45 protein-coding genes are annotated in these 51,191 nt (G+C 66.3%); 16 read left to right on the top strand and 29 right to left on the bottom strand.

What is annotated here, in order from left to right:
* Positions 1-166 precede the first annotated feature (166 nt).
* The 3 genes from LPW26_RS20260 to LPW26_RS20250 are packed head-to-tail and all read right to left on the bottom strand — an operon-like array spanning position 167 to position 5,120.
* Positions 167-1,282: an ABC transporter permease gene (locus LPW26_RS20260; RefSeq protein ID WP_238737433.1), complete on the bottom strand. Its 1,116-nt coding sequence runs from the start codon at positions 1,280-1,282 to the stop codon at positions 167-169.
* A gap of 2 nt (positions 1,283-1,284) precedes the next feature.
* Positions 1,285-4,053, bottom strand: coding sequence for a ribosome-associated ATPase/putative transporter RbbA (gene rbbA, locus LPW26_RS20255; RefSeq protein WP_238737432.1), 2,769 nt, complete (start codon positions 4,051-4,053; stop codon positions 1,285-1,287).
* Entirely contained in the window at positions 4,050-5,120 is a 1,071-nt protein-coding gene (locus tag LPW26_RS20250; RefSeq protein WP_238737431.1) for an HlyD family secretion protein, read from the bottom strand. The genes rbbA and LPW26_RS20250 overlap by 4 nt, the downstream gene beginning before the upstream one ends.
* Before the next feature lie 214 nt (positions 5,121-5,334).
* On the opposite strand from LPW26_RS20250, the gene LPW26_RS20245 reads away from it, so the two are divergent.
* Positions 5,335-5,919, top strand: coding sequence for a TetR/AcrR family transcriptional regulator (locus LPW26_RS20245; protein WP_238737430.1), 585 nt, complete (start codon positions 5,335-5,337; stop codon positions 5,917-5,919).
* A gap of 3 nt (positions 5,920-5,922) precedes the next feature.
* Here LPW26_RS20245 and LPW26_RS20240 read toward each other — a convergent pair whose 3' ends face one another.
* Genes LPW26_RS20240 through LPW26_RS20215 form a run of 6 tightly spaced genes read right to left on the bottom strand, consistent with a single transcriptional unit; the run spans position 5,923 to position 11,857 of the window.
* The gene (locus tag LPW26_RS20240) at positions 5,923-6,747 is read right to left on the bottom strand and encodes a phosphodiesterase (RefSeq protein WP_238737429.1); all 825 of its coding nucleotides are present in this window, start codon (positions 6,745-6,747) and stop codon (positions 5,923-5,925) included.
* Entirely contained in the window at positions 6,744-7,565 is an 822-nt protein-coding gene (locus tag LPW26_RS20235; RefSeq protein WP_238737428.1) for a phosphodiesterase, read from the bottom strand. Before LPW26_RS20235 ends, LPW26_RS20240 begins: the two co-directional genes overlap by 4 nt.
* A gap of 57 nt (positions 7,566-7,622) precedes the next feature.
* Positions 7,623-8,903 carry an ABC transporter substrate-binding protein gene (locus LPW26_RS20230; RefSeq protein WP_238737427.1) on the bottom strand — a complete coding sequence of 427 codons (1,281 nt, stop codon included), beginning with the start codon at positions 8,901-8,903 and terminating at the stop codon, positions 7,623-7,625.
* A gap of 29 nt (positions 8,904-8,932) precedes the next feature.
* Positions 8,933-9,769: a carbohydrate ABC transporter permease gene (locus LPW26_RS20225; RefSeq protein ID WP_238737426.1), complete on the bottom strand. Its 837-nt coding sequence runs from the start codon at positions 9,767-9,769 to the stop codon at positions 8,933-8,935.
* Positions 9,766-10,710, bottom strand: a complete 945-nt coding sequence (locus LPW26_RS20220) for a carbohydrate ABC transporter permease (protein WP_238737425.1) — start codon at positions 10,708-10,710, stop codon at positions 9,766-9,768. The genes LPW26_RS20225 and LPW26_RS20220 overlap by 4 nt, the downstream gene beginning before the upstream one ends.
* Positions 10,703-11,857: an ABC transporter ATP-binding protein gene (locus LPW26_RS20215; protein WP_238737424.1), complete on the bottom strand. Its 1,155-nt coding sequence runs from the start codon at positions 11,855-11,857 to the stop codon at positions 10,703-10,705. Before LPW26_RS20215 ends, LPW26_RS20220 begins: the two co-directional genes overlap by 8 nt.
* Positions 11,858-12,003: 146 nt before the next feature.
* Here LPW26_RS20215 and LPW26_RS20210 point away from each other — a divergent pair, with 146 nt between their 5' ends.
* From LPW26_RS20210 to LPW26_RS20190, 5 genes are all read left to right on the top strand, one after another.
* Positions 12,004-12,882, top strand: a complete 879-nt coding sequence (locus tag LPW26_RS20210; protein ID WP_238737423.1) for a LysR family transcriptional regulator — start codon at positions 12,004-12,006, stop codon at positions 12,880-12,882.
* A gap of 186 nt (positions 12,883-13,068) precedes the next feature.
* Entirely contained in the window at positions 13,069-13,371 is a 303-nt protein-coding gene (locus LPW26_RS20205; RefSeq protein ID WP_238737422.1) for a hypothetical protein, read from the top strand.
* 55 nt (positions 13,372-13,426) lie between these two features.
* On the top strand, positions 13,427-14,698 hold the full coding sequence (gene ihpA, locus LPW26_RS20200) for a divalent metal ion exporter subunit IhpA (protein ID WP_238737421.1): 1,272 nt from the start codon (positions 13,427-13,429) through the stop codon (positions 14,696-14,698).
* Entirely contained in the window at positions 14,695-15,687 is a 993-nt protein-coding gene (gene ihpB, locus LPW26_RS20195; RefSeq protein ID WP_238737420.1) for a divalent metal ion exporter adaptor subunit IhpB, read from the top strand. Before ihpA ends, ihpB begins: the two co-directional genes overlap by 4 nt.
* Positions 15,677-18,874 (top strand): efflux RND transporter permease subunit, encoded by a 3,198-nt coding sequence (locus tag LPW26_RS20190; RefSeq protein ID WP_238737419.1) that lies wholly within the window; start codon positions 15,677-15,679, stop codon positions 18,872-18,874. Before ihpB ends, LPW26_RS20190 begins: the two co-directional genes overlap by 11 nt.
* Here the strand turns inward: LPW26_RS20190 and LPW26_RS20185 are convergent, their stop codons facing one another.
* Complete coding sequence (locus LPW26_RS20185) at positions 18,875-19,255, bottom strand: response regulator transcription factor (protein ID WP_238737418.1); 381 nt, start codon at positions 19,253-19,255, stop codon at positions 18,875-18,877.
* 327 nt (positions 19,256-19,582) lie between these two features.
* Between LPW26_RS20185 and LPW26_RS20180 the strand changes: the two genes are divergently transcribed.
* Positions 19,583-20,203 (top strand): helix-turn-helix domain-containing protein, encoded by a 621-nt coding sequence (locus tag LPW26_RS20180; protein ID WP_238737417.1) that lies wholly within the window; start codon positions 19,583-19,585, stop codon positions 20,201-20,203.
* A 47-nt stretch (positions 20,204-20,250) separates the two neighbouring features.
* On the opposite strand, the gene LPW26_RS20175 is transcribed toward LPW26_RS20180, so the two are convergent.
* From LPW26_RS20175 to LPW26_RS20150, 6 genes are all read right to left on the bottom strand, one after another.
* Positions 20,251-20,436 carry a hypothetical protein gene (locus LPW26_RS20175; protein ID WP_238737416.1) on the bottom strand — a complete coding sequence of 62 codons (186 nt, stop codon included), beginning with the start codon at positions 20,434-20,436 and terminating at the stop codon, positions 20,251-20,253.
* On the bottom strand, positions 20,429-21,598 hold the full coding sequence (locus LPW26_RS20170; protein WP_238737415.1) for a PepSY-associated TM helix domain-containing protein: 1,170 nt from the start codon (positions 21,596-21,598) through the stop codon (positions 20,429-20,431). The genes LPW26_RS20175 and LPW26_RS20170 overlap by 8 nt, the downstream gene beginning before the upstream one ends.
* A 3-nt stretch (positions 21,599-21,601) precedes the next feature.
* Positions 21,602-23,860, bottom strand: a complete 2,259-nt coding sequence (locus tag LPW26_RS20165) for a TonB-dependent siderophore receptor (RefSeq protein WP_238737414.1) — start codon at positions 23,858-23,860, stop codon at positions 21,602-21,604.
* Positions 23,861-24,128: 268 nt separating this feature from the next.
* A complete protein-coding gene (locus LPW26_RS20160) occupies positions 24,129-25,124 on the bottom strand; it encodes an ABC transporter substrate-binding protein (RefSeq protein ID WP_238737413.1) in 996 nt (331 codons plus the stop codon).
* 35 nt (positions 25,125-25,159) lie between these two features.
* Positions 25,160-25,969: an ABC transporter ATP-binding protein gene (locus LPW26_RS20155; protein ID WP_238737412.1), complete on the bottom strand. Its 810-nt coding sequence runs from the start codon at positions 25,967-25,969 to the stop codon at positions 25,160-25,162.
* Positions 25,966-26,736, bottom strand: a complete 771-nt coding sequence (locus LPW26_RS20150) for an ABC transporter permease (protein WP_238737411.1) — start codon at positions 26,734-26,736, stop codon at positions 25,966-25,968. The genes LPW26_RS20155 and LPW26_RS20150 overlap by 4 nt, the downstream gene beginning before the upstream one ends.
* 112 nt (positions 26,737-26,848) lie before the next feature.
* Here LPW26_RS20150 and LPW26_RS20145 point away from each other — a divergent pair, with 112 nt between their 5' ends.
* Genes LPW26_RS20145 through LPW26_RS20135 form a run of 3 tightly spaced genes read left to right on the top strand, consistent with a single transcriptional unit; the run spans position 26,849 to position 30,297 of the window.
* Positions 26,849-27,973 (top strand): mandelate racemase/muconate lactonizing enzyme family protein, encoded by a 1,125-nt coding sequence (locus tag LPW26_RS20145; RefSeq protein WP_238737410.1) that lies wholly within the window; start codon positions 26,849-26,851, stop codon positions 27,971-27,973.
* Between the two features lie 2 nt (positions 27,974-27,975).
* Complete coding sequence (locus tag LPW26_RS20140; RefSeq protein WP_455127256.1) at positions 27,976-29,568, top strand: GMC family oxidoreductase; 1,593 nt, start codon at positions 27,976-27,978, stop codon at positions 29,566-29,568.
* Positions 29,569-29,574: 6 nt separating this feature from the next.
* Entirely contained in the window at positions 29,575-30,297 is a 723-nt protein-coding gene (locus LPW26_RS20135; protein WP_238737408.1) for a GntR family transcriptional regulator, read from the top strand.
* A 116-nt stretch (positions 30,298-30,413) separates the two neighbouring features.
* On the opposite strand, the gene LPW26_RS20130 is transcribed toward LPW26_RS20135, so the two are convergent.
* Genes LPW26_RS20130 through LPW26_RS20110 form a run of 5 tightly spaced genes read right to left on the bottom strand, consistent with a single transcriptional unit; the run spans position 30,414 to position 35,807 of the window.
* Entirely contained in the window at positions 30,414-31,658 is a 1,245-nt protein-coding gene (locus LPW26_RS20130; RefSeq protein ID WP_238737407.1) for an acetyl-CoA hydrolase/transferase family protein, read from the bottom strand.
* A gap of 22 nt (positions 31,659-31,680) precedes the next feature.
* A complete protein-coding gene (locus tag LPW26_RS20125; protein WP_238737406.1) occupies positions 31,681-32,847 on the bottom strand; it encodes an acyl-CoA dehydrogenase family protein in 1,167 nt (388 codons plus the stop codon).
* Between the two features lie 50 nt (positions 32,848-32,897).
* Entirely contained in the window at positions 32,898-34,187 is a 1,290-nt protein-coding gene (locus LPW26_RS20120) for a TRAP transporter large permease (protein WP_238737405.1), read from the bottom strand.
* An 11-nt stretch (positions 34,188-34,198) separates the two neighbouring features.
* Positions 34,199-34,750, bottom strand: coding sequence for a TRAP transporter small permease (locus tag LPW26_RS20115; RefSeq protein WP_238737404.1), 552 nt, complete (start codon positions 34,748-34,750; stop codon positions 34,199-34,201).
* A gap of 31 nt (positions 34,751-34,781) precedes the next feature.
* Complete coding sequence (locus LPW26_RS20110) at positions 34,782-35,807, bottom strand: TRAP transporter substrate-binding protein (protein ID WP_238737403.1); 1,026 nt, start codon at positions 35,805-35,807, stop codon at positions 34,782-34,784.
* Between the two features lie 207 nt (positions 35,808-36,014).
* Here LPW26_RS20110 and LPW26_RS20105 point away from each other — a divergent pair, with 207 nt between their 5' ends.
* The 4 genes from LPW26_RS20105 to LPW26_RS20090 are packed head-to-tail and all read left to right on the top strand — an operon-like array spanning position 36,015 to position 39,327.
* Positions 36,015-37,211: a CaiB/BaiF CoA transferase family protein gene (locus LPW26_RS20105; protein WP_238737402.1), complete on the top strand. Its 1,197-nt coding sequence runs from the start codon at positions 36,015-36,017 to the stop codon at positions 37,209-37,211.
* Positions 37,212-37,253: 42 nt separating this feature from the next.
* A complete protein-coding gene (locus LPW26_RS20100) occupies positions 37,254-37,706 on the top strand; it encodes a MaoC family dehydratase (RefSeq protein ID WP_238737401.1) in 453 nt (150 codons plus the stop codon).
* Entirely contained in the window at positions 37,706-38,554 is an 849-nt protein-coding gene (locus tag LPW26_RS20095; protein WP_238737400.1) for an HpcH/HpaI aldolase/citrate lyase family protein, read from the top strand. The genes LPW26_RS20100 and LPW26_RS20095 overlap by 1 nt, the downstream gene beginning before the upstream one ends.
* Positions 38,555-38,595: 41 nt before the next feature.
* Complete coding sequence (locus LPW26_RS20090; RefSeq protein WP_238737399.1) at positions 38,596-39,327, top strand: IclR family transcriptional regulator; 732 nt, start codon at positions 38,596-38,598, stop codon at positions 39,325-39,327.
* A 178-nt stretch (positions 39,328-39,505) separates the two neighbouring features.
* Here LPW26_RS20090 and LPW26_RS20085 read toward each other — a convergent pair whose 3' ends face one another.
* On the bottom strand, positions 39,506-40,549 hold the full coding sequence (locus LPW26_RS20085; protein WP_238737398.1) for a GMP reductase: 1,044 nt from the start codon (positions 40,547-40,549) through the stop codon (positions 39,506-39,508).
* 153 nt (positions 40,550-40,702) lie between these two features.
* Here LPW26_RS20085 and LPW26_RS20080 point away from each other — a divergent pair, with 153 nt between their 5' ends.
* Positions 40,703-41,605, top strand: coding sequence for a 2-dehydropantoate 2-reductase (locus LPW26_RS20080; RefSeq protein ID WP_238737397.1), 903 nt, complete (start codon positions 40,703-40,705; stop codon positions 41,603-41,605).
* A gap of 224 nt (positions 41,606-41,829) precedes the next feature.
* On the opposite strand, the gene LPW26_RS20075 is transcribed toward LPW26_RS20080, so the two are convergent.
* The 7 genes from LPW26_RS20075 to LPW26_RS20045 form a co-directional block, all read right to left on the bottom strand.
* Positions 41,830-42,807: an ABC transporter ATP-binding protein gene (locus tag LPW26_RS20075; RefSeq protein WP_238737396.1), complete on the bottom strand. Its 978-nt coding sequence runs from the start codon at positions 42,805-42,807 to the stop codon at positions 41,830-41,832.
* Positions 42,804-44,219 carry an amidase gene (locus LPW26_RS20070; protein WP_238737395.1) on the bottom strand — a complete coding sequence of 472 codons (1,416 nt, stop codon included), beginning with the start codon at positions 44,217-44,219 and terminating at the stop codon, positions 42,804-42,806. Before LPW26_RS20070 ends, LPW26_RS20075 begins: the two co-directional genes overlap by 4 nt.
* Positions 44,216-44,410: a hypothetical protein gene (locus LPW26_RS20065; protein WP_238737394.1), complete on the bottom strand. Its 195-nt coding sequence runs from the start codon at positions 44,408-44,410 to the stop codon at positions 44,216-44,218. The genes LPW26_RS20070 and LPW26_RS20065 overlap by 4 nt, the downstream gene beginning before the upstream one ends.
* Complete coding sequence (locus LPW26_RS20060) at positions 44,407-45,471, bottom strand: ABC transporter ATP-binding protein (protein ID WP_238737393.1); 1,065 nt, start codon at positions 45,469-45,471, stop codon at positions 44,407-44,409. The genes LPW26_RS20065 and LPW26_RS20060 overlap by 4 nt, the downstream gene beginning before the upstream one ends.
* A gap of 1 nt (position 45,472) precedes the next feature.
* Positions 45,473-46,360 carry an ABC transporter permease gene (locus LPW26_RS20055; protein WP_238737392.1) on the bottom strand — a complete coding sequence of 296 codons (888 nt, stop codon included), beginning with the start codon at positions 46,358-46,360 and terminating at the stop codon, positions 45,473-45,475.
* A 19-nt stretch (positions 46,361-46,379) separates the two neighbouring features.
* A complete protein-coding gene (locus LPW26_RS20050; RefSeq protein WP_238737391.1) occupies positions 46,380-47,333 on the bottom strand; it encodes an ABC transporter permease in 954 nt (317 codons plus the stop codon).
* Between the two features lie 258 nt (positions 47,334-47,591).
* Positions 47,592-49,253: an ABC transporter substrate-binding protein gene (locus tag LPW26_RS20045; RefSeq protein WP_238737390.1), complete on the bottom strand. Its 1,662-nt coding sequence runs from the start codon at positions 49,251-49,253 to the stop codon at positions 47,592-47,594.
* 171 nt (positions 49,254-49,424) lie between these two features.
* Here LPW26_RS20045 and LPW26_RS20040 point away from each other — a divergent pair, with 171 nt between their 5' ends.
* On the top strand, positions 49,425-51,026 hold the full coding sequence (locus tag LPW26_RS20040) for an ABC transporter substrate-binding protein (RefSeq protein WP_238737389.1): 1,602 nt from the start codon (positions 49,425-49,427) through the stop codon (positions 51,024-51,026).
* Positions 51,027-51,191 lie beyond the last annotated feature (165 nt).

The raw sequence follows: 51,191 nt of genomic DNA, 5'->3' as shown, positions 1-51,191 counted from the left end.
GCCCCCTCCCCCCCCCCCCCCCCCCCCCCCCCCCCCCCCCCGCCCCCCCCGGGGGGGGGGGGGGGGGGGGGGGGCCCCCCCCCTCCCCGAGCACTGTGCCTGCGTCGCCCTCTCCCCAGCCCTCTCCCGCAAGCGGGAGAGGGAGCGCGCCGGCGTGCGGAGAGAACTACGCGTTCAGGAATCGCCTGAACTGGCGCAACGCCAATGCGAACAGCACGACGCCGATCACCAGCAACGCGGCAAACTGCGGCCACACCACGTCGAGACCAGCGCCGCGGAACAGGATGGCCTGGGACAACGACACGAAGTGAGTGTTTGGGGCCACCAGCATGATGTCCTGAATCACCTGCGGCATGCTCTCGCGCGGCGTCAGGCCGCCGGACAGCGCCTGCAGCGGCACCAGAATCAGCATGATCAGCAGCCCGAACTGCGGCATCGTTCCGGCGGCGGTCGCCAGATAGATGCCCATGCTGGTGGTGGCGAATAGATGCAGCGCGGTGCCGAGCATGAACAGCAGCATCGAGCCCTGCACCGGCACCGCGAGCAGCCCCTGGATCACCACCGCCAGCGCGAAGCTCGACGCCAGCAGCACGACGCCGCCCATCGACCACACCTTGCTGATCATGATCTCGAGCGGCGTCACCGGCATCACCAGCAGATGTTCGATAGTGCCGTGCTCGCGCTCGCGGATCAGCGCGGCGCCGGTTAGGATGATCGACAGCATGGTGATGGCGGTGATCAGCTGATTGATCGCGCCGAACCATCCCTTGTTCAGTTCGGCGTTGAACCGCACCCGCAGCGTCTGCTCGACCGGCACCGAAGCCACCGCACGGTGCCGGGCGAGGAACTCGTTGATCTCGCCGGTGACGATCGACTGCACATAGCCGCCGCCGGTGAAGGCCTGGGTCATGCGGGTGGCGTCGATGTTGAGTTGGATGGTCGGCGATCGCTTCGCCAGCAGGTCGCGCTGAAACTCAGGCGGGATGTCGAGCGCGAACGTATCGAGCCCGGCATCCATCCGCTTGTCCATCTCGGCTTGCGTGATCAGTTTCGGGATCGAGAAGTAAGGCGGGTTGAACGCCGTGATGATCCGCTCCGACACCGGCGAGCGGTCCTCGTCGACGATCGAGATCGCCGCGCGATTGAGCGTCTCCGGCAACGCCTTGGAGCCGGTGTAGATCGAGATCGTGAAGGCGTAGGCGATCAGCGCCAACAGCATCGGATCGCGCAGCAGGCCGCGCAGTTCCTTGACGCCGAGTTGGATGATGTTGGACAGCCGCACGGTTACTTCGCCTGTTTCGGGAGCAGCGCCGCGCCGGCGCCGAGCAGCAGCGGCACGGCGATCAGCAGCGGCACGAACGACGACCACATGTCGGCGAAGCCGAGGCCCTTGGAGAACGCACCGCGTGAAATGTTGACGAAGTAGGTCGTCGGGTAGACTTCGCCGACCAGCGCGCCGAACCCCTGCAGCGACGACACCGGGTCGATCAGGCCGGAGAACTGCAGCGCCGGGATCAGCGTCAGCAGCGCGGTGCCGAAGATCGCGGCGATCTGGCTCTGGATGAAGGTGGACAGCGCCAGCCCGAGGCTGGTGGCGATGACGACATAGAGCAGCGCGCCGACGCCGAACGCCACCAAGCTGCCGGTGAACGGCACCCGGAACACGAAGATCGCGAACGCCGTCAGCAGCACGAAGTTGACCATCCCGAGCAGCACATAGGGCAATTGCTTGCCGATCAGGAATTCCAGCCGCGTGGTCGGCGTCGCGTAGAAGTTGATGATCGAGCCGAGCTCCTTCTCACGCACCACGCTGAGCACCGCCAGCATCGCCGGGATCATCAACAGCAGCAGCGGAATCACCGCCGGCGCCATCGCCACCAGGCTCTTGATGCCGGGATTGTAGCGATAGCGCATTGCGATCTGAAAACTGCCGGCGGCCGCGGCGTCGCCGTAGAGTTCGCGCGCCTTCTGCGTGAGCCAGCTCAGATGCATCGCCTGCGCGTAGCCGCGCGCGGTTTCGGCCCGCGCCGGCATGCCGCCGTCGATCCAGGTGCCGATCTCGACGGGGCGACCGCGCGACACGTCGCGGCCGAAGCCGGGCGGAATTTCGATCGCCATCGTCAGCTCGCCGCTGCGCATCCTGCGGTCGAGATCGGCGTAGTCGGTGATCGGCCGCTGCTCGGCGAAGTAGCGCGATCCGGCGATGTTGAGGATGTAGTCGCGGCTGATCGTGGTGTCGTCGCGGTCGAGCGCCGCGAAGGTCAGCTTTTCCACGTCGAGATTGATGCCGTAGCCGAGCACGAACATCAGCACCACGCTGCCGATCAGCGCCATGGTGGCGCGGATCGGATCGCGCCGCAGCTCCAGCGCCTCGCGTCGCGTATAGGCGAACATCCGCCGCGGATCGAACCAGCTGCGCATCGCCTTGCGAGGAGGTTTGTTCGCTTCGGCTGCGGCCGGCGTCGGTGAAGCGGCGACGGCGGCGGGCTTTGCCTGCGCGCCGATCGCTTCTTCGAGATAAGCGATGAACGCGGTCTCCAGACTGTCGGCCTTGCGGCTCTCGACGATCGCGCGCGGCGAGTCGCTGATCAGGACCCGGCCCGCATGCATCAGCGAGATGCGGTCGCAACGCTCGGCCTCGTTCATGAAGTGAGTCGAGACGAAGATCGTGACGTTATCGTTGCGCGACAGGTCGGAGAGAATTTTCCAGAAGCTATCGCGCGCCACCGGATCGACGCCCGACGTCGGCTCGTCGAGAATCAGGATGCCGGGCGAATGGATCATCGCCACCGCCAGCGACAGCCGCTGCCGGATGCCGAGCGGCAGTTCGTCCGGTAGCTTGTCGATGATCTCCGTGAGATCGAACCGCCGCTCCATCTCGGCGATGCGCGGCGCGATCGTCGCCGGCTCCATCCGAAACAGCCGTGCGTGGAGTTCGAGATTCTGCCGGACAGTTAGTTCGCTATAAAGTGAGAACGCCTGCGACATGTAGCCGACGCGGCGGCGTACCGACATGTCGTTCGGATCGACCTCGTTGCCGAAAAGTTTCGCCTTGCCTTGCGTCGCTGCTAACAACCCGGTCAGCATCTTCATCGTGGTGGTCTTGCCGCAGCCGTTCGAGCCGAGGAAGCCGAAGATCTCGCCCTGCTCGATCCGGAACGACACGTCGTCGACCGCGGTGAAGTCGCCGAACCGCATCGTGAGATGCTCGGCCTCGATCGCAACCTCGGATTCGCCCGTCTTGCGCGGCGGAATCACCACCTCGGAATAGCCGCGGCGCTCGTCTTCGGGCAGCAGCGCGATGAACGCGGCGTCCAGCGTGCTGCCTTGAGTTTGCCTCAACAATTCCGCGGGTGTCGCAGCGGCCAACACGCGCCCGGCATTCATCGCCACCAGGTGGTCGAAGCGCTCCGCCTCTTCCATGTAGGCGGTCGCCACGACGACGCTCATACCGGGGCGCTGCGCCCTGATATCGTTGATCAATTCCCAGAACTGCCGACGCGACAGCGGATCGACGCCGGTGGTCGGCTCGTCCAGAATCAACAGATCCGGATCGTGGATCAGCGCGCAGCACAAACCCAGCTTCTGCTTCATGCCGCCCGACAGCTTGCCGGCGGGCCTTTCCGCGAAGGCCGAAAGCCCTGTATTTTCAAGCAGTTCGGCGATCCGCCGAGCCCGCTCGGCATAGCCTTGTCCGAACAGCCGCCCGAAGAAGTCGACATTCTCGAACACCGACAGCGTCGGATACAAATTTTTGCCGAGCCCCTGCGGCATATAGGCGATCCGCGGACACGACATGCGGCGATGCTTGGCGTCGGCGATATCGCCGCCGAACACGTCGACGCGCCCTTGCTGCACGGCGCGCGCGCCCGAGATAAGTGATAGCAGGCTCGACTTGCCGACGCCGTCGGGGCCGATCAGTCCGATCATGCAGCCGGCCGGCAGATCGAGCGTGATATCATCGAGCGCCAGCGTCTTGCCGTAGCGCAACGTGACGCCGGCGAGACGGACGATCGGCGCCGGCGTATCAGTGCCCGCCGCGGCATCGCTCATTGCACCAGCGCTCCGCTGATCTTCTCCGGCCATTGCGCCTTGGGATCGAGCTGTACGTAGGCGACGCCCGGAAGCCCGGTCTTGACGCGAGCGATGTACTTGCGCAGTAGCTCCTGCGGAATGTGCGCCTTGACGCGGAACATCAGCTTCTGCCGCTCTTCTTCCGTCTCCACCGTTTTGGGTGTGAACTGCGCGGTATCGGCCACGAAGGTCGCCTTCGCCGGGATCACCACATCCGGCAACGCGTCGAGCACCAGCCGCACATTCGCGCCGATCGCGATCTGCCCGGCCTGCGCGGTCGGGAGGAAGAAGGTCATGTACACGTCGCTGAGATCGACGAGATTGAGCACGCGGCCGCCCGCGGCAAGGACTTCGCCGGGCTGCGCGACGCGATACTGCACGCGGCCGTCGCGCGGCGATTTCAGCGTGCTATCATTGATCTCGACCGTGATACTATCGATCGCCGCCTTCGCGGCATCGACGGCGGCGCCCGCATCGACGACCTGAGCCTTCGCAGCGCTGATCGCCGCCTCGGTCGCTGCGAGTTGCGCCTTGGCGGCCGCCACCGCGGCCTTGGCGCCCTGCTCGTTGGCGCGATCGTCGTCGAGAACTTGCTGCGACACCGCGTTGGTCTTGATCAGCGTCTCGGCGCGCGCCAGCCTGCGCTCCAGCGCATCGAGCTGCGCGTCGCGCTGCGCCACCACCGCAATCGCCGCCTCGCGCTCCGCCTCACGCTGATTGACCAGGCTGGTTGCGGTCTGCACGCTGATCGTCGCACGCCGCATCTGTGCATCGGCTTGGCGGCGCTGCGCTTCGAGCTGATCAGTATCCATCCGCGCAAGCACTTGGCCGGCGGCGACGAAGTCGCCCTCCTTCACCAGAATGTCGCGGATGCGGCCGGCCGCCTTGGTCGAGATGTCGATCTCGGTCGCCTCGATCCGGCCGTTGCCGCTGGCAATCCCGGGAGGCAGCGCCTTGGTGCCGAAGCTGCGCCACGCGAAGTATCCTCCGCCCACCGCTGCCACGAGGGCGACGATCGCCACCCAGCGTTTCCAGTCCGTCGCCATCGGCTCTCTCTCCAGTCGGCGCCGCATCGCGAGACGCGAACGGCCGCATCCTCGACATCGGGCATGCGCGGAGTTTGCAGCGCCGCACGCGCAACGCCTTGAGCGAAATCAACAGCCGTTGATGATAGCGGCGTTAGCTGTGTCCCGCATGCATCAACAGGCGATCCGAAGAGTTGTTCGGCGAACAATTTCAACTTTGATTACCGAGGTCTTTATGCTCCAGCCCTCCGCGCCCAAGGGCACGACTCGCGATCGTATTCTCGACGCCGCCATTCTGCGGTTCTCGCGAGGCTCCTACGAGGCGACCGGACTACGCGACATCGCCGCCGATGCCGACGTCGATGTCGCCTACGTGCATCGCTGCTTCGGTTCGAAGGAACGGCTGTTTGCCGCAGCGGTCGAGGCCACGCTGAAGCCACAGTCGCTGCTGACGGGAGAAGCCGAACACCTCGCCGAAACGCTGGCGCACGAGCTTTTTCATCACGGCGAGGGCTATGGGGCGCACGACGTCCGCCCGCTCGATATCGTCATCCATTCGCTGTCGAGCGCCGACGCATCGCGGGTACTACGCGAGGTGGTGGCGCGCAGCTTCATCGAGCCGCTCGCCGCCAAGCTCGACCACGACGACGCACTCAACGCGTCGCTGATCACGGCATTGCTTGCCGGCACCGGCATCCTGCGGACCGTGCTAGGCATCGCGCCGCTGCAGGAGACGGAAGGCGGCCGCCTCGAGGCAATGATGGCGGCAGCGCTCGGCGGCATCATCGCCAGTGCCGACGTGGCCAAACCAGCCACGTAGCTCTCAGAATTCCGCGCGATCGAGCGCAGCCTTGTCGTGCAGCGAGAACAGCGGTCCGTCGTACAGGAACGAGCGCTGATGGATGACGATGCGGTCGCCCTCGACGCTGACATGCGCATAGTCCGGCGGCTCGTGCGAGCCCGGGATGTGGCCTTCCGTCAGCAGATCGAACGCGACCTGATGGGCGAGCGCGCGCTGGATGTGAAACGGAATGCCGCGCCACACGCCGCCGATCGGCCGGTGCAGATGGCCCATGAACAGATAGTCCGGCCGGCGGCTGCGGGCGATCACCTCCCACTCGGCCTCCGGATTGGCGAGCCGGATCGTATCCATGTAGCGCAGCCCGGTGTCGAACGGCGGATGATGCTGGAACAGCAGCAGCGGCCGATCGGCCGGCGCCGAGGTCAGCGCGTGTTCTAGAAACGCCAGCCGCGCCTCGCACAGCAGGCCTGCGTGATTGGGCGCTTCCTCGTTCAGCGTATCGAGCGTCACGATGGTGGCGGCGTCGAACACCTGCATCGTCTGCACGAAGCCGTTGGCATCGCGCGGCACGCCGGGGAAGTAGCGGGCGAAGCCATCGCGCCTGTCGTGATTGCCCATCAGCAGAAAGGTCGGCGCATTGAGTTCGCCCAGCACCTCGGCGAGCGCTTCGTAGGCCGGATCCTCGCCCCAATGCGCCAGATCGCCGGTGACCATCACGAAGGCGATCTCGGGATGATCGCGGTTGATGCAGGCAATCGCGGCGCGCAGCCGCGCGGCGGGATCGAGCCCGTAGATGCGCCGGCCGCGCGCGACGAAATGCGTATCGGTGAGAACGACGAACTTCATCGGACCATCGTCTCCCGATCCCACGCGTGATAATCCGGCGAGCCCTCGACACGGATCGGCCCCTCATAGCCGAACTCGACCATGTGGACCGTGACGTAGTCGTCGCCGACGAAGGCGACGCCGTAGGATTCCGGGAGGTCGGAGGCGCTCAGCATCGCAGTCTCGGAGAACAGCGGATACGACGCGTGGTTGGTGCCGCGCAGCGACGAAGTCGGCACGCCGGCGACCGAGCCGGACAGCGGCAGATGGCAATGGCCGAAGAAGATGTGGCGGATGCGATCGCGATGCGCGCCGACAACGCCGCGGAACGCGGCGTCATCGAGCAGCCGGATCCGATCCATCGGGCCGAGATGGGTCGGCACCGGGTTGTGATGCATGAACAGCAGGAACGGCCCCGGATGCTCGTCGAGCTGCCGCGCCAGCCAGCCGAGCCGGGCGTCGCAATAACGACCCGCATGGGTGTTCGGCTCGACCGTGTCGAGCAACAGGCAGCGCGCCGCCGAGACATCCTGCACGCCTTGGACGAAACCGCCGTCTGCGCATTCGGGAAACACGCTGAGAAACACCTCGCGGCGATCGTGATTGCCGATGCACAGCCGCGTCGGAATCGGAAATTCACCGAGCCGCTGTTTCAGCCAGACGTAATCCTCGCGATCGCCCCAGTCGGACAGATCGCCGGTGATCACCATCAGCTCGGCATCGTGATGATCGCGCAGCACATGCGTCAGCGCGCGCTCGAAATTGCGGCGCGGATCGCGGCCGCCGATGGTCTTCCCCGGCGTCGTCAGATGGATGTCGCTGAGCTGGATCAGTTTCATGGCGTCCTCCGATGAGATGCGGAGCGGTCACCCGCTCCGCATGCTTTGTGTCCTCGATCAGCGCGCCGCGCCGACCGACTTCGGCAGCATCTTCTGGACGTCCTTGGTCATGTCGGCGAGGACCGCTTCCGGCTCCTTGGCGCGCGCACCGCTGACGATCGAATTGAGGTGATCCTTGATCACGTCGGTGATCTTCAGCCCGTTGTCGCCCGGGAACGCGTACCATTTGGTCAGCAGCGCGAGCTGGCTGACGGCAGTGTAGTTGTTGGGGTTCTTCTCGTAGAAGTCCTTGAGGTAGACGTCGTTGGCGACCTTGTTGGGCGGCATGTAGCCGGTGGTCTCGGCCATGATGGCGGCGCCCTTCGGACCGGTCCAGAACTTCACCACTTCCCAGGCGGCGTCGCGCTTGGCCTTGTCCTTGGCGGTGATCAGCACGACGTTGCCGCCGGCCGGCAGCCGGCCGTTCGGCTTCGCGACGTCCGGGAACGGAATGGTCTTCAGCGTAAACTTGCCGCCGATCATCTGGGTGGTCTTGTTGAGGTCGGACGTTGAGGTGATGTGGATGCCGGTCTTGCCGGCCGCGAAAGTCGCGCGCATCGACGGCTGATCGAGATTCGGCATGCCGCCTTCGGTGACGAGACGGGCGATCTGCTTGATGGCGAACTGGCCTTCAGGCCCGTCGAACGCCACCTTGGTCTCATCCGCGTTGAGCATCGTGCCGCCGCGGGCAAACACCGGTGCCTGCCACAGCCAGTTGCCGGTGATGTCCCAGGCGTAGGTGATGCCGTTGGTATCCGGGCCGAGCGCCTTGACCTTCTTGGCGAGGTCGATCAGGCCGTCCCAAGTGGTCGGCAGATTGTTCGGATCGCCGCCGGCCTGCTTCACCAGGTCGACGTTGACATAGACGATTGGCAGCGAGATCGCGAACGGCAGCGCATAGACTTTGCCGCCGGCGGTGCCGATGTCGTACATCGCCTGATGGAAGCCCTGCTTGTCGAAATCCTTCTCGGCCGCGATGTAGCCGCCGAGCTCGGCGGGGATATTCTTGTCGACCAGCACGCGGATGCGGTTCAGGCCCTGGAAGGTGACGTCAGGGAGCTGGCTCGTGACCGCCTCGCGCAGCACCTTCTGGGTGCCTTCTTCATAGGACTCGTAGGGCGCGCGCAGCGTCAACTTGATCTCCGGGTGCACCTTGGCGAATTCCGCGGCGATCTGCTTGTGGGTTTCGCTGAACAGCTCCGGATACGGATACTGCAGCACCACTTCGGTCTGGGTCTGCGCGTGGGCCATGCCTGCGACGAGCGAAAAGGCCGCCGCCACCATCCAGGTTCTCATCATTGAGGGTCTCCTTGTGTGAGAGGACGTGATTATTTGAGGCCAGTGAGAGTGATGCCTTCGATGAACCGCCGCTGCGCGAGCAGGAAGGCGATCACCAGCGGCGTGATGATGACCAATGCGGCCGCCATCAGCGGGCCGTAATTGGTGCCGGCCTCGGCGTTGCGGAAGTGCGCGACCGCGAGCGGCGGCGTGTAGTAATTCTGGCTGTTGAGCACGATCAGCGGCCAGAAATAGTCGTTCCAGTGCGCCACCACCGAGAAGATGCCGAACGCCGTGACGGCCGGGATCGCGGTCGGCAGCATCACCCGCCAGACGATGCCGAATTCGGAGATGCCGTCCATCCGCGCGGCGTCGATCAGATCGTCCGGCACGGTCTTGAAGAACTGCCGCATCAGGAAGATGCCGAACACCGAGATGGTGAACGGCAGCACCAGCGCCGCGTAGCTGTCGAGCGCGCCGAGCTTGTGCAGCAGCAGGAACACCGGGATCGCGGTCGCCTGCGGCGGGATCAGAACGCCGAACAGCACCAGCGCGAACAGCGTGCCGCGGCCGAGGAAGCGCAGCTTGGCGAGCGCATAGGCGGCCGGCAGCGCGATCAGGATCTGCAGCGCGAAGATCGACACGGTGACGATCAGGCCATTGAGCAGGTAACGCCACAGATCGGCCTTGGCGAAAGCCTCCTGCAGGTTCTCCCACAGCGCGAAGTGATGCGGGATCAGATGCAGCTCGCTGGAATAGATCTCGTCGGCCGGCTTCGACGCTGTCGACAGCATCCAGATGAACGGCGCCAGCACCACCAGCGCGCCGGCGAGTAGCACGGCGTGGCGCAGCAGCGGCCACGGGCTCAGTTTGATCGCGCGACTCATGTGTAATGTACCTGACGGGCGGTGAGCTGGGCCTTGACTAGTGTCAGCGCCAGCACGAACACCAGGAACACCACGGTCAGTGCCGCGGCGTAGCCGGAGCGGAAGAACTCGAAGCCTTCCATGTACATGGTGTGGATCAGCACCTCGGTCGACTTGGACGGGCCGCCCTTGGTCAGCACATGCACGGTGTCGAACACCTGAAACGAGCGGATGCCGGTGATCACCACCACGAACACCGTGACCGGCCCGAGCAGCGGCCAGGTCACCAGCCGGAACCGCGACCACGCGCTGCCGGCGCCGTCGATCTCGGCAGCGTCGTAGAGCGGCTTCGGGATCGAGACGAGGCCGGCGAGAAACAACACCATGTTGAAGCCGAGCGCCTGCCAGATGCCGATCACGCACAGCGACAGCAGTGCCGTGCTGCGCTCCTGCAGCCAGCCATGGGCGGGCAGGCCGACGCTGCGCAGCAGGCCGTTCACCAGGCCGAACTGCGGATGCAGCATGAACTCCCAGACGATCGCCATCGCGATCAGCGTCGCCATCACCGGCAGGAAGTACACCGTGCGATAGAACGCGCGCATTCCGGTTTCGCTCTGGATCAGCAGCGCGACGCCGAGGCCCAGCACGACCGAGCCCGGCACCACGACCACCACATAGGTCAGCGTGTTGGTCAGCGAGATCCAGAACGTCTTGTCGGCGACCATGTCCTGATAATTGGCGAGCCCGATCCAGTCGAAGGACGGCGCGCCGAGCTGATAGTCGGTGAAGGACAGCGCGATGACACCGAGCAGCGGACCGATCAGCATCAGCAGCATCAGCACGATCGCCGGTCCGACCAGCGCATAGGCAGCGCCGCCGCGCAGCCGAATTGGCCGCCGCTTCGTGACGGCCGCAGGGCGCGGCAGCGCGAGGGTGCCTTGGGTGAGAACCGCGTCAGACACCGGCCACCTCCAGGGCGCGGACCACCGCCGGCGCCGCATGCGCTTCGATCCGCTTGCCGCCGGCATCGAACAGCCGCACCGCGTCCGGCGCGAAGCCGAACCGCAGCGCACTGCCGATCGGCGGCAATGCGCGCACGTCCGCCAGCCGCGCCAGCACCGGCGTCGCGAGGCCCTCGACGCCGAGGTGCACGAACGCCTCCGCGCCCATGTTCTCGACATGCACGACGGCACCGGCGAACGGCCCCGAACCGACCTGGATGCGCTCCGGCCGCACGCCGATCCGGCACGGCCGTGCGATTCCGGACGCGGCGACGCCGAGCCGCTGCCCGAGCGCCTCGACCTGCCCGTCGGTGCGGACCTCGCCCGGCAGCACGTTGATCTTCGGACTGCCGACGAATTCGGCGACGCGGATGTCGCGCGGATTGTCGTAGACCTCGGCGGGACGGCCGACCTGCACCAGCTCGCCGCCGATCATCACGGCGATGCGGCCGGACATCGTCATCGCTTCGGCCTGATCGTGGGTGACGTAGATGAAGGTCGCGTTGAGGCGGCGATGCAGCTGCGCGATCTCGGCCCGCATATGCACGCGCAGCTTGGCGTCGAGATTCGACAGCGGCTCGTCGAACAGGAAGGCGACCGGCCGCCGTACGATGGCGCGGCCGACCGCCACGCGCTGGCGCTGGCCGCCCGAGAGCTGGCCCGGCTTACGCTTGAGAAAAGCGGACAGCTCGAGCTGCGCCGCGACGTGCTCGACCTCCTGCCGTATCTCACGCTCGACGCGGTAGCGGTTCGGCAGCAGCCGACCGAGCGCCGGCATCCGCTCCAGCGTCGTCAGCCGCTTCATCCGCAGCGGCACCGCGATGTTGTCGAACACGCTGAGATGCGGATAGAGCGCGTAGGATTGAAACACCATCGCCAGATTACGCTGGCTCGGCCGCACGCCGTCGACCACGTCGCCGCCAATGCGTACTTCACCAGACGTCTGCGCTTCGAGGCCGGCGATAATCCGCAACAAGGTCGACTTGCCGCAGCCCGACGGGCCGACCAGCGAGACGAACTCGCCGTCTTCGATCGAGAGATCGACGCCCTTCAGCACATCGGTGCCGTCGAAGGATTTGCGGATCTCGCTGAGTTCGATTGTCGCCATGCCGCCTGTCCCTCATCTGCAATCCACAGGCATCTGGCTAAGGGCGGCGTCTGACGGTCACATAACAGTCAACAGCTTTGCTTATGGTCTGCGCAGGATTTACTTGGATCGGCTGCGCCTCAGCGCGGCCCGGGAGAGCGAAGGCAGTGGCTTTGACGTCGGCGCGGATGCGCGCGGTGAACGCCGTGTTCGAGACCGGCTCGTTCGCCGCGGCCGCTCGTCGCATCAGGGTTTCGCAATCGGCGGTCGCGCAACTGGTGCGCGACCTCGAGGCCGAATTTCAGGTGGCGCTGTTCGAGCGCAGCGGCGCGAGCCTGATCCCGACCTCGCTGTGCCGCCAGCTTTACGGCGCGATCAGCAAGATGCAGGCGGTCGAGGCCGACGCGCTGTCGATCCTGCAGCAGCGCGGCGAGCCGGCGGGCGGCGAACTCCGTGTCGGCCTCGGCAATTCGATGCCCGGCATGGCGCTGATCGCATCGTTCAAGCGGCTCTATCCGAAGGTGCAGGTCGCGATCGAGATCGGCAGCTGGTCCAACATCGTGGCGTCCGTGGTCGAGCAGCGCGTCGACATCGGCGTGCTGCCCGAGGTGCCGGAAGACACCCGGTTTCGCCGCGAGGTCTGCCTGACGCAGCGCGTCGTGGCGCTGTGTCATCCCACCCATCCGCTGCAGGATCGCGTACAGGTCTCGCTCGCCGAGCTGACGGCGTTTCCGCTGGTGTTCCGCTCGCGCGACTCCTCGACGCAGCGCACCGTCGATCGCGCCTTCCGCGAGCGCGGCCTGCGTCCGAGTCCGTCGCTGATCGTCAACACCCGCGAGGGCATGCTCGAGGCCGTCGCCAACGATCTCGGCATCGGCTTCATGTGGGAACATGGATCGAGCCGCGCCGACGGCATCAGCCGGATTCCGGTGACGGAACTCGACGCGAGCGTGCCGGAATGCATCTTTGCGCTCGCCGGCAAGAAAGGCCGGCTGGTCGAGCTGTTCTTTCACGCGCGCGATGCCTCCGGTGTTGCGCAGGCTTGAAGCAGCGCGCTCTGTTGCGGGCGTGCAGCCTGTGACGAAGCCTGTAACAATGTTGCCGCTCGACGCCGCGGCGACACGCGTGCTACCCAGACCGCCACTATCCGCAGAGGTTCGATATTGACCGCGTTTCGTCCGGCATCAGGCACAAGCTTCGCACGCACATCTCGTGCGCTCGCGATCGTGCTCGTGGCCGCGACGTATCTGCTGTCGGGCCTGATCCATGGCGGTTGCGATTTCGACTTCGCCACGATGGGCGGAGGATCGCAGGTCGCGATGATGTCGGCTTCGGCCGATGGCGGACAGCACAGCGACGGCGACACGCTCGCCGGTCATCACTGCCATAGCTGTTTCTCGGTGTCGGTGCCGGCCTCGCCCGTCCCGGTGCTCGTGGCGACGACGCTGAATGCGACGCTGCTGGGTCATGCCACGGCAACGCTGATCGATCGCGCCTACGGTCTCGATCCGCCGCCGCCAAAACCCCTGACCTGACCGCCATCGCCGGGCGCATCCGCGCCCAAGCTCTGCCGTCGATCAGGTTTCATCCATGCTTATCCGGCCCGCCACGCGTCTCGCGTGCGCGTTGGCATTGCTGCTCAGCCCCGCGCTGAGCGGCGTGTCGCATGCACAATCACTCACGCTGAAGTCCGCGCTGCAGCGCGCGCTCGCCGCCAGTCCGCGGCTGACCGCCGCCGAGCGTGACATCGGAATCGCCACCGGCCAACGCATCCAGGCCGGCACGCTGCTCAATCCGGAAGTCTCCTACGAGCAGGACGACTCGTTCGGAACCGGCGCCTATCGCGGCACGCGATCGGCGGAGACGACGCTGCAGATCAGCCAGATGTTCGAGCTGTTCGGCAAGCGCGACGCGCGCATCGCGGTCGGGCAGGCGGGCATCGAAGTCGCCGCCGTGCAGCGCCGCGCGGTGCGGCTGGAGATCCTGTCCGAGACGGCGATCGCCTTCGTCAGCGTGCTCGGCCTGCAGCAGCGCATCGCCATTCTGGATCAGCAGGTCGCCGCGATCGACAAACTCACTCCGCTGTTGCAACGCCGCGTCGACGCGGGCGCCTCGTCACCGGCCGAAACCGGCCGCGCCGAAGTCGCCTCCGCGCTGGTGAAGGCTGACCGTGAGCGCGTGCGCGCGACGCTCGCCAGCGCGCGACGCGAACTCGCGGTGCTGATGGGCGACACCGCGCCGAAATTCTCGACCGTGTCAGGCCGGCTCGAAGTGCTCGGGCGGCCGCCGAGCTTCCAGTCCGTGGTGCAGGCGATCGACGCCAACCCGCAGCTGATGCGCTGGACTGCGGTGTATGCACAGCGCAACGCCGAGCTGTTGCTGGCGCGGCTGAAGCCGTATCCGGACGTCCGCGTCGGCGCCGGCTGGCGTCACTACAACGACAGCAAAGACGACGCCGTCCGGCTGTCGATCTCGGTGCCGATCCCAGTGTTCGACCAGAACCAGGGCAACATCCTGTCCGCGCAGGAGAGCCTGGCGAAGACCGCAGCCGAACGCGCCGCCAATCGCAACACGCTGATCGTGCTCGCCGGCCGCGCCTACGACTCGCTGCAGGGCGCGCTCGCCGAACTCAAAGTGCTGCGCGAGGTCGCGATCCCGAAGGCGCGCGACGCCGCGGCGGCGATCGCCGAGGGCTACGGCCAGGGCCGCTTCTCGCTGCTCGAAGTGCTCGACGCGCAGGCCAGCGTCGCCCAGGCGCAGCTCCGCGAGCAGGAAGCGCAGCAGAATTTCCATGTCGCCGTCGCCACCATCGAGGGGCTGGTCGGCAATCCGTTTTCACTGGCGCGGGGGAGCGCACGATGAACAGGACCGCAACGGTCATCGCGATCATTCTGGCCGCAGCCGCCGGCGCGCTCGGCACGCACTATCTGGCGCCTGACGAGCACGGCTCGCCAGCCGAACACGCCCACGGCAAAGCCGCCGAGGGTGAAAAGAAATCCGGCGGCCACGCCGAGCAAGACGAACACGGCGCCGAACGCATCCTGATCAGCGAGCTCAAGCTGGCGGCGGCCGGCGCGAGCTTCGCCGAGGCCGGGCCGGCGACGCTGAGCGACTCGCTGGCGCTGAACGGCATCCTGCGCGCCAACCAGGAGACCTTGGTGCAAGTCACGCCGCGCTTTCCCGGCCTGGTCCGCACCATCCGCAAACGGATCGGCGATCAGGTGATCAAGGACGAGCCGATGGCGTCGATCGAAAGCAACCAGAGTCTGACCAGCTACGAGCTGAAGTCGCCGCTCGCCGGCACGGTGATCGACCGCCAGATCTCGCTCGGCGAATACGCCTCCGAGCAGAAGCCGGCCTTCGTGGTCGCCGACCTGTCGACGATCTGGGTCGACCTCTCCGTTTATCGGCAGGACATCCAGCGCGTGAAGATCGGCGACGAGGTGCTGATCGATCCCGACGACGGCGGCGGCGAGATCAAGGGCCGCATCGCGTACCTCGCGCCGATCGGCGCGCTCGACACCCAGACCGCGCTGGCGCGCGTGGTGCTGCCGAACCCGGACAGCCGGCTGCGGCCGGGCCTGTTCGTCACCGCGCGGCTGGTGCTCGCCAAGCGCGACGTCGCGGTCGCGGTGCGGGCCGGCGCGATCCAGATGCTGGAGAACAAGACCGTGGTGTTCGTGCGCGAGGCAGACGACGCGCTCGAAGCGCGGCCGGTCGTGCTCGGCGAGCAGGATGCCCGCTTCGTCGAAGTCAAAGCGGGGATGGCGCCCGGGGAGCGCTACGTCGCGGAGAATTCCTTCGTGGTGAAGGCCGAGATGGGCAAGGGCGAAGCCGAACATGGCCATTGAGCGCCTTCTCGCCTTCTCGATCCGGCAGCGCTGGCTGGTGCTGATCGCCGCACTCGGCCTCATGGCCTTCGGCGCATGGAATTTCACCCGGCTGCCGATCGACGCGGTGCCGGACATCACCAACGTGCAGGTGCAGATCAACGCCCAGGCGCCGGGCTACTCGCCGCTCGAGACCGAGCAGCGCATCACCTTCCCGGTCGAGACCGCAATGGGCGGCCTGCCGAAGCTGTCCTACACGCGCTCGCTGTCGCGCTACGGGCTGAGCCAGGTCACCATCGTGTTCCAGGACGGCACCGACATCTACTTCGCCCGCCAACTCGTCAACGAACGGATCCAGCAAGTACGCGACCAGCTTCCGGCCGGCGTCGACGTCGCGATGGGGCCGATCTCCACCGGCCTCGGCGAAATCTACATGTACACGGTCGAGGCCAAGCCCGGCGCCTCCAACGCGGACGGCAAGCCCTATACGCCGAGCGACCTGCGCACCGTGCAGGACTGGATCATCAAGCCGCAGCTACGCAACGTGCCGGGCGTGATCGAGATCAACAGCATCGGCGGCTATCAGCGGCAGTTCCACGTGCTGCCCGATCCCGGCAAGCTGATCGCCTACCGGCTCGGCTTCCGCGACCTGATGGTCGCGCTCGCCGCCAACAACGCCAATGTCGGCGCCGGCTATATCGAGCGCAATGGCGAGCAATATCTGGTCCGCGCGCCCGGCCAGGTCGGCACCAGCGCCGAGATCGAGACCATCGTGGTCGGCTCGCGCGGCGGGATTCCGGTGCGGATCAAGGACGTCGCGCAAGTCGTCGAAGGCACCGAGCTGCGCACCGGCGCCGCGACACTGAACGGCGACGAAACCGTGCTCGGCACCGCGATGCTGCTGATCGGCGAGAACAGCCGCACCGTGGCGCAGCGCGTCGCCGCCAAGCTGCGGGACATCGCCGGTTCGCTGCCCGACGGCGTGATCGCCCGCACCGTCTACGATCGGACCCATCTGGTCGAAGCCACCATCAAGACGGTGGAGAGCAACCTGCTCGAAGGCGCAACGCTGGTCGTGGTCGTGCTGTTCCTGATCCTCGGCAACATCCGCGCCGCGCTGATCACCGCCTGCATCATCCCGCTGTCGATGGCGATGACCATCACCGGCATGGTCGAAACCAAGGTGTCGGCCAACCTGATGAGTCTCGGCGCGATCGATTTCGGCATCATCATCGACGGCGCCGTGATCATCGTCGAGAACTGCCTGCGGCTGCTCGCCGCCGCGCAGCACGACAAAGGCCGGCTGCTCAGCCTCGAGGAGCGGATGCAGACCATCCTGGCCGGCGCCAGCGAGGTGATCAAGCCGAGCCTGTTCGGCACGCTGATCATCGCGGTGGTGTATCTGCCGGTGCTGACGCTGACCGGCGTCGAGGGCAAGATGTTTACTCCGATGGCGCTGACCGTGCTGATGGCGCTCGGCGCCGCGGCGCTGTTCTCGATCACCTTCGTGCCGGCGGCGGTCGCGATCTTCGTGTCCGGCAAGGTGTCGGAGACCGAGAACATCGTGATGCGCGGCGCCAAGCGGATCTATCTGCCGCTACTCACGCGCGCCATCACTTATCGCAAGACCGTGGTGGTCGCCGCGATCGCCATCACGCTGGCGAGCGGCTTTGCGGCAACCCGTATGGGCGGCGAGTTCATTCCGAGCCTCGACGAGGGCGACGTCGCGCTCGCGGCGATCCGGATTCCCGGCACCAGCCTGACGCAGTCGCTCGCCTTGCAGATGGCGCTGGAAAAGCGCGTGCGGCAACTCCCCGAAGTAAAGGACTTCTTCACCCGCACCGGCACCGCCGAAGTCGCGACCGACCCGATGGCGCCGTCGATGTCGGACGGCTACATCATGCTGAAGCCGCGAAGCGAATGGCCCGATCCGGCCAAGACCAAGGCCGAACTGGTCGAGGAGATCGAGAAGGCGGCCGAGGATATCCCCGGCAGCAACTACGAGATTTCCCAGCCGATCCAGCTGCGCGTCAACGAGCTGGTGTCGGGCGTGCGCAGTGACGTCGGCATCAAGGTGTTTGGCGACGACCTCGACATCCTGCAGAACGCCGCCAAGCAGGTGCAGGCGGTGATCCAGGGCATTCGCGGCGCCACCGACGTCAAGACCGAGCAGGTCGCCGGCCTGCCGATCCTCACCGTCAAGATCGATCGTCCGGCGCTGTCGCGCTACGGGCTCAGCGTCGCCGACGTGCAGGGCATCGTCGAGATGGCGATCGGCGGCAAGAGCGTCGGCAAGCTGTTCGAGGGCGACCGCCGCTTCGACATCGTGCTGCGGCTGCCGGAGCGGCTGCGCATCAGCCCCGAGGCAATCCGCGCGATTCCGATTCCGCTGCCGCCGGCCGACGAACAAGCCACCGGGTTCACCAAGGCGGCGATCGGATCGCAGGCGCTGCAGATGCGGCACATCCCGCTCTCCGCGGTCGCCACCGTCGAGGCCGCGCCGGGACCGAACCAGATCAGCCGCGAGAACGGCAAGCGCCGCATCGTGGTGACGACGAACGTGCGCGAGCGCGACCTCGGCTCGTTCGTGGCCGAAGCTCAGCAAGCCGTGGCAGAGAAGGTGACGCTGCCGGCCGGCTACTGGATCGGCTGGGGCGGCCAGTTCGAGCAGCTGGTGTCGGCAAGCAAGCGGCTCACCATCGTGGTTCCGGTCGCGCTGCTGCTGGTGTTCCTGCTGCTGTTCATGAGCCTGAACTCGGTCGCCGACGCGCTCTTGGTGTTCAGCGGCGTGCCGCTGGCGCTGACCGGCGGTGTCGCGGCGCTGCTGCTGCGCGGCATCCCGCTGTCGATCAGCGCCGGCGTCGGCTTCATAGCGCTGTCGGGCGTCGCCGTGCTCAACGGCCTCGTCATCATCGCCTTCATCGAGCGGCTGCGCCGCAACGGCAAGCCGGTGATCGACGCGGTGCGCGAAGGCGCGGTGACGCGGCTACGGCCGGTGCTGATGACCGCACTGGTCGCTTCGCTCGGCTTCGTGCCGATGGCGATCGCCACCGGAGCCGGCGCCGAGGTGCAGCGGCCGCTGGCGACCGTGGTGATCGGCGGCATCATCTCGTCCACCATCCTGACGCTGCTGGTGCTGCCGGCGCTGTACGCGCTGTTCCGCAAAGACAGCGCCACTACCGAGCTCGGCACGCAGGCGCGCGGCTGATCAACCGCGCGCTGATCGCGCCAACGCCTGCTCGATACATTGCACCATGGTCTGCGCGTCGAACGGCTTGCTCAGAAACGCGATCGCGCCGAGTGCGCGCGCCCGCGCTTCGGCCCGTTCCTCCGGGAAGGCGGTGATGAACACCACCGGACAGGCGTTCCCCTCGGCGAGCAGCCGCGCGTGCAGATCGAGGCCGCTGAGGCCCGGCATCTGCACGTCGGTGATGAGGCACGCGGCTGAGTTGCGCAGCTCGGACTCGAGATAATTCTGCGCCGACGAAAAACCTCGGGCCTCGTAGCCCAATGATCGCACCAGCGCGACGATGGCGACTCGAACATTCTCGTCGTCATCGATCACCGCCACGATCTTGCCGATGGTCATTGCTGCCATCCTCAAGGGTGATGCAGTGCGAACCCACGTCTGCAAACCTTGCGGCAGAGCCGCTGCGCTCAGAAGTCATACGATGGTTTTACGCCGACGTCGTTCCCCTCCCCGGGTAACTGTCCGGCGTTGCCACGGCTCGGCACGCCGCGAAATTCTGCTGCGGTTCCGCGAGGCCGTTAAACCTTGGTTTGACGTCCGGCAAACCAACGCAGGCCACGCCCACCACGTTCGTGCGACTAGGCTTGCGGCGCCGCTGTGTGTTCCCTGCGACCCAGCGCCGAAGCCATTGCGGCAGCGGCGAGGACGACGGAAGGCGGCGCCACGATGGAAAGGTCAGCGGACGGCATCACCGAGACTACGACTGACCCTTTCGCGTCGATCGCCGAATTCCTCGAAGAAGCGTCGGCCGCACTCGCAGGCGATCCGATTGCGGCGCGCACCTGTATCGCACGCGCCGCGATGCTGCTGCGGGAAGTGCAGGCGCGCCATGCTCCCGCGTCAGGCGAGACGGCGGCGCGCGGCAACGGCCCCGGACTGGCCCGCTGGAAGCTCAACCACGTCATGCGGCATGTCGAACAGCACCTCGATGGCAATCTGCGGGTCCGCGACCTCGCCAAGCTGACCGGCCTCAGCCCCGGTCACTTCGCGCGGGCATTTCAGCAGAGCGTCGGAGTGGCGCCGCGGCATTTTCTGATCGAGCGCCGCATTGAGCGCGCCAAGGCGCTGATGCGCACCACCGACCTGACCTTGTGCGAGATCGCACTGGCCAGCGGGCTGAGCGACCAGGCGCATCTGTCGCGGCTGTTCCGCCGCCACACCGGCACCACACCGAACGCCTGGCGCCGCGAATGGCGCGCCGCCGAGCAGCGCGCGCCCGCATTCGTCCGCTCGCCACGCATCTTGGACGACCCAAGCCTGCGCATGGCGAACGTGTCCGCCGGATAGATCGTGGCGCCGGTCGATGGCGGCCAGTTGCGTTCGCCGCACGATAGCTAGCTGCGCCGGCTCCGGATCTTGACGAAGAACACATACAGCAGGATCGGCAGCGTCAAGCTCAGCCATGACACCATGTCCCAGACGCCGTCGCCGACCAGCGCCGTCACCAGACCGATGCCGCTCAGCACGGCGACGACGAGCGGTGCGGCGAAGATCTGGCGAAGCGTGCGATGCTCAGCCATGTGACGGCACCGACGCATTGGCGGCCGAGCCGCTGGCGATCGCCCGATCGACGCTCAACCCGGCACGGCGCCGACGCAGCCACAGATACAGCCCCGTGACCAGCACCATGATGGTCAGCACGTCGAGCAGCGCCCAAATGATCTTCAGCGGTAGCCCGCCATAGTCGCCGAAATGCAGCGGCTGCGAGATCAGCACCGCCGACACGTACCACGGCATGTCGCGGGTGTCGGTCAGCGCCCCGGTCTCGGCATCGATCAGCGCCGGCCTGAGCAGCCGCGAGGTGAGCGGCGTGTCGCCGTGCAGGAACACGCCGTAGTGGCTCTTGCTGGTGAAGAACGAGCCCGGGAAGGCGACGAAGCTCGGCGTCATTCCGGGCACCGCGCGCCGCGCGGTTTCGACCGCGGCCTGCAGCGAACTCGGCTTCTTTGGCGGCGTGCGATCGCGATATTGCGCGGTCATCGCGGCGAGCTGATCGGCCTGCCAGATTTTTACGACCAGATCGGCCCAGGTGTTGATCACGCCGGTGAAGCCCACCACCAGCGTCCACATCACCAACAGGATGCCGGCCAGATTGTGCACGTCCAGCCAGCGGACGATCCGCGTGCGTCTGCGGCGATAGCTGCCGAACTCCAGCTTCCGCATCGACGGCGCATACACCACGATGCCCGACACGATCGCGACGCAGAACAGGATGCCCATCGCGCCGAGGAACAGCTTGCCCGGCAGGCCGGCGAACATGTCGGTGTGCAGCCGCAGCATGATGTAGGTGAACCGCCCGGTGACGTCCGGAGCATCGAGGAACGCCGCGGTGTGCACGTCCATCCTTACCAGCCGATTGTTCACCGGATTCGCGTCGATCGACGGTCCGACGCTGACGAACAGCGCGCTCGGGTCGTCGCGATCCCAGATCAGAAAGTGCGGCACCTGTCCGGGGACTTTGGCCAGTGCGTTGGCGAGCACCTGATCGAGATCCGCCGCCGGCGTGCCGGCAGGCACGTCGGCAGGCCTGACCTCGCCGTGCAGTACCCCGTCGATCTGCTCGTGAAAGATCAGCGGCAGTCCGGTGATGCACAGCATCAGCATGAATACGGTGCAGATCAGGCTCGTCCATTTGTGGACGAGCCCCCAGACGCGTAACGACCTGGTGCCGCGACCCGGCATGCGTCAGTTCCAGGCGTATTTCAGCGTGCCCAGCACCGTCCGCGCCGCACCCAGGCCGCAATAGGCGAGCCCGGTCACGCACGACGACACGTAGTAGTGGTTGCCGAGATTGGTGGCGTTGACCTGCGCGCTCCAGCCTTTCAGATCGGGCCGCAGATACTGGAAGTCGTAGCTGATGGCGGCGTCGAACAACGTGTAACTCGGGATCAGGATGGTGTTGGCGGCGTTGCCGTAGCTGGTCCCGACATAACGGACGCCGGCGCCGAGCCCGAGGCCCGCGACCGGACCGTTGTAGAAGGTGTATTTCGCCCACAGCGAGGCCTGATCCAGCGCCGTGTTGAGCAGATAATTGCCGACCGTGCCGTCGTTGGCGGAGGTGACGCGCGGATCGTATTTGTTGTAGCCGCCGACGATCTCCAGCTCCCGGGTGAGATTGCCGCGCGCCTCGAATTCGAAGCCGCGGACCCGAACCTGCCCGGTCTGGACGCTGAACACGATGTTGACCGGGTCGGCCGTCAGCACGTTCTTCTGGGTGATGTCGAACACCGCCGCGGTCAGCATCAGGTTGGAGCCGAACGGCTTGAACTTGACGCCGATCTCGCCGCCCTCGCCGGTGGTGGGCTTGAACGTGCTGCCGAACCGGTCGGTGCCGGAGGATGGCACGAACGACGACGAGTAGTTGACGTAGGGCGACAGTCCGAAGTCGAACAGATAGTTGAGGCCGACGCGGCCGGTGGTCGCCTTGTCGCTCTGCAGATAGGTCCCGGCGGCAGGAAACAGACCGGTCGACACGGTCTCGGCCTGCGACCAATCCTGGCGGCCGGTCAGCGTCAGGGTCCAGCCGTCGTATTTGACCTGGTCCTGCAGATACAGGCCGGCCTGGCTTGACGTGGTGTTGGTGGCGATGAACGGCGACAGCGACGCCGCCGACGGCACGAACGCCCCGTAGACCGGCGCGAAGGCGTCGATCGACGAGATCATGGTGAAGCGATAGTCGGACTTCGCCGTCTGGCGCTGATAGTCGAAGCCGGCCAGCACCTTGTGGCTCAGGGGGCCGGTGGCGAAATCGGCCTGCAGCTGATTGTCCAGCGCGATGTTCTGGGCGCCGGACTTCACGTAGTTGTAGGACCGCAGCATGGTCCGGTTGTCGGCCAGCAATCCTTCGGAGCGGACGCCGCCGAGATCCTGCGACACGTCGAAGTAGCGCAGGTTCGAGCGGAACTGCAGATTGTTGTCGAACCGGTGTTCGAACGCATAGCCGACCGAGAACTGCTCGAGCGTGTAGCCGTCCCGGCTCGGCTCGCCGAGATAACGGCTGTACGGCACCCGGCCGTAAGGATTGGGCAACAGCGACACCCCGCCCGGCACGTATTGCTGCCAGCCGTCGACCTTGATGTTGGAATAGTGCGACAGCAGCGTGAGCGACGTATCGGTGGTCGGCCGCCAGGTCAGGCTCGGCGCGATATAGGCCTTGTTCTCGTGGACGAAGTCCTGCTGCCCGTCGGTGCTGCGGCCGAGCCCGACGATGCGGTAGAGGAACTCGCCGTTCTTGTCGATCGGCCCCGAGCTGTCGAACGCGCCCTGGAACCGCTCGAACGAACCGAAGGTGCCGATCACCTCGTGCTGCGCAGTGGCGGTCGGCCGCTTGCTGACCATGTTGAGCAAGCCGCCCGGATCGGTCTGGCCGTAAAGTCCGGAAGACGGTCCGCGCAGCACTTCCAGCCGCTCCAGCCCGTAGGTCTCGATGCGCGGATACGCGAACTGCGTGCCCGGATCGATCGGCAGCCGCAGTCCGTCGAGATAGCGCGGCACTTCGAAGCCGCGCAGCTTGAACGAATCGAAGAAGGTCGTGGCGCCGTAAGTATCGAGCGTGACGCCCGGCGTGTAGCGCAGCGCCTCGACGACATTCTGCGCGCCTTGCGCCTGGATCTGATCCTGCGTCACCACCGAGATCGACTGCGGGGTCTGCAGGATCGGCGTATCGGTCTTGGTTCCAGTCGCGCTCTGATTGGCCAGATAGCCGACCACCGGTCCGTTGGCGCGCTCGCCGCCGCGGCCGGCATTGGCGGCACTGACCACTGGCGCGGGGGGCTGCTGGCGCGCGGGCGCGGCGACACGCCGGACCGTCGATGGCGCCCGCGCCGCGCGCCGGGATGGAGAGGTCGGCCGGGCGGACTGCGGCTTGGGCGCATCGACCGTGACGGGCGGCAGGTCGCGGCCGGACTGCGCCTGCGCTTCGCCGATCGGTACACTGATCCCCAAGGCACTCGAACAGACAAGAACCTTGAAGATTGCGCTGCGCGCGAAACGCCCCGTCATGTCATCGCCCCCCTTCTCACCTGAGTGCGACCAACTATCACATCACTTGGCGCTGCCGGGGGGAGGAACTTTGGAATTTATCGAAATCGGCGCCCACACCGAGGCTCGTGGTCGATAGCCACGGGCCTCGGTGTAGTGACGACCTGACCGGAGGAACAATGGTGCACTGCCGATCGATCCGGCCGGCGCGGACGCCGGCGGATGTCGAGCCCTAGACGATCGTCTTCAGATACAGGCTCGGATCGAAATACTTCGAAGCGGGGATGAACTCCTTGACGCCGGCATTGGCCATGAAGAAGTCGGTCGACTGCTGCAGCCAGTTGGTGACGGTGCCGTCCGCGTACATCCGCTTCCAGTCGTGCGCCGTGAACATCTTCTGCGCCTTGAAGGATTCGTTGATGTCGGCGAGCGGCGTCTGGCTGTAGTGATTTTTCTGCAGGCTCTCCATCGCCTCCACCGGGTTGGCGACGATGTAGTCGTTCGCCTCGCCCCAGCCGCGGATCAGCTTGGCGAGCGTTTCCTGATTGGGCTCGTAGTAGTCGTTGGCCGCCGCCCAGCCGCCGATGATCGCGGCCTGCGGATAATACGCCGACGCGTCGGCCAGCATGATCGACCCCGGCACCTTGTCGCGCGCGGTGACATTGAACGGCACCCACAGCGCCACCGCCGGCACCGCGCCGGACACGAACGCCGTCACCGCCGCCGGCATGCTCTGGTTGACGATCTCGACTTCCTTGGGATCGATCTTGTTGGCGCGCAGCGCGCGGTCGAGGAAGACGTGCGCGGTGGTGCCGACCGCGGTGGCGATGCGCTTGCCGCGCAGATCGGCGAACGACCGGATGCCCTGGTCGGGCCGCACCCAGAGCTGCGCGGTCGCGACTTCGATGTCGTTGATCAGGAAAACCTTGCCCTGGCCGCGCGCCGGAAAGTTCGACAGCACGGCGCCGGTCGCCAGCACGTCGAGGCTGCCGCCGATCAGCGCCTGGAAGATTTCCAGGCCGGTGTTGAACTGGCGCAGCTCGAGTTCCAGACCCTGCTTGGCGAAGCTGCCGCGGTCCATCCCGGTCCAGATCTGGCCGTCGACCGCCACGGTGTGAAGATAGCCGACGCGGATCTTGGTCTTGGCCTGAGCGATCGCCGGCGCGGCGGGAGCGAAGCCGGCTATCGCGAGGCCAGCGGTGGTGGTCAGGAATTGTCGTCGATCCATCGCGTCACTCCTCCGATAATGTTGTTTGTCTTTTGTTATTCCGAAAACGAAGCCGGCCGTATCTGCGCCTGCTGGGCCCGATACTCGTCCATCACCAATTGGCGAATATGGCCGCGCAGCTCGGCGAATTCAGGACGCTCGTGGATCGAATCGTCGCGCGGATAGGCAAACGGCACGTCGATGATCTGCTTGATACGCGCCGGCCGCGCCGTCACCACGACGATGCGCGAAGCCAGATAGATTGCCTCCTCCACCGAATGGGTGATCAGCATCACCGTCTTGCGCTCGGTCGCCAGCACCTGCAGCAGCAGGTTCTGCATATTGGCGCGGGTCTGCGCGTCGAGCGCACCGAACGGCTCGTCCATCAGCAGGAACTGCGGCCGGACCGCATAGGCGCGGGCAATGGCGAGGCGCTGCTTCATGCCGCCGGACAGATGCTTCGGGAACGAATTGGCGAAGTCCGACAGCCCCATTAGTTCGAGATAGTGCCGACAGATATCTTCGCGCTCGGCGGCGGGCACGTGATTAGCGTCGAGCTTCAGGCCGAAGGCGATATTCTGCTTCACCGTCAGCCACGGGAACACGCCATATTCTTGGAAGATGACGCCGCGCTCGGGGCCAGGCTTGTCCACCGGCTTGCCGTCGAACAGCACGCGGCCCGTGGTCGGCTTCTGGAAGCCGGCCAGCATGCTCATCATCGTCGTCTTGCCGCAGCCGGACGGGCCGATCACCGCGATGAAGTCGCCGTCATGGATATCGTAGTGGACGTCTTCGACGACCTTCAGCCGCCCCTTGGCGGTGGCGAAGGACAGCGAGACGTGCTCGAATTGCGCGCGCTTGATCATCCGAGAGCCCGATCCTGCCACACCAGCAGCCGCGCGCTCACTTTGCGTAAGATTAGGTCCATGATCAGCGCGATCAGCCCGATGCAGATGATGCCCACATAAATGACATCGAGCAGGAAGTAGGTCGAGGCGTTCTGGATCATGGCGCCGAGGCCGCGCTGCGCGGCGATCAGTTCGGATGCCACCAACGTGGCCCAGGCCACGCCGAGCGCCACGCGCAGCGCCGTGAGGATGTGCGGCACGGTGAGCGGGATGATGACCTTGCGGAAAATCTCGAACTGGTTGGCACCGAGCGTCTGCGCCACCCGGATGTAAATCGGCGCGATCTGCGACACGCCCTCGTACATCACGATGACGCCGGCGAAGAACGAGGCGTAGAACAGGATCACCAGCTTGGCGAGTTCGTCGACGCCGAAATACACGATCACCAGCGGGATCAGCGCGATCGGCGGCAGCGCGCGGAAGAAGTTGATCATCGGATCGGCGAACGTCCGCGCCGACCTATACCAGCCGAGCAGGAAGCCGACCGGCACGGCCGCGGCGATGCCGAGCATGACGCCGAAGAACACGCGGCGTGTCGACGTGTAGATGTCGAGTAGCAGGTTCTCGCGTGTCAGCAGCTCGAAGAACTTGGCCGCCACCTGATGCGGCGCCGGGATCAGCGACGGATTGACCAGGCCGCTCCAGCGAACTGCGTACCACAGCAGGATCGCGCCGACCCACGGCAGCAGCCCGAGAGCAAAGCGTCGGACGAAGGCGCCGTCCATTCAGGAGCTTCCCCGTTCTCATTTGTCTTGGCACAAAGTATCTTGGCACAAAGTCATATTATAAATAGGATGACCATACAAGACCGCTCCGCGCGGGCGGCGCAAGGTTCAGATGACCACGCCATTTACAATTCGAAGCCTGCAGGCGTTCGCCTATCGCTATCCGCTGACGACACCGGTGGTGACATCGTTCGGTCGCATGACGTCGCGGCCGGCGGTTTTTGTCCGCGTCGAGGACGACGACGGCGTGGTCGGCTGGGGCGAAGCGTGGTGTAACTTTCCCTCTCCCGGGGCCGAGCACCGCGCGCGGCTCCTGAACGAAACCCTCGCGCCGCTGGTGATCGGCCAGCGCGTGGCGGCGCCGGCCGAACTGTTCGAGCATCTCACGCAGGCCACGGCGGTGCTGGCGCTGCAATCCGGCGAGGCCGGACCGTTCGCCCAAACCATCTCCGGCATCGATCTGGCCGTGTGGGATCTGTTCGCCCGCCGTCAGGCCACGCCGCTATGGCGGCTGCTCGGCGGCGCTGGGCCGCGGATCCAGGTCTATGCCAGCGGCCTCAATCCGACCGGCACCGAAGCGATGGCCGAGGCCGCTTTGCGACAGGGCTATCGGGCGTTGAAACTCAAGGTCGGGTTCGGCGCCGAACTCGACGGCGCCAACCTCGCGGCGCTGCGCCGGCTGCTTGGCGACGGCCCGCTCGCCGCCGATGCCAATCAGGCCTGGTCGGTGGACGAGGCGCTGGCGCTGGCGCCGCGCCTGGCCGCGTTCGATCTCGCCTGGCTGGAGGAGCCGATCCGCGCCGATCGGCCGCGCGCCGAATGGCAACAGCTGCGCGCCGGCCTCGATCTGCCGCTGGCGGCTGGCGAAAACATCACCAGCCGCGGCGGCTTCGGCGACGCGATCAGCGGCGGTGAGCTGGATGTGATCCAGCCGGACATCGCCAAATGGGGCGGGCTGTCGCTGTGCGCCGACATCGCCGGCGCGATCCGCGCTGCCGGCAAACGGTTCTGCCCGCATTATCTCGGCGGCGGCCTCGGCCTGCTCGCGTCGGCCCATCTGCTCGCCGGAATCGGCGGCGATGGCCTGCTCGAAGTCGATTGCAACCACAATCCGCTGCGCGACCGGTTCTGCGGCCCGGTCGCCACCGTAAGCGACGGCTGGATCGAACTTAGCGAAGCGCCGGGCATCGGCCTCGATCCCGATCTGGAAGCAATTGCCGCATGGCGGACGGCCTGACGATGGCGAGCTACGACTACATCATCGTCGGCGCCGGCTCGGCCGGCTGCATCGTCGCCAACCGGCTGTCGGCCGATCCGGCCTGCCGCGTGCTGCTGCTCGAGTCCGGTGGCCCGGACGGCAATTTCTGGCTGAAGATTCCGGTCGGTTATTATCGCACGATCTACGACGAACGCTTCGCCCGGCTGTTCACCACCGAGCCGAGCGAAGGCACCGGCGGACGCGCCATCGTCTGGCCGCGCGGCCGCGTGCTCGGCGGCTCGTCGTCGATCAACGGGCTGATCTTCATCCGCGGTCAGCATCAGGACTTCGACGACTGGGAGCGTTTGGGCGCGACAGGTTGGTCGTATCGCGACGTGCTGCCGCACTTCCGGCGTTACGAGCGCTATCGCGGCGGCGAGAGCCAGTATCACGGCGCGCTCGGTGAATTCGAAGTGTCCGATCTGCGCAACGACAATCCGGCCTCGGCGGCGTGGATCGAGGCCGGCGTCGAGTTCGGCCTGCCGCGCAATCCGGATTTCAACGCGGAATCGACCTACGGGGTCGGCAGCTATCAGCTCGGCATCGGCCGCCATTGGCGCACCAGCGCGGCCTCGGCGTTCCTGCGACCGATCATGGACCGGCCGAACCTGACCGTCATCACCCGGGCGCAGGCCAGCAAGGTGACGTTCGACGGCACCGTCGCCACGGGCGTCGAATGGATCGCGGAAGGCCAGCTGCACCGCGCCCGCGCCGCGCGCGAGGTGGTGCTGTCGGCCGGCGCGCTACAATCGCCGCAATTGCTCCAGCTGTCCGGCATCGGCCCGGCCGACCTGCTGCGCAGCCTCGACATTCCGGTCATCGCCGATGCGCCGGAAGTCGGTGACAATTTGCAGGACCACTATCAGGCCCGGCTGATCGTGCGGCTCAATCAGAAATGGTCGCTGAACGACCACGTCCGCAATCCGGTCGAGCTGACGCGGATGGGCTGGCAGTGGCTGACCGGCGGCCGCGGGCCGCTCACCGTCGGTGCCGGACAGGTCGGCGGCGCGGCGTGTACCGAATATGCGCAAGGCGGCCGCCCCGACGTGCAGTTCAACGTCATGCCGCTGTCGGTCGACAAGCCCGGCACCCCGCTGCATCGCTATTCGGGCTTCACAGCCTCGGTATGGCAGGCGCACGCACACTCGCGCGGGCATCTGGCGATCCGCTCGACTGATCCCTTCGAGCAGCCGCGGATCGCGCCGAACTACTTCGCCGAAGAGATCGATCGCAAGACGATCGTGGCAGGGCTCGAGATGCTGCGCGACATCTTCCGCCAGCCGGCGTTCCGCAAGCTGTGGGACGTCGAAGTGGTGCCCGGCGCGGCGGCGGACAGCCGCGCCGCGCTGTGGGAATTTGCGCGCAACACCGGCGGCACCGTGTTCCACTGCGTCGGCACCTGCCGGATGGGCCGCGACGCGCAGGCGGTCCTCGATCCGCAGCTGCGGGTTCGCGGCGTCGAACGGCTGCGGGTGATCGACGCGTCGGTGATGCCGCAGATCACTTCGGCCAACACCAACGCGACCAGCCTGATGATCGGAGAATACGGCGCGGCGTTGATCAAGGCGGGATAGAGCGCGATGGATCTGGATGCGGGCAGCCACGTGCCGAAATATGCGCAGATCGCCGACATTTTCCGGCGCCGGATCGCGCGCGGCCTGTGGGCGACCGGCTTCCGGCTGCCGGCCAACGAACGGCTCGCCGCCGAATTCGGCGTGTCGCGCGTCACCATCCGACAGGCGGTCGACCTGCTGGCGCGCGACGGCGAGCTGGAAGCTCAGCAGGGTCGCGGCACCTTCGTCACTGGCGGCACCCGGCAGGACCGCTGGCTTCGGGTCGAGACGACCCTCGCCGATCTCGCCGAGATGTATCGCGACACGTCGCCGGAGATCATCAACATCTCCGAGAGCCGCAGCGTCGCCCCCCTGCTGCCGGACGACGGCAAGGCGGCCGCCAAATACGTCTTCATGAGGCGCGTACACTCGCGCGTCGGCCAACCCTATTGCGTGATCTCGATCTATCTCGACGAGACGGTGTTCCGCCGCTCGCCGAAGCGGTTTCGCAGCGAGACCGTGATCCCGATCCTGGCCGAGCTGAAGCAGCCCAAGATCGTGCGCGCCCGCCAGACGCTGACGATCGGCACCGCCGACGTCGACGTCGCGCGGCTGCTGCACGTGCCGCTCAACTCGCCGGTCGCTGAAGTCCGGCGCGTCTTCACCGGCGAAGACGGCATCGTGATCTACCTCGCCGAAGTCACCTATCGGGGCGACTTCGTCCGCATCGATATGGACCTGCGGCCCTGAAGGGTTGCTGCGCCGATCGGGAACTCCCCCGAGCAAAATCGCAGCGGCTCTTCGCCTCGCGTGTGGCCACATCCGCATCGTCAATTGCGTCAGCCACCTGCGCTCCGCGCCCCGACTTAGGTCCCGGCCCGAACCTGCTCGGTCAACCGGTCGCGATGCTGCGGCGCCGCGATTGCGATCATCCGCCGCGCGCGCTCGGTGAGGCTACAGCCGCGCAATTCGGCGACGCCCCATTCGGTGACGATGGCGTCGACATCGGCGCGCGGCGTCGTCACCGTGTCGACCCGCGTGACGATGCGGCTCGATCCGTCCGGGCCGCACGCCGGCAGCGCGATCAGCGCGCGACCGCCCGGCGACGCATTGGCGCCGCGGACGAAATCGAGCTGTCCGCCGATCGCACCGATCGCAACGCCGTTCAGCGTCTCGGCATTGACGCTGCCGTCGAGCCCGACCTGCAGCGCCGAATTGATCGCGGTCAGCTTGTTGATCCGTCCCAGCACGCAATGGTCGTGGGTGTAGGCCGCCGGCCGCATCGCCACCGCCTCGTTGCGGTGCGCGAAGCGATACAGCCGCTGCGTGCCGATCAATTGGTTGGTGACGGTGACGCCGGGATCGATCCCCTTGCGGGCGTTGGTGACGACACCGCGCTCGATCAGCTCGACCACCGCGTCGTTGATCAGCCCGGAATGAATGCCGAGATCGCGGGCATGCGCCAGCGACGACAGGATCGCATCGGGGATCTTGCCGACGCCGAATTGCAGCGTCGCACCGTCGGCGATCAACCCGGCCGCATGGGCGGCGATCTGGCGCGACACATCGTCGAACGCGCCGGGCGGTAACTCCAGCGGCCGGCGCCGCGCCACCACGCGATGATGGATCGGGACGTCCTCGGGCCACTCCGCGCCGAAGGTGAACGGCGCATCCGGGTTGACCTCGGCGATCACCAGGCGGGCACGACGCGCGGCGTCGATCACGTAGTCCCTGGACAGGCTGGCGCTCAGCCGGCCATCGGGTGCCTCCGCAAGCTGCACCAGCACCACATCGGCGCGGTGGCGGCCTGCGGCGAAGTCGGCGCAGAATGCCGAGTAGTTGCTGGGAATGACGTCGAGCCGGCCGGCGCGCGCCAGCTTTCGTGCGTTGCCGATCACCCCGTAGCTGACGAAAGAGACGTTCGGCGGCGCGGACCCGAACGTGTCCGAGAACACCGGCCCGAGCATCAGACGGAACGGCGGCAGAGCCGCCGCCTGAGCCATCAGCGCTTCGGTCAGCGTCAGGGGTTCGGCGGTGGCCTGACCGCAGACCACGAGATCGCCGGCGCGGATCAGGCCGGCGAAATCGAGCGGCGAGCTTTCGGCGGACATCGCGGCGCGCCGCACCCCGCCGTCAGTACGACTTCGCCAGGCCGAGCACCTTCTCGGCGATGAAGCTGAGCGCGAGCTGCGGGCTGACCGGCGCGATGCGCGGGATCAGCACTTCGCGCAAGTAGCGCTCGACATGATATTCCTTGGCGTAGCCGAAGCCACCGTGCGTCATCACCGCCTGCTCGCAGGCCTGGTAACCGGCTTCACCCGCAAGGTACTTCGCCGCGTTGGCGGCGGCGCCGCACGGCATGCCGTTGTCGTATTGCCACGCCGCCGACATCACCATCAGCCACGCCGCCTCGAGCTCGACCCAGTTTTTCGCGAGCGGATGCTGGATCGCCTGGTTCTGGCCGATCGGGCGATTGAACACGATCCGGGTCTTGGCGTACTCGGTGGCCCGCGCCAGCGCACACTTGCCGAGACCGACGGCCTCGGCGGCAATCAGCACGCGCTCGGGGTTCATGCCCTCGAGGATGTACTGGAAGCCCTTGCCCTCCTCGCCGATACGGTCTTCCTCCGGGATCTCGAAGTCCTCGAAGAACAGCTCGTTGGAATCGACGATCTTGCGGCCCATCTTCTCGATCTCGTGCACCTTGATCTTGGTACGATCGAAATCGGTGTAGAACAGGCTGAGGCCGTGGGTCGGCGACTTCACCTCGTCGAGCGGCGTGGTCCGGGCCAGCAGCAGGATCTTGTGTGCGACCTGCGCGGTCGAGATCCACACCTTCTGGCCGTTGACGATGTAGCGATCGCCCTTCTTCACCGCGCGGGTCTTGAGCTGGGTGGTGTTGAGCCCGGTGTTCGGCTCGGTCACCGCGAAGCACGCCTTCTCGCGGCCCTCGACCATCGGCGGCAGCATTCGCATGCGCTGCTCCTCGGTGCCGAACACCACCACCGGGTTGAGGCCGAACACGTTGATATGCACCGCCGAGGCGCCCGACATGCCGGCGCCGGATTCGGAGATCGTGCGCATCATGATGGCCGCCTCGGTGATGCCGAGGCCGGAGCCGCCATAGGCCTCCGGCACGCAGATGCCGAGCCAGCCGGCATCGGCGAGCGCCTTGTGGAAGTCGTGCGGGAAGCCGCCCTCGCGATCCTTCCTCAGCCAATAGGCGTCATTGAAGCCCTCGCAGATCTTGGCGATGGCGTCGCGGATGGCTTCCTGCTGATCGGTGAGTGCGAAGTCCATGACGGGCTCTTGTGTTTGTTGTTTGAACGGACGGCGACCGGCGCTGCGCGCTACGGCGCCATTTTCGACGGCAGCCAGGTGATGATGCTGGGGAACGCCACCATCACGCCGATCGCCAGCAGATGCGCGATGAAGTGCGGGAACGTGCCGTGGAAGACTTCGGCGACCGGCCGCTTGGCGTAGCGCGCGACGATGAAGCAGTTCAGCCCCACCGGCGGCGTGATCATGCCGACCTCGGCGGTGACGATCTTGATCACGCCGAACCAGATCGGATCGAAGCCGAGCGACTTGATCAGCGGCATCACGATCGGCACCGTCAGTACCAGAATGGCGATCTGGTCCATGAACGAGCCGAGCACGATGTAGCCGCACAGGATCATCACGATGATCACCCAGCGTGAGGTCTCGAGCGAGCCGACCCAGGCGACCAGATCCTGTGTGACGTGGGTCAGCGTGAAGAAGTAACCGAAGATCGAGGCGCCGACCAGAATGGTCACGATCATGCAGGTGCCGTAGCTGGCGCTGAGCAGCGCCTTGTACAGCGTCTTCGGCGTCACCTTGCGCTTGGCGAACGCCAGCACCAGCGCGCCGAAGGCGCCGAGCGCCGAGGCTTCGGTCGGGGTAGCGACACCGAGATAGATCGTGCCGGTGACGAGCCCGAACAGCGCCAGCATCGGGCCGATCTGCCACAGCAGCGCGAAGCGCTCGCGCCACGGCACAGATTCGACGCGCGGCGCCCGCGACGGATCGAGCCAGACTAGGACGTAGATCGTCGCCATGATGGTCGCAGTGACCAGCGCGGCCGGAATGATGCCGCCGATCAGCAGCTGGCCGATGTTCACTTCAGCGAGCAGGCCGAAGATCACCAATGCGACGCTCGGCGGGATCAGCATCGCCAGCGTGCCGGAGATCGCCACCACGCCGGCGGCCATTTTCGGCTCGTAGCCCTGCTTAATCATCGCCGGCAGACTGGTCGACGACAGCGTCGCCGCCGATGCCGTGCTGGTGCCGCAGATCGCGCCGAAGCCGGCGCCGGCGAGCGCGGTGGCCATGCCGAGGCCACCGGGAATGCGGCCGACCCAGGCCGAGGCCGTCCGGAACAGCGCATCGGCGACGCCGGACAGCAGCACGAGCTCGGCCATCAGCAGGAACATCGGGATGGTGATCAGCTCATAGGACGACACCGTCGACAGCGGCGCGGTCTCCAGAATGCCGAACAGCGTGCCGCTGCCACCGACCATCAGCAGGCCGACCGAGCCGGAGAACGCCATCGCGAAGCCGACCGGCGTGCCGTTCGCCAGCAGGAGGAACAGCAGGCCGAGAACGATCAAGGTTGTCATGTCGGGTGCCGCTATTCGAAGGATTTGACTTCGCCGACCCCGACCAGGGGCGGCAACGGATAGAGATCGCGGCCGGTGACGAGGCTCGCCGCATGGCCGGCCAGCATCAGCAGCAGCCGCAGCACCAGCACGCCGCAGCCGAGCGGCACCAGCGCCGCCGAGATCCAGGTCGGCCACGGGATCGCGCCGGACAGCACGTCGTTCTGCTCGAAATTGTCGAGCGCGCGATCGAACCCGACCTTGCACAGCAGCGCGAACACGAACAGGCCGGTCAGCGCGGTGACGATCTCCGCAAGCCGCCGCCCCGGAGGGGAAAACCGCGGCACCAGAATGTCGACGCCGACATGGACGTGCTCGCGCAACGCGTCCGACAGCGTCAGGAAGAACACGCCAGCCATCAGATAGAGGCCGATCAGGTCGTAGGTGAAGGAGAACGGGCGGTTCAGCGCGTAGCGCATGAACACGTCCGCCACCACCAGCACCATGATCACGAACATGAAGGTGACGGCGATCAGCGTCAGCGCCCGTTCGATCGCCGCAAGCGCTGCACTGGCTCGCTGCATCACGCGGTCTCCTTTGTCGGCGCGTGGCGTGTCACTTGCCGGCGCTGGTCGTGAGCAGCTGCTGGAATTCCTCGAGCGCCTGGGTGCCCGGCTTGCCGCGCGAATCGATGCCGGCGGCCCATTCCTTGGCGACACCCTTGAGCTTGTCCTTCATCTGCGCCTTGGCGGCGTTGGGGATCGGCTCGAACGTCACGCCGGCGTCGGTGAGGTTCTTGCGGGTCTGCTGCTGCTCCTTGTCGACCTCGGCGCACACCTTCGGCTCGATCGCCTCGGATGCCTCCTCCATCGCCTTCTTGACGTCGTCGGGCAGCTTGGCCCAGGCTCGCTCGCTGATCGAATAGGCGACGATGAAGGAGCCGAAGCTGACGCCGTCGGTGGCGTGCTTGACCAGCTTGTCGAGGCCGTAGGATGCGATGCTGTCGGCCGGGAACAGCGCGCCGTCCATGGTGCCGCGCGCCAGCGACTCGTAGGCGTCCGGCGCCGCCATGCGCACCGGCACGGCGCCCAGCGCACGCAGCGTCAGGTCCTGCGCGCCGCCGGTCGAGCGCAGCTTCAGGCCCTGGATCGCCTCCATCGAGTCGACCTTCTGCTTGACGGTGAACACCTGATAGGGCGGCAGCACCACGGCCATCAGCAGCTTGATCTTGTTGGGCGCGTATTCCTGCTTGGCGAGCACGCCCTCGCGCGCGCTCTTCCAATAGGCCAGCGTGCCCTGGCAACTGGTCGAGAACGATTCCGGCAGCTGCGCGACTTCCGACAGCGGCATCTTGTCGGACGCGTAGGACGGCGCGATGTAGCCGATGTCGACCACGCCGGACTGAGTGAGGCGCAACAGGTCGGTCGCCTTGCCCATCTGCTGGTTGGGATAATAGCTGAAGGTCACCGCGCCGTTGGTGCGCTTGGTGACGTCGTCCATCCACGGCTTCAGCATCAGGCGGACGAGGTAGTGCCCGGCGGGAAACGAGTCGGCGACCTTGAGCTCCAGCGCCTTCGCCGACCCAGCCGCCATCGTCACCGGCAGCCCCAACGCCACCGCCAAAGCCAAGCTCTTCCGCATCCGATGTCCTCCCTGGAGTCGCGACCGTTTGAACGGCCGACGCGCGGCTGCACCGCTTTTTGATGGTGTCGATCGTACATATGGGTGAATTTATTCGTCAACATCATGGACAATGCATGCAGCCATGCACAGGGAGAGGGTCGAAACCCATTGACTGGCAATGTTTCTGAATTCTAGCTACATGCTGGTGAATTGAAGGAACGGCCGTTGGGACCTCTATCTGGCATCACGATCCTCGACCTCACGTCGGTGCTGATGGGGCCCTACGCGACCCAGACGCTGGCCGACATGGGCGCAGACGTCATCAAGGTCGAAAGCCCGGACGGCGACATCGTGCGCCACATCGGGCCCGGCCGGACGCCCGGCATGGGCGGGATGTTTCTCAACACCAACCGCGGCAAACGCAGCATTGTCATCGATCTCAAGCAGGACGACGGCCGCAAGGCGCTGCTGCGCCTTGCCGAACGCGCCAACGCGCTGATCTACAATGTGCGGCCGCAGGCGATGGCGCGGCTCGGGCTGAGCTACGAAGAGGTCGCCGCCGTCAGTCCCGGCATCGTCTATCTCGGCGCCTTCGGCTACGGCCAGGACGGCCCCTACGCCGCCAAGCCGGCCTATGACGATCTGATCCAGGGCGCCGCCGGCGTGCCGACGCTGCTGGCCGCGGCCGGCGACGGCACGCCGCGCTACGTGCCGATCACCATCGCCGATCGCATCGTCGGCCTGATGGCCGTCAACGCCATGCTGGGCGCGCTGCTGCACCAGCAGCGCACCGGCGAGGGCCAGCGCATCGACGTGCCGATGTTCGAGTCGATGGCGTCGTTCGTGCTGGTCGACCATCTCGGCGGCCTGACCTACGACCCGCCGCTCGACCATGGCGGCTACGCCCGGCTGCTGTCGCGCTATCGCAAGCCGTACCAGACCAGCGACGGCTTCCTGTGCGTGCTGATCTACAACGACAAACAATGGCGCAGCTTCTTCGAGGCGATCGACCGCACCGACTTCCTGGCCCAGCCGCGCTTCGCCAACCACGCGGCGCGCACCCGGCACATCGACGAAATCTACGAAGAGATCGGCGCCATCTTCCTGACCCGCACCACCGCGGAGTGGCGCGAGTTGCTTGAGCGCGCCGACATTCCGGTGATGCCGATGCACAGCATGGAGTCGATCCTCGAGGATCCGCATCTGCAGGCCGTCGGCTTCTTCGAGACCGTGGACCATCCGGTCGAAGGCCGCATCCGGCAGATGAAGGTGCCATCGACCTGGAGCGCCACACAGCCTCAGCCCGGCGGCCCGGCACCGACGCTCGGCGGCAACGGCCGCGACATTCTTTCGGAAGCGGGCTTGTCGCCCGAGGAGGTCGAGCACCTCGGCCGGACCAAAGCGGTTCACCTGCCCGACTGATATCGGCCCACGCGGCCCCAACGATGCAAGGAGACGACCACCATGGCAGGGATGTATTTCGAGGAGTTTGCGGTCGGCCAGGAGTTTCGCCATGCCCTGACCCGCACCGTCACCGAGATGGACAACACCATGTTCAGCCTGCTGACGCTGAACCCGCAGCCGCTGCACATCGACGCGCACTTCGCAGAGAAAACCGAATTCGGTCAGCGCATCTTCAACAGCCTGTACACGCTCGGCATCATGATCGGCATGACGGTGTACGACACGACGCTCGGCACCACGGTCGCCAATCTCGGCATGACCGACGTGACGTTTCCCAAGCCGGTGTTCCATGGCGACACCCTGCGGGCGACCACCAAGGTGCTGTCGGTGCGCGAGTCGAAGTCGCGCCCGAACGCCGGCATCGTCGAATTCGAACACCACGCGCTCAACCAGAACGACGAGATCGTCGGCAAGTGCCGACGCATGGCGCTGATGCACAAGAGGCCGGTCTGATGCGCTCGATGCTGTTCGTGCCGGGTGATAGTCCGCGCAAATTCGAGAAGGCGTCGCAGGGCGCTGCCGACGCGCTGATCATCGACCTGGAAGACTCCGTGGTCGCGGAGAAGAAGGACGAGGCTCGTGTCCTGACACGAACGATGTTGGAAGCGCCGCGCGGCCGTCCGCAGCTCTATGTCCGCGTCAACGCGCTCGACACCGGCCGCACGCTCGGCGATCTCGCGGCGATCATGCCGGCGAAGCCGGACGGCATCGTGCTGCCGAAGTCGCGCGGCGGCGACGATGTGCGCAACGTCGCGCTGTGGCTCGACGCCTTCGAGGCCGCCGCCGGCACCGAACCGGGCTCGACCCGCATCGTGGTGGTCGCCACCGAAACCGCCGGCTCGATCTTCGGGCTCGGCAGCTACAAGGATTGCTCGCCGCGGCTCGCCGGCATGATGTGGGGCGCCGAAGATCTCGCGGCCTCGCTGGGCGCAACCGAGAACGGGAGCGGCGGCGTCTTCCACAGTCCGTATCGGCTGGCGCGCGACCTGTGCCTGATGGCCGCTGCGGCCGCAGAGGTCACGGCGATCGACACCGTCTACACCGACATCGACAATCTCGCCGGCCTCGAAGCCGAGACCCGCGCGGCGCGGCGCGACGGCTTCACCTGCAAGGCGCTGATCCATCCCAAGCACGTCGACATCGTCAACGCCGCGTTCGAGCCGACAGCCGACGAACGGGCCTGGGCCGTCAAGGTGATCGCCGCCTTCGCGGACAATCCGAACGCCGGCACGCTGCGGCTCGAAGGCAGGATGCTTGACAAACCGCACCTCAGGGCGGCGCAAAAGGTCTTGGGTAGATAAGGAAACGGGGCGGCCAACGGCCGCCGCTAACGGGACTCGCCATGATCGTCCGCCAGGCCGTCAATGTTCTGGAGATCCTCGAATACTTCGCGCGGGTGAAGAAGCCCGCGACGCTGGCCGAGATCGCCGATCACTTCGGCTGGCCGCGGTCGTCGACCTTCAACTTGCTGACGACGCTGGCGGAGAAGGGCTACCTCTACGAGCCGCGGCCGCGCGCCGGCTACTATCCGACACCGCGCTGGCTGGTGATGGCGCGCGAGGCCTCCGACGTCGAACCGCTGCCCGACTGGACCCACGCGCTGATCTCCAGCCTCTCGACCGAAACCGGAGAGACCGTCGCGATCGCCGCGCCGGCCGGCGTCATGGCGGTGTTCATCGACGTCGTCGAATCCTCAGCGGCGATCCGCTATTTCGCCAAGGTCGGCCATCGCGTGCCGATCCACGCCACCTCGAGCGGGCGCGCACTGCTGCTGCAATACGCCAAGGACGAGCGCGACTCGCTGTATCGCAAGATCGAATTCAAGCAGTACAACCACACGACCCCGATCAGCATCGACGCGGTCGAAGCCGAACTGCGCAAATCGCTGGAGCGCGGCTACTGCCAGAGCTTCGCCGACTACAGCCGCGACCTCGCCGGCGTCGCCGTGCCGCTGCCGATCGGCGAGCGCCGGCTGTCCGTCGTCGTCGCCGGCCCGGAATATCGCATCGGCGACAAAACCGCCGCCATCGCCGTGACGCTGCAGCAGGCGGTGGAGCGGTTTCGGGCGAAGTAGCTGCGCGCTTCGTGTTGTCCTCATCTACCCGAAAGCCCATCCCCGTCATTGCGAGGAGCGAAGCGACGAAGCAATCCAGGGCCGTGCACTGCGCTTCTGGATTGCTTCGCGGAGCCTGTCATCGGGCGGCGCTACGCGCCGACCCGGTGGCTCGCAATGACGGGGAGAGGCCTCGTGCTCACCGATCGAACACCGTGTTGCGCTGGGCGGTGACCAGGATGAAGGTGGTGCGTTTCGGGATTTCCTTCAGCTTCTCGGCGCCGATATAGGTCATCGCCGAACGTAGGCCGCCGGCGATGGTCTCCACCGTCGCGCGGACCTCGCCGCGATATGGGACCTCCACGGTCTTGCCTTCCGCCGCACGATAGTCCGCGACGCCGCCGTGGTACTTGTTCATCGCGGTCTCCGACGACATGCCGTAGAACACCATGCCGGTCGGCACCTTGCGGCCGTCCTGCTCGGCGTATTTCAGCTCGCCGCCGCATTCATTGTGGCCGGCCAGCATGCCGCCGAGCATCACGAAATCGGCGCCGCCGCCATACGCCTTGGCGAGATCGCCCGGCACGATGCAGCCGCCGTCGGAGCAGACGTGGCCCTTGAGGCCGTGCGCGGCGTCGGCGCATTCGATCACGGCCGAGAGCTGCGGATAGCCGACGCCGGTGAGATCGCGCGTGGTACACACCGAGCCGGAGCCGATGCCGACCCGGACGATGTCGGCGCCAGCGATCACCAGCGCTTCGGTCATCTCCGCCGTCACCACCGTGCCGGCCATGATGATCGCGTCGGGGTTCTCGTCGCGCAGCTTCGACACCGCGCGGACGAACGCCTCGGTGTAGCCATTCGCGACGTCGATGTTGATCATCGGCACCTTGGTCTTCTTCTTCACCGCCGCGAGCCGCTCCCAATCGGCCGCGCCGCTGCCGACCGTGAGGAAGACGTTCGGATCCTCGTATTTGTCGAGATAGGCCGCCAGCCGATCCGGATCGTAGAACTTGTGCAGCGCGACCAGCGCGCTGAACGGTCGGAACGCCTCCGCCATCTCGATCGTACCGATCGTATCCATGTTGGAGGCGATCAGCGGAAAGCCGGTCCATTCGCGGCGGGCGTGGCGGAAGCCGAAGCTGCGGCTGATATTGACCTCGAACCGCGACGACAGCACCGAGCGCTTCGGCCGGATCAGCACGTCGCGGAAATCCAGTTTCGGGTTCAGATCGATATGCACGCGAAAATCCTCTGTCGATGAGCGCCGAAGGATAAGAACCATTGGTTGCGCATTGGTTCGCCCCTGCAATGCGCAAATGGTCGCTCGCGCCGGGTTGCGGCCGCCCGCAAAGCGCTGCAGAACCGAGCTCGATAAACGCACAGGGAGCAGCGGATGAAAATCGCGGTGATGGGCGCCGGAGCGGTCGGGTGCTATTTCGGCGGGCTGCTGGCCGAGGCCGGCCACGACGTGACGCTGATCGGCCGGCCGAACCATGTCGAAGCGATCAACGAACGCGGCCTGCTGCTGGAGACCAAGGACGGCCGGCGCTTTATCCCGCTGCAAGCCGCGACCGATCCCGGCGCGATCGAGCCGCCCGATCTGGTGCTGGTCTGCGTCAAATCCGCCGACACCGAAGCGGCCGGAGCCGCGCTGGCGCCGCGGCTGAAGCCGGACAGCGTGGTGCTCAGCCTGCAGAACGGCGTGGACAATCCGCAGCGGCTATCGAGCCCGATCGGCCGCGCGGCGATCGGCGCGGTGGTCTATGTCGGCACCGAGATGGCCGGGCCCGGTCATGTGCTGCATCACGGCCGCGGCGACCTGTTGATCGGCGCATCGCCGCAGAGCGACGCGATCGCCGCGACACTCACTGCCGCCAACATTCCCACCACCGTGGTGCCCGACATCGATCAGGCACTGTGGTCGAAGCTGATCCTGAACTGCGCCTACAACGCGCTATCGGCGATCGCCGACATGCCGTACGGCCCGCTGATGCAGATCGACGGCACGCGCGAGGTGGTGGCCAACGTCGTCGCCGAATGCATCGCGGTGGCCCGCGCCAGCGGCGTCGCCATTCCGGATGATCTGCAGGACAAGGTGCTGGCGCTGCCCGGCATGATGCCGAGCCAGAAATCGTCCACCGCCCAGGATCTCGCCCGCGGCAAACCAGGCGAGATCGACTTCCTCAACGGCACCGTGGCACGCCGCGGCGCCGAACTCGGCGTCCCGACGCCGACCAACCAGGCGCTGCAGGTGGCGGTGAAGCTGATCGAAGCCAGCCGCGGCATCGGCCGCTGAGGAGGGCTACGCGGTCGTCCGACAAACGCCGTGCTCTCAACATTCTCGACGTCATCCTGAGGTGTCCGGTGGACCGCGCGCATGCGCGGTGCACCGGGCCTCGAAGGATGGGCCAAAGCGCCCGTCGCCTCATCCTTCGAGGCTCGCTACGCTCGCACCTCAGGATGACGGTCGTGCGGGTGGAGAGAGAAGCTAACTAACTCATCATCCATGGATGGCCGATCTCACGCCATCGCCGCCGCCGGCTCCACCAGGATGCAGCGGGCGGTGCGTCCGGGGCCGACCTCGACGTCGGGCGGCAAACCTTCGGTGCAGCGCGGCTGGGCGTGGGCGCAGCGCGGTGCGAACGAGCACGCGGTCGGCGCCTTGTCGAGCGAGGGCGGCGCGCCTGGGATCGTCTCGAGCCGCGTGCCGCGCTTGGCGCCGTGCACGGTCGAGGCCAACAGGCCCTGCGCATAGGGATGCAGCGGCGTCCGCACGATCTCGCGCAACGTGCCCTGCTCGATGATCTGCCCGGCATACATCACGGCGACGCGGTCGCAGATCTCGATCGCCACGCCGATGTCGTGGGTCACGAAGATCACCGACATGCCGAACTCGCGCTGCAATTCGCGCAGCAGCAGCAGGATCTGGATCTGGACGGTGGCGTCGAGCGCCGTGGTCGGCTCGTCGGCGAGCAGGATCTTCGGCCGGCAGGCGAGCGCCAGCGCGATCATCGCGCGCTGCCGCATGCCGCCGCTCATCTCGTGCGGATAGGCGTCGAGGCGTCGCTTCGCCGAGGGAATGCGCACGACTTCGAGCATCTCCAGCGCCCGCGCGGTAGCGTCCTTCTGGCTCTTGCCCTCGTGGCGCATCACCGTCTCGGCGATCTGCTGGCCGATGGTGTAGACCGGATCGAGCGCCAGCGCCGGTTCCTGGAAGATCATCGACACCGCCTGGCCGCGGAAGTTCGACAGCGCGTCGTCGTCCATCGCCAACACGTCGCGGCCCATCACTTCGACCTTGCCGGTGATCGTCGTGCGCTTCTTCGGCAGCAGCCGCATCAGCGCGCGCAGCGTCACGCTCTTGCCCGACCCGGACTCGCCGAGCAGGCCCAGCACCTCGCCCTCCCCGAGCGTCAGGCTGAGATTGTTGACCGCGTGCACGGTGCGGTCGCCGCCGAAGCGGATGTTGAGATCGCGGACCTCGACCAGATTGCTCATGCGGGCTCCGGCAGTTTTGTGTGGAAGTCGGTGGCGCGCTGCCAGGCGGCGCCGATGCGCAGCAGCGTCGCCTCGTCGAAGGCGCGGCCGAACAGTTGCAGTCCGATCGGCAGTCCGCTCGCCGCAAAGCCGCACGGCATCGCCAGCGACGGCAGGCCCAGATAGTTGATCGGCCGGGTGAAGCGCGTCAGCCGCTGGATCACCGCCTCGGCATTCAGACTGTTGCCGACGTCGCTGTCCGCGATCATCGGCGCCGGCACTGGCGACACCGGGGCCAACACCGCATCGACGCCAGCGATCGCCGCGACGAATTCGGCCAGCGCCACACCGCGCCAGCGGAGTGCTTCGAGATAGGACAGCGCCGGCACGCCGAGCGCGTTTTGCAGCCGCATCAGCACCTGCGGGCCGTAATCCTGCGGCCGCTCGCGCATCCACTGCGCATGGAAGCCCGCGGCTTCGACGGCGAGCACGAGCTGGCTCGCCGCGGTGAGCTGGCGCTGCTCCGGGAGCTTCACTTCGACCACCCGCGCACCCTCGCGCGCCAGCGTCGCCTTGGTGTCGTCAAGCACGCGCGCGACGTCGGCGTCGAGATCGTCGACATAGAACGCGCTCGGAATACCGATCGTCATGCCCTGCAGCGATCCGCGCGTCGCCGCCAGATAGTCCGGCACCGCGCGGGTCGAGGTGGTGGGATCGGCCGGATCGACGCCGGCCATCAGGCCGGTCAGCAGCGCGCAATCTTCGGCGGTCTGCGCCAGCGGCCCGACGGTGTCTAGCGATTGCGACAGCGGCATCGCGCCGGCGCGGCTGATCAGTCCAACCGTGGTCTTCAGCCCGGTGACGCCGCAGAAATGCGCTGGCATCCGGATCGAACCGCCGGTGTCCGAGCCGAGCGCCGCAAAGGTCAGCCGCGCCGCCACCGCGGCGCCGGAGCCCGACGACGAGCCGCCGGTGATATGCGCCGGCGCCCACGGATTGCCGACCGCGCCGTAGTGCGCGTTGTGGCCGGTCGGCCCATAGGCGAATTCCGACATCTGCAGCGAGCCGAGTCGAACCGTGCCGGCATCCTTCAGCCGCTGCAGCGCCGTCGAGGTCGTGGTCGCGACGTAGTCCTTGCGGATCTTCGAGCCGCAGGTCACGACATGGCCGGCCTCGTAGTACATGTCCTTGTGGGCCAGCGGCACGCCGTGCAGCACGCCCTTGCTGTCGCCATGTGCCAGCGTAGCATCCGCCGCGTCGGCAGCAGCGAGCGCGCTTTCCGCTTCGATCGACATGAACGCATTGAGCTTCGGCTGCGCCTTGGCGATGCGATCGAGGCAGGCCTGCGTCACCTCGCGCGACGATAGCTTCTTGGCAGCGAGCGCCGCGGCGACTTCGGTCAGCGTCAACAGCGCCGGATCGGACGAACTCATCGGGCGGACTCGTTCTGCACGGCGACGTAGCTCGCCGGTTCGAGATCGAACGGCAGCGTGCCGGCGATCAGCGCAAAACCTTCGAACGCCGGGCCGATCGAATTGGCGATCCGCGCTGCGACCTCGTCGTCGACCGGCAGGCCGGCGATCTCCGCCATGGGCTTGATCACGGACGGGGCGGGTTTGATCATTGGGCGATGTCTCCTCGGGGGGCGCGGCTGTGGCCGGAGCCCGGAATCGCCATGAAGCATGCCGCCTGATGGCCGCTCGCGTCCAGCTCGGTCAGCTTCGGCGCAGTGGCGCCGCACAGCGGCTCCGCGAACGGGCAGCGGGTGTGGAACCGGCAGCCGGCCGGCGGATCGATCGGGTTCGGCGGATCGCCGGAGATCGGCGGCGTCTCGGTGCGCTTGTCCGGATCGGACGACGGCATCGCTGCCAGCAGCGCGCGCGTATAGGGATGCGCCGGCTGATCCCAGACCTGATCGACCGGACCGAGTTCGACGACTTCGCCCAGATACATCACCAGCACGCGGTCGGAGATGTAGCGCACCACATTGAGATCGTGGCTGATGAACAGATAGGTCAGGCCGAACTCGCGCTTGAGGTCGACCAGGAGATTCAGCACCTGCGCCTCGACCGATTTGTCGAGCGCCGACACGGCTTCGTCCAGGATCACCAGCCGCGGCGACAGTGCGAGCGCACGGGCGATATTGACGCGCTGGCGCTGGCCGCCGGAGACTTCGTGCGGATAGCGATTGGCGAAATTCTCCGGCCGCAGCCCGACCTTGCCGAGCAGTTCGCGCGCAAGCGCCCGCGCGGTCGAGTCCGCCATGCCGTGTACCTTCGGGCCGAACGCGATCGACTCCTCGATGGTGAGCCGCGGGTTGAGCGACGCGTAGCTGTCCTGAAACACCATCTGCATGCCGCGGCGCAGCTCGCGTAGCGAAAGTTCGCGACCGACCTGACGGCCGTCATAGATGATGTCGCCGGCATTGCGCGGCATCAGATGCATCAACAATCGGGCGGTCGTCGACTTGCCGCAGCCGGATTCGCCGACGATGCCGACGGTCTCGCCCTTGGCGATCGCGAAGGTGACGTCATCGACGGCGCGCACCGTCTTGGCGGCGCCGAACAGGCCACCGCGCACCGGGAAGTGCTTGGTCAGTCCCTTGACGTGGAGCAGCGGCTGCGCGGCCCCGCCGACGTCTTCGATCGGCTCGAGCATGTCCGGAATATCTGCGATCTGCGTCATGTCAGTTCCTGATATCCATCGCGCTGCGCATGCCGTCGCTGAGCAGGTTGAAGCAGATCGACACCGCGAAGATCATCACGCCGGGCAATGCTGCGACCCATGGATTGACGTAGATCGCGGTGCGCAGCGTGTTCAGCATCAGGCCCCATTCGGGCTCCGGCGGCTTGGTGCCGAGACCGAGGAACGATAGGCCGGCCGCCAGGATCATCGATACCGAGATCAGACCCGTGGCGTAGACGAAGATCGGCCCCAGCACGTTGCCGAGCATGTGCACCCGCATGATGGTGAACGGTCCGGCGCCGGAGGCGCGCGCGGCCTCGACGAAGTCCATGTTGCGCACGCCGGTGGTGACGCTCTCGGCGACGCGGGTGATCTGCGGCAGGAACACCACGGTCAGCGACACGATCGAGTTGGTGATGCCGGCGCCGAGCGCGCCCGAGATCGCAATCGCCAGCAGCACCGAGGGAAACGCGTAGAATACGTCGATGGTGCGCATGATCGCGGTGTTGACCTTGCCGCCCACATAGCCGGCGACGAGGCCGAGCGAGGTGCCGAGCACGAAGGCCAGCACCACCGGCAGGATGCCGATCAGCAGCGACAGCCGGCCGCCATAGATCAGCCGCGCCAGCATGTCGCGGCCGAGCTCGTCGCTGCCGAGCGGATAGTTCGGCGTGCCGATCGGCTTCAGCCGGCGGATCATCGAGCCCTGATAGGGATCGGCGAGGTGCAGATACGGCGCGAAGATCGCCGACAGCAGAATCAGCAGCAGGATCAGCGCGCAGGCGATGCTGACCTTGTCGCGCAGCAGCCGGCGGCCGACAGTGGACCAGTAGCCGCGCGCGTTGCCGGCGGGTGCGATCTGCGGCGCGGTGTCGGTGAGCGTGGTCATCAGCCTCAATCCTTCCGGCTCAGGCGCGCTTGATGCGCGGATCGATCGCGGCCTGCGCGATGTCCACCACCAGATTGAGGAACACGAAGAACAGCGCCAGCACCAGGATGGTGCCCTGCAGCAGCGGCAGGTCGCGCTGGAAGATCGCGGAGTTGAGCAGCAGCCCCGAGCCCGGCCAGGAGAACACCGTCTCGATCAGGATCGAGCCGCCCAGCATGTAACCCAACTGAAGCCCCATCACCGCCAGCGCGGTCGGTGCGGCGTTCTTCAGCACGTGACGGAACACGTGCGTCTCGCGCAGGCCTTTGGCGCGCAGCGCCTCGACGAAATCCTGCGACAGGATATCGCCGGTGAGCGCCCGCACCGTGCGGGTGACGATGCCCATCGGAATGACGGAAGTGGTGATCGCCGGCAGCACCAAGTACTTCAGATGCGCCCAGTCCCAGGCCCACTGCCCCGAGCCGCCGGGGCCGGCGCCGACCGCGGGCAGCCAGTTGAGCTGCACCGAAAAGATGATCACCAGCACCATGCCGAGCCAGTAATGCGGCACGGAGACGCCGGCGATCGCGATCGAGGTCGAGACCTTGTCGATCCAGGTGTCGCGGAAGTAACCGGCCAGCAGGCCGAACAGCAGCCCGAACGAAAAGCCGATGATCGCCGCGGCGATCGCCAGCATCACCGTGTTGCTGACCGCGCGCAGCACCTCGGCCAGCACCGGCCGTCCTGTCGCGATCGAATTGCCGAGATCGCCGTGCAGCGCCTTCCACAGCCACAGCCCGAACTGCACCGGCAGCGGCCGGTCGAATCCGTAGGCGGCGCGCAGTTGCGCCGCGAGTTCCTGCGACGCGTCGGCCGGCAGCACCGCGACCAGCGGATCGCCGGGCGTGATGTGCACCAGCAGAAAGCACACCAGCGCGACGCTGAGTACGATCGGAATCACATAGACGAGGCGGCGGGCGATATAGACGAGCACAAGTCACCTTCGTTTCTGCTCGTCATGCCCGGGCTTGTCCCGGGCACCCACGGACGCAGGCACGGTGCCTGTGGTCGTGGATGGCCGGGTCAAGCCCGGCCATGACGTGGAAAGAGTGCGCGTGGACCAACGATGCACTCGTCGACTGTCAACGCACGGCCTGTCCGTCATTGCGAGCGAAGCGAAGCAATCCAGAAGCACAGTGCACGGCGCTGGATGCTTCGTCGCGTTGCTCCTCGCAATGTCGAGAGACCTTGCTCACTGGCTGATCGACACCGGCGAGAAGTCGACGAACCAGCTCTTCGGTTGCACGAAGCCCTTGATCTTTGGGCTCAGGGCGCGGGGGCCCACGTCGTGGGCGACGTAGAGGAACGCGGCGTCGTCGATCGAGGCGGCGTTCAACTCCGCCAGAGCTTCGTCGCGCTCCTTCTCGTTGAACGAGGTGCGGGCCTTCTTCACAAGTTCGTCGAACTTCGGATTGTTGATGTAGCCCCAGTTGTTCGACACCGGCGGCGCCATCGACGACTGCAGGAAGCGCACCAGTGCGAAGAACGGATCCATCGCCGCGTAGGTGATGTTGACCGCGTCGGAGCCGTTGGCCGACGGATCCTTGACGCCGCGGCGCCAGTTGGTGAACAGCGTATTCCATTCGATGACGTCGAGCTTGACGTCGAAGTAACACTCCGCCAGCGCCTGCTGCAGATACTCGTTCATCGGCAGCGGCAGCATCTGGCCGGAGCCCGACGCCGAGGTCTGGATCTTGACGCTGAGCTTCTTGGCCGGGCCGAAGCCGGCTTCCTTCATCAACTTCTGCGCCGCCGGCAGATCGTATTTGATCTGGAACGCCGGCTTGCCGCGCCACGGATGGCCGGGCTCGAACGTGCCGGTGGCCGGCACCATCAGGCCGGCGAGCAGGCCGTCGCGCAGCCCTTCGCGATCGATGCAGAGATTAGCAGCGCGGCGGACGCGAATGTCGTTCCAGGGCGAGCCTTCGATCCGCGAGAACTGCCACGGCCAGACGTGCGGCTGCTCGTTCTTCTCGATCTTGAAGCCGCGGCTTTCGATCTCCTTCACGGCATCGGGCGCCGGCGCCTCGACCCAGTCGACCTGGCCGGCGAGCAGCGCCGCGGTGCGCGCATTGGCCTCCGGCATCGGCAGCAGCACCATGCGGTCGGTCTTCGGCACGCGCGCCTTGTCCCAGTAGTTGTCGTTCTTCACCAGCTCGAGCCGCTCGCGCGGCGTGAACTTCGCCATCTTCCACGGGCCGGTGCCGGCCGCATCCTTGGCGAACGCGGCCCAGGCGGCCTGCGACTTCGCTTTCGCGTCGGCGCCCTCGGCGCGCTCGGACAGCACCTGCCATTTCGACGGGCTCGCCATGAACAGATTGGTGAGGTTGATCGGCAGGAAGCTGTCGGGCTCCTTGGTGGTGAGCTCGACCGTCATGTCGTCGATCTTCCTGGCCGATACCAGCGTCGGCATCCGCGACGCGGTGACGCCGACCTGGCTGGCGTCGAACTGCGGCGCCTCCTTGTTCAGCACCTTGTCGACGTTCCACACCACCGCATCGGCGTTGAACGGCGTGCCGTCATGGAAGGTCACGCCGGGGCGCAGCTTGAAGACCCACTTGGTCTTGTCGGCCTCGTCGACCTTCCAGTCGGTCGCGAGTCCCGGAATCACCACGCTCGCCTTGGTGGCCGACGACAGGTCCCACATCGTCAGCGCGTCGTACATCGTCAGGCCGGTGAAGCGATTGCCTTCGAACCCCTGATCGGGCTGGCCGAGCGTGCGTGGAATGTCCGCAGCCGTCATGCCGATGCGCAGCACGGTCTCGGACGCGGCGAGCTGGGGCAAGGCCATGGCGCTGACAGTGGTCAGGGCAAGCAACGCGGTGGTGCGACGAAGGAAGTGAAGGTGACGCATGCTGGAAACTTCCTGTGTGACTAATTTATACGCTGCATTATGCAATGCGTGTGCCATCCAAAGCGGCAGGCAATCATTCGCATACAAATAATTCGGGTTCGCGCGAGACGCGAAAAACTTGGCATTCGCATTGCAAGCCATAGCGCCATCGTCATGAGGAGAGCAGTTGCGATGAAGCGACTTGGAAGTGCGTTGATGCTGGCCGCGATGGTCGCCGCCGTGGGCGCGATCGGGCCCGCGCGGGCCGAATCCGTAGTGCGTTACGGCATCTCGATGGCCGATATTCCGCTGACCACCGGCCAGCCGGACCGCGGCGCCGGCGGTTATCAGTTCACCGGCTACACCATCTACGATCCGCTGGTGGCCTGGGAGATGAACGTTGCGGACCGCCCCGGCAAGCTGGTGCCGGGCCTCGCGACCGAGTGGAAGGTCGACGATTCCGACAAGACCAAGTGGCGCTTCAGCCTGCGCAAGGGCGTCAAATTTCACGATGGCAGCGAGTTCAACGCCGACGCTGTGGTCTGGAATCTAGACAAGGTGCTCAACGAAAAGGCAGCGCAGTTCGACAAGCGCCAGAGCGCGCAGGTCAAGACGCGGCTGCCCTCGGTGAAGAGTTACGCCAAGATTGATGATTATACGGTGGAGATCACCACCAAGGCGGTCGACTCGTTCTTCCCGTATCAGATGCTGTGGTTCCTGGTGTCGAGCCCGGCGCAATACGACAAGGTCGGCAAGGACTGGGACAAGTTCGCCGCGCAGCCGTCCGGAACCGGTCCATTCAAGCTGACCAAGCTGGTGCCGCGCGAACTCGCCGAGCTCACCAAGAATAACGACTACTGGGACAAGACGCGGCTGCCGAAGACCGACAAGCTGATCCTGGTGCCGATGCCCGAAGCGCTCACCCGCACCAACGCGCTGCTGGCCGGGCAGGTCGACCTGATCGAAACGCCGGCGCCCGACGCGGTGCCGCAGATCAAGGCGGCCGGCATGAAGATCGTCGACAACGTCACCCCGCATGTCTGGAACTATCATCTCAGCGTACTGCCGGGCTCGCCCTGGACCGACGTGCGTCTGCGCAAGGCGCTCAACCTCGCGATCGATCGCGACGCGGTGGTCGGGCTGATGAACGGCCTCGCCAAGCCGGCGATCGGTCAGGTCGACCCGTCGAGCCCGTGGTTCGGCAAGCCGACCTTCAAGATCAAATACGATCTCGCCGAAGCCAAGCGGCTGGTGAAGGAAGCCGGCTACTCGCCCGAGAAGCCGCTGAAGACCACCTTCATCATCGCCACCGGCGGCACCGGCCAGATGCTGTCGCTGCCGATGAACGAGTTCCTGCAGCAAAGCTTCAAGGAGATCGGCATCGACGTCGAGTTCAAGGTCGTCGAACTCGAAGTGCTGTACACCGCGTGGCGCAAGGGCGCGGCCGACGAAAGCATGGCGGGCATCACCGCCAACAACATCGCTTACGTCACCTCGGACCCGCTCTACGCGATCGTGCGGTTCTTCCACTCAGGCCAGGTTGCGCCGGTCGGCGTCAACTGGGGCGGCTACAAGAACCCGAAGGTCGACGCGCTGATCGACGAGGCCAAGACCACCTTCGATCCCGCCAAGCAGGACGACCTGCTGGCACAAGCCCACGCCCAGATCGTCGACGACGCGGTGCTGGTCTGGGTCGTGCATGATACCAACCCACACGCGCTGTCGCCGAAGGTGAAGAGCTTCGTGCAGGCGCAGCACTGGTTCCAGGACCTGACCACGATCGGCCTGCAGTAAGTAACAAGCCGTCGACGCATCACCGAGGCTGCGCGATCCGCGCAGCCTCTTTTTTGATCGGTTTACCTTCTTCAGGCCCGCTCATCTCTTGTATCGGCCGACATCCGCACTCCGTCATTTAGCGCCGCCGCCCCACCCCCAACGTCATCACCCGCGAATGCGGGG

The organism is Rhodopseudomonas infernalis (assembly GCF_022271405.1).
GTDB lineage: Bacteria > Pseudomonadota > Alphaproteobacteria > Rhizobiales > Xanthobacteraceae > Rhodopseudomonas > Rhodopseudomonas infernalis.
This window is presented reverse-complemented; position numbering and strand designations above follow the sequence as displayed.

What these genes read in the sequence shown, in the direction of transcription:
- LPW26_RS20225 (WP_238737426.1), bottom strand. Translation starts at nt 9,769, where the DNA reads ATGAGTCGCGCGATCAAACTGAGCCCGTGGCCGCTGCTGCGCCACGCC.
- LPW26_RS20155 (WP_238737412.1), bottom strand. Translation starts at nt 25,969, where the DNA reads ATGATCAAGCGCGCGCAATTCGAGCACGTCTCGCTGTCCTTCGCCACC.
- LPW26_RS20110 (WP_238737403.1), bottom strand. Translation starts at nt 35,807, where the DNA reads ATGCGGAAGAGCTTGGCTTTGGCGGTGGCGTTGGGGCTGCCGGTGACG.
- LPW26_RS20245 (WP_238737430.1), top strand. Translation starts at nt 5,335, where the DNA reads ATGCTCCAGCCCTCCGCGCCCAAGGGCACGACTCGCGATCGTATTCTC.
- LPW26_RS20175 (WP_238737416.1), bottom strand. Translation starts at nt 20,436, where the DNA reads ATGGCTGAGCATCGCACGCTTCGCCAGATCTTCGCCGCACCGCTCGTC.
- LPW26_RS20160 (WP_238737413.1), bottom strand. Translation starts at nt 25,124, where the DNA reads ATGGATCGACGACAATTCCTGACCACCACCGCTGGCCTCGCGATAGCC.
- LPW26_RS20070 (WP_238737395.1), bottom strand. Translation starts at nt 44,219, where the DNA reads ATGAGTTCGTCCGATCCGGCGCTGTTGACGCTGACCGAAGTCGCCGCG.
- ihpA (WP_238737421.1), top strand. Translation starts at nt 13,427, where the DNA reads ATGCTTATCCGGCCCGCCACGCGTCTCGCGTGCGCGTTGGCATTGCTG.
- LPW26_RS20090 (WP_238737399.1), top strand. Translation starts at nt 38,596, where the DNA reads ATGATCGTCCGCCAGGCCGTCAATGTTCTGGAGATCCTCGAATACTTC.
- LPW26_RS20235 (WP_238737428.1), bottom strand. Translation starts at nt 7,565, where the DNA reads ATGAAACTGATCCAGCTCAGCGACATCCATCTGACGACGCCGGGGAAG.
- LPW26_RS20190 (WP_238737419.1), top strand. Translation starts at nt 15,677, where the DNA reads ATGGCCATTGAGCGCCTTCTCGCCTTCTCGATCCGGCAGCGCTGGCTG.
- LPW26_RS20060 (WP_238737393.1), bottom strand. Translation starts at nt 45,471, where the DNA reads ATGACGCAGATCGCAGATATTCCGGACATGCTCGAGCCGATCGAAGAC.
- LPW26_RS20115 (WP_238737404.1), bottom strand. Translation starts at nt 34,750, where the DNA reads ATGCAGCGAGCCAGTGCAGCGCTTGCGGCGATCGAACGGGCGCTGACG.
- LPW26_RS20185 (WP_238737418.1), bottom strand. Translation starts at nt 19,255, where the DNA reads ATGACCATCGGCAAGATCGTGGCGGTGATCGATGACGACGAGAATGTT.
- LPW26_RS20135 (WP_238737408.1), top strand. Translation starts at nt 29,575, where the DNA reads ATGGATCTGGATGCGGGCAGCCACGTGCCGAAATATGCGCAGATCGCC.
- LPW26_RS20240 (WP_238737429.1), bottom strand. Translation starts at nt 6,747, where the DNA reads ATGAAGTTCGTCGTTCTCACCGATACGCATTTCGTCGCGCGCGGCCGG.
- LPW26_RS20170 (WP_238737415.1), bottom strand. Translation starts at nt 21,598, where the DNA reads ATGCCGGGTCGCGGCACCAGGTCGTTACGCGTCTGGGGGCTCGTCCAC.
- LPW26_RS20100 (WP_238737401.1), top strand. Translation starts at nt 37,254, where the DNA reads ATGGCAGGGATGTATTTCGAGGAGTTTGCGGTCGGCCAGGAGTTTCGC.
- LPW26_RS20080 (WP_238737397.1), top strand. Translation starts at nt 40,703, where the DNA reads ATGAAAATCGCGGTGATGGGCGCCGGAGCGGTCGGGTGCTATTTCGGC.
- LPW26_RS20140 (WP_455127256.1), top strand. Translation starts at nt 27,976, where the DNA reads ATGGCGAGCTACGACTACATCATCGTCGGCGCCGGCTCGGCCGGCTGC.
- rbbA (WP_238737432.1), bottom strand. Translation starts at nt 4,053, where the DNA reads ATGAGCGATGCCGCGGCGGGCACTGATACGCCGGCGCCGATCGTCCGT.
- LPW26_RS20145 (WP_238737410.1), top strand. Translation starts at nt 26,849, where the DNA reads ATGACCACGCCATTTACAATTCGAAGCCTGCAGGCGTTCGCCTATCGC.
- LPW26_RS20250 (WP_238737431.1), bottom strand. Translation starts at nt 5,120, where the DNA reads ATGGCGACGGACTGGAAACGCTGGGTGGCGATCGTCGCCCTCGTGGCA.
- LPW26_RS20055 (WP_238737392.1), bottom strand. Translation starts at nt 46,360, where the DNA reads ATGACCACGCTCACCGACACCGCGCCGCAGATCGCACCCGCCGGCAAC.
- LPW26_RS20150 (WP_238737411.1), bottom strand. Translation starts at nt 26,736, where the DNA reads ATGGACGGCGCCTTCGTCCGACGCTTTGCTCTCGGGCTGCTGCCGTGG.
- LPW26_RS20040 (WP_238737389.1), top strand. Translation starts at nt 49,425, where the DNA reads ATGAAGCGACTTGGAAGTGCGTTGATGCTGGCCGCGATGGTCGCCGCC.
- LPW26_RS20075 (WP_238737396.1), bottom strand. Translation starts at nt 42,807, where the DNA reads ATGAGCAATCTGGTCGAGGTCCGCGATCTCAACATCCGCTTCGGCGGC.
- LPW26_RS20230 (WP_238737427.1), bottom strand. Translation starts at nt 8,903, where the DNA reads ATGATGAGAACCTGGATGGTGGCGGCGGCCTTTTCGCTCGTCGCAGGC.
- LPW26_RS20095 (WP_238737400.1), top strand. Translation starts at nt 37,706, where the DNA reads ATGCGCTCGATGCTGTTCGTGCCGGGTGATAGTCCGCGCAAATTCGAG.
- LPW26_RS20065 (WP_238737394.1), bottom strand. Translation starts at nt 44,410, where the DNA reads ATGATCAAACCCGCCCCGTCCGTGATCAAGCCCATGGCGGAGATCGCC.
- LPW26_RS20180 (WP_238737417.1), top strand. Translation starts at nt 19,583, where the DNA reads ATGGAAAGGTCAGCGGACGGCATCACCGAGACTACGACTGACCCTTTC.
- LPW26_RS20045 (WP_238737390.1), bottom strand. Translation starts at nt 49,253, where the DNA reads ATGCGTCACCTTCACTTCCTTCGTCGCACCACCGCGTTGCTTGCCCTG.
- ihpB (WP_238737420.1), top strand. Translation starts at nt 14,695, where the DNA reads ATGAACAGGACCGCAACGGTCATCGCGATCATTCTGGCCGCAGCCGCC.
- LPW26_RS20130 (WP_238737407.1), bottom strand. Translation starts at nt 31,658, where the DNA reads ATGTCCGCCGAAAGCTCGCCGCTCGATTTCGCCGGCCTGATCCGCGCC.
- LPW26_RS20125 (WP_238737406.1), bottom strand. Translation starts at nt 32,847, where the DNA reads ATGGACTTCGCACTCACCGATCAGCAGGAAGCCATCCGCGACGCCATC.
- LPW26_RS20120 (WP_238737405.1), bottom strand. Translation starts at nt 34,187, where the DNA reads ATGACAACCTTGATCGTTCTCGGCCTGCTGTTCCTCCTGCTGGCGAAC.
- LPW26_RS20215 (WP_238737424.1), bottom strand. Translation starts at nt 11,857, where the DNA reads ATGGCGACAATCGAACTCAGCGAGATCCGCAAATCCTTCGACGGCACC.